Genomic DNA, 55,462 nt, shown 5'->3' on the forward strand with positions numbered 1-55,462 from the left:
CAGTGGCAACACCGACCTGTCGCAGCGCACCGAGGAGCAGGCGGCCTCGCTGGAGCAAACGGCGGCGAGCATGGAACAGCTGACGTCCACCGTGAAGCAGACCGCTGAAAACGCACGGCAGGCGAGCCAGCTGGCGGCGGGGGCTTCGGGCCTGGCGGCCCAGGGCGGCGAGCTGACGCAGCAGGTCGTCGACACCATGCAGCATATCGTGGCGGACTCGCACAAGATTGGCGACATCGTTGGCGTGATCGAGAGCATCGCGTTCCAGACCAACATCCTTGCACTCAATGCCGCGGTGGAAGCCGCTCGCGCGGGCGAGCAAGGACGCGGCTTTGCCGTGGTGGCGTCGGAGGTCCGGTCGCTGGCACAGCGCAGCGCCGGCGCGGCGAAGGAAATCAAGGGCCTGATCGAGCTGTCCGCGAACCGCGTGGAATCGGGCGCGGGGCTGGTCGAGCGGTCTGGCGCGACGATGGGCGAGATCGTGACCGCCATCGCGCGCGTCAGCGGCATCATGAACGAGATCGCCGCCGCAGCAGCGGAGCAAAGCAGCGGGATCGATCAGGTCAACGTGGCCGTGACGCAGATGGATGAGGTGACGCAGCAGAACGCGGCGCTGGTGGAACAGGCCGCCGCCGCTGCTGGCTCGCTGGAGGAGCAGGCGCAGCGGCTGGCCGCGGCGGTGGCGGTGTTCCGGCTGGAAGCGCAGTACGCTTGAGGGTGCGGGTGAGGGCGGGGGGCTAACCGTTCGACGTTATCCCCCCTCCGAGTGCGGGCGAAATTGCGAGGTGTCACGCAGATCGTTTAGGGTTACGGCTGTGGTGCTCACCCCGATAAAAACACTCCCAACCCCCGCACGAGGAGACAACGCCATGACTCCCTGGCTCACCCGGACCATTGCCGCGATCGGCTGCGTCCTCGCCCTGGTTGCCGTCCCCGCGCACGCGGGCGATGCGCCCGCCACGCTGACCATCAGCGCTGGCACCCAGCAGAAAACCTGGACGCGCGACAGCTTGCTCAAGGATCGGCGCCTGGTGAATGTCACCGTCGACGATGACAACTACAAGCGCCGCATGACGTTCAAGGCCATTCCGATGGCGGCACTGCTGGCCGGCCTGCCGGCCCGGTCCGATGGCAGCGCCACCACGGCCGCGACCGACGGCTATGTTTCGCACCTGCCGCTGGGCCTGTTGCTGGCCGACCGTGCCGATGGCCCGCGCGCATGGCTGGCCGTGGAAAACCCCGCCAGGCCGTGGCCCAAGCTGAAAGGGCAGGACATCGGCCCGTTCCGGTTGATCTGGACCGTGCCAAAGGGCGCGAAGCAGGCCGATGCGTCCGTCAGGATTACCGAAAGCCTGTGGACCTGGTCCATCGCGCGCATCGATCTGGGCGGTACCGCCGCCGAGCGCTTTGCCGCGATCCGTCCCGCCGACGGCGAGCCGGCCGACGGCCCGGTCATGCGCGGCTTTGCCACCTTCCAGCGGGTCTGTTTTTCCTGCCACTCGATGAACCGGGCGGGCGACGCGAATCTGGGGCCAGACCTGAACGTGCCCTACAACCCGGTGGAATATCTCGGCGACGACAAGCTGACCCGGCTGATCCGGAATCCCCAGTCGTTGCGGTGGTGGCCAGGATCGAAGATGTCTTCGATCGACGAGAAGACGTTATCCGATGCCGAACTCAAGGACTTGCTGGCCTACCTGCACCATATGGCGGGACGCAAGGTGGAGGCGCCGGTGGCGCCCGGCCCCTGAGTGGCGAGGCAGGATCAGACGTCGATCGCCGAGGCGGACTGCAATTGGCGCCGCAGTTCGAACTTCTGGATCTTGCCGGTGGACGTCTTCGGCAGCGGCCCGAAGTACACCGCCTTCGGCACCTTGAAGCCGGCCAGCAGCGTACGGCAGTGCGCGATTAATTCTTCCGCGGTGGCCGTTGCGCCGTCCTTTAGCTCGACGAACGCACACGGGGTTTCGCCCCACTTGCTGTCGGGCTGCGCCACCACGGCGGCGGCCATCACGGCCGGATGGCGATAGATCGCGTCTTCCACTTCGACGCTCGAAATGTTCTCGCCGCCCGAGATGATGATGTCCTTGCTGCGGTCCTTGATCTTGATATAGCCGTCGGGCATGCACACGCCCAGGTCGCCGGTGTGAAACCAGCCGCCGGCAAACGCATCGCGCGTGGCGCGGTCGTTCTTCAGGTAGCCCTTCATGCAGATATTGCCGCGGAACATGATCTCGCCGATGGTCTCGCCGTCGCGTGGCACCGGTTGCATCGTGTCGGGGTCGAGCACCGCGACACCCGACTGCAGGTGATAGCGCACGCCCTGGCGCGCCTTCAGCACGGCCCGTTCCTCCATCGACAAGGTCTGCCAGTCGTCCTGTTCCGCGCACGCGGCGGCGGGGCCATAGACCTCGGTCAGTCCATAGACGTGAGACAGGTCGAAGCCCATCTGCTCCATCTGGGCCAGCACGGCGGCCGGGGGCGGGGCACCGGCCACCATGCCGCGCACCGGCCCGCGCAGGCCCTCGCGCCACGCGGCGGGCGCGCTGACCAGCGCGGTGTGGACGATTGGCGCGGCGCAGTAGTGCGTCACGCCTTCCGCGCGCATCAGGTCGAAAACGAGTTTGGGGTCGAACTTGCGCAGGCAGACGTTCACGCCGGCACGGGCGGCCACGGTCCAGGCAAAGCACCAGCCGTTGCAGTGGAACAGCGGCAGCGTCCACAGGTAGACCGGATGCTTGGGCATGTCCCATTCGAGGATGTTGGACACCGCGTTCATCGCGGCGCCACGGTGGTGGTAGACCACGCCCTTGGGATCGCCCGTGGTGCCGGACGTGTAGTTCAGCGCGATGGCATCCCATTCGTCGGCGGGCATTTGCCAGTCGTATTCGGGATCGCCACCAGCCAGGAACGCTTCGTAGTCGGTGTCGCCGAACGGCGCGTCGGGCACGGGGCCGAGCACGTCGTGCACGGCGATGACCTTGAGCCCGCTGACCTCGCGCGCGAGCTGGCGTGCCACATCGGCAAACTCGGTGTCGGCCAGCAGCACACGGGCCTCGCCATGACGCAGCATGAAAACCAGGTTGGCCGCGTCCAGGCGGATATTGAGCGCGTTGAGCACGGCGCCAGCCATCGGCACGCCGAAATGAGCTTCGATCATCGCCGGCGTATTGGGCAGCAATGCGGCGACGGTGTCGCCCTTGCCAACGCCCGCGCGTGCCAGCGCACTGGCCAAACGGCGGCAGCGCGCATACGTATCGCGCCAGTTCTGGCGCACCGTGCCGTGCACGATGGCAGTGCGGTGGCCGTAGACTTCGGCGGCGCGGGCAATGAAATCGAGCGGCGTCAGCGGTACGAAGTTGGCGGCGTTGCGGGTCAGCCCGGTGTCGTAGTCGGTCGGCATGATGCGTGTCTCCTGTATGGGTCCGATCCTTGTGGATTCGAGGTGTGTTGTCATGGTCACGCTATCATTGGGCCGCGGACATACTCTGTCGTCTGGACGACAGAGCTGCCGCAATCGGGACATCGCGGTGTACTTGCCGTGCCCGGCGTAAGTTTCACGTCAGTTTCCGTACGCCATTCGCCACGTATTTCGTCTCGCCTTTACCCCTCTCGCCACCCCTCTCGTTACGCACCTCATGAACGCCCACGCAGTGCTCGTAGAACACGACTGGTATCGCGCGCTGGCGCCGCAGCACCAGGCGCTGGCGGCGTCCGGCACCGTCGTGCGCACGTTCGCACCCGACAGCTATATCGCGCGGCGGGGCGAGTATTCGCAGCACTGGATTGGCGTCGATGCGGGCCTGATCAAACTGGCCGTCTATACGCCGGATGGGCGAGGCTGCACGTTCTGCGGCGTGCCGGCCGGCGGGTGGTGCGGGGAGGGAAGTGTCATCAAGCGCGAAGTCCGGCGGTACGATGTGATCGCCATCCGTGAATCGCGCGTGCTGCTGGTGGCCGAGCCGGTCTTCAACACCCTGCTCGCGGACAGTCTGCCATTTGCCGGCTATGTGGTGCGGCAGCTCAACGAGCGCATGGGCCAGTTCATCGCGATGGTCCAGAACGATCGTCTGCTAGGTGCCGACGCGCGCGTGGCGCAGGCCATCGCGCAGCTGTTTCATCCAGCGTTGTATCCGAAGACCAGCGCGGTGCTGGAGCTATCGCAGGAAGAAATCGGGCTGCTGACCGGCCTGTCGCGGCAACGCGTGAATCAGGCCCTGCGGCGGCTCGAAGCCGAGGGCATGGTTGGCTTGTCCTACCAGACCATACGTGTCGCGGATCTGGAGGCGCTGCGCCGGTTCGGCATGTCGGAGCTTTAGTCCGGCGCCACGTATCCGCCCGCACATCCGCCCGCACATCCGCGCAATCGCCGCGCGATGGCCGCGCCGCGCGTGGCCGTGACGTTGCGCCGCGCGTGTGGATACTGGAAAATTGCACGGATTCCCCATCCCGTACGACTTCCTCATGCATCCGCTGGCCAGCATCGCAGCTATTTCCCTCGATCTCGACGACACCCTGTGGCCCTTTGGCCCCGCCGTAGTGCGGGCCGAGCAGACATTGCATGACTGGCTGCTTGCGCAGGCGCCGCGCACGTCGGGCCTGCTGACCTCACCGCAGGTGCTGGGCGAGCTGCGTACGCGATTCGAAGCCTCGCGGCCCGATCTGTCGCACAGCCTGAACCTGCGCGAACTGCGGCTTGGATCGATCCGCCTGGCGCTGGAGCTGTCGGGTGAAGACCCGCTGCTGGCGCAGACCGCCTACGACGTGTTCTTTGCGGCGCGCCAGCGCGTGGACTTCTTTGAGGATGCATTTCCCGCGCTGGAATGGCTCAGCGCCCGGTTTCCGCTGGTGGCGGTGTCCAATGGCAACGCCAGTCTGCAGGTGACGGGCGGTCATCATTTCTTTTGCGCGGCGTTGAATCCGGAGAGCGCCGGTTGCGCCAAGCCCGATGCGGCGATCTTCCACGCGGCGGCGCAGGCGGCAGGGTGTCATCCCGCGCGGATGCTGCACGTGGGCGACGATGCGGATCTCGATGTGGCGGGAGCAATCGCGGCGGGACTCCAGGCCGCGTGGCTGGTGCGCTCGGACGATGCGTCCGCCGCGCGGTGGGCGCGGAGCAGCCAGGCGCCGCATCTGGTGGTGCGCGATCTGTATGCGTTGTGCCGCGCAATTGATCCGTCCTGCCCAGTGGCGCGGGCGATGCCCGCGGCGGCGGCCTGATCCTGGCCTGACTTAGTCGCCCGCCTTCTCAGGCGGCACGGCCTTGCCGAGCAGCTTGCCGAGCAGGCCGGTCTTGCCTGCCGCCTGCTGGCGCTGCGACTTCGGCAGCGCACCCGCCCGATTGGCGCCGGCCTGCTTCAAGCTGTTGTTGATCTTGAGGCCCTTGTTTTTTTCGAGGTCGGTTTTCTTCACGGACAGCTTCCCAATTGGTTGAGCCGCGCATTGTACGCATGTGCGGCGATGCCGCGCGAAAACGCTTAGTCGTCGCCCTTGATGGCGTCTTTCGTCGCGTGGTAGCCGCGCTTGGTGGTGTCGGCCACCGCGTGGCCGGCATCTCGTGCCCCGTGACCAATCGTGCGGCCAGCTTCCTTGGCGCCGTGGCCGATCGTGCGTGCGACATCCGCCACTGCGTGGCCGGTTTTTTTGCCGGCTTCCTTGACGCCTTCCTTGAAGGCATGTGCGTCGGACGCTACGCTGGCGTGCGCCAGGGGGCTGATGATGGCCGTGGCGGCCACCGAAAACGCGAGGATCGTCGTGCGGAGCTTCATGGGGCAGTCGTATCCGGATTGGTGTTGGCTTGTGGGCATTCTACTGCGTTGTCCGGTTGCCCTCATCCGCGTGCGGAAGAGGGCGACCTTCACCGCGCCGCGCCGGTTTGCGTGATCGCGCTATAGACCAGCGTGCGTAACTGCCGCCGCACTGGATACGCGGACGACGGCAACAGCTGCGTCAGGAACAGACCAATCAGATCCTCCTGCGGATCGACCCAGAAGAACGTGCTGGCCGCGCCACCCCAGAACATATCGCCCGCGCTGCCGGGAATCAGCGTGCTGGCCGGTGAGATGGTGGTGGCAAAACCAAGTCCGAAGCCCACGCCGTCGTAGGTGGCCTCGCTGAACATCGAGCGCGACAGGCGCGGAATGTCCACGCCGCCCGGCAGGTGATTGGCGGTCATCAGCGCCAGGGTCTTCGGCCCCAGCAGCCTTACGCCATCGAGCTCGCCGCCGCCCAGCAGCATGCGCGCAAAGCGCATGTAGTCGGCGGCCGTGGATACCAGCCCGCCGCCGCCCGACAGAAATCCAGGCGGTTTCAGATAAGGACTGGTTTGCGGATCATCGTGCAGCATCGGGCCGCGCGGCGTGATGACCTTGGAGCCGAGCGCGCCGACGGCGTAGCACGCGCAGAACCGGCCGGCCTTGTGCTCGGGCACATGAAACCCGGTGTCGACCATGCCGAGCGGATCGAAGATCCGCTGCTGCAGGAAGGTGTCGAACGGCATGCCGCTGATCTTGCCCACCAGATAGCCCAGCACATCGGTAGCGAGCGAGTAGTTCCAGGCCTCGCCGGGCGAGAATTCCAGCGGCAGCTTGGCCAGCTTCTCGATCATTTCGTCGAGCGTGCCTTCGGTGGTCAGCTCGCCGATCTTGATCTTGCGGTAGGCCGCGTCGACATTGCTGTTCTGCTGGAAACCATAGGTCAGCCCCGACGTATGGCGCAGCAGGTCTACCACCAGCATCGGCCGCGCGGGCGGGCGAGTCAGAAAGCTCTCCATGAAGCCGCCGGTGAACACGCCGAGGTTTTCCCACGCGGGGATGTACTTGCTGACCGGGTCGTCAAGGGCGATCCGGCATTCCTCCACCAGCATCATGATGGCTACCGACGTGATCGGCTTGGTCATCGAATAGATGCGGAAGATGGAATCCTCGGCCAGCGGCACCTGCCGTTCGCGGTCGGCCTGGCCCAGCACCGCGTTCAGCGCCAGCTCGCCGCGCCGCCATACCTGGACCAGCGCGCCAGGCAGCTTGCCCGTGCTGACGTAGGTGTCGTCGATGAAACGTCCGATCCGGTCCAGCCGTTCACGGGACATCCCCTGCGTGTCCTGCATATCCGTGCCTCCTTGCCTGATGGAAGTGGAGGCCCCGGGCAGCGGTTCACGCAGAGGGCTTGCGCGCCCCCCACGGCAGCAGATTGCGCCAGGGCCATCCCAACGTCATGCCGGCGGCGGCCAGCAGGATCAGCGCCGCCCCGCCGACTTGCGACAGATGCAGCTGATGTCCGAATGCAAGCCGGTCCACCAGAATGGCCACGATAGGATAAATGAACGACAGTGCGCCTGTCAGGTGCGTGGGCAACTTCTGGATGGCGCCATACAACAGGATGTACATCAGTCCGGTGTGCACCACGCCCATCGTTGCCAGCGTGCCCCAGGGCAGGGCGCCGCTGGGCAGGTCGGCGCGCAGGGCCAGCGGCAGCAGCATGACGCTGCCGACCAGCACATGGATCATGGCGATCAGGTGCGGCGCCACGCCCTTGAGCTGCTTGGCGATCAGCGCCGCCAGCGCGTAGAAGAACGCCGCGCCCAGCGCCAGCCCGATGCCGGCCAGGTAGTTGCCGTGCGCCGCGCCGCCGCCGGGCTTGCCCTGCACGATCAGCAGCATGCCGGCGAATGCCAGCAGCAGCCACGCCACCTTGGCGGCCGTGATGCGCTCGCCCAGGAACAGCGCGCCCAGCGCGACGAGCATGAACGGCTGCGTGTTGTACACGGCCGTGGCGATCGAGATCGATGCCCCCTCGTAGGCCGAGAACAGCAGCAGCCAGTTGGCAACGATGGCCACCCCGCCGGCCACGGCCAGCAGCGCTTGGCGCACGGTAATGTGGCCCGGCCGCAGGTAGCCGCGCGCCAGGCAGACCGGAATCAGCACCAGCGCGCCAAACGCGCAACGCCAGAACACGACCTGCGTGACCGGTCGCCCGGATATCACCACCAGCCAGCCGATGGTGCCCGAGATCACCATCGCCGCCACCATCTCCAGCATGCCCCGCGTTCTGTCTTCCACGGCCTGTCTCCAGCAAACGAGGGTTGCAGTTTAACGGCTGCGCCCTACAATCCACAGTCGTAAATGCAGGTGAACGGTGCCTCTTTCCGTTATTTGTCAGGTAAAACCGTGGAAATACCTTATGTCGCTCGATGATATCGATCGCCGCATGCTGGCCCTGTTGCAGCAGGATGGCCGCATGCCCGTGAAAGCGCTGGCGGAGCAGGTGGGCCTTTCGTCGCCCGGCGCGTCCGAACGATTGCGCCGGCTGGAGGACCGCGGCGTGATCCGGGGCTTCACGGTCGACGTGGAGCCACGCACGCTGGGCTTTTCGATGCAGGCCATCGTCCGCATCAAGCCGTTGCCCGGCAAGCTCCAGGCGGTTCAGAAACTGATCGAGGGCATTCCGGAGTTCGCCGAATGCGACAAGGTCACCGGGGACGACTGCTTTATCGGGCGGCTCTACCTGCGGTCGATCGAGCATCTGGACCATATCCTCGAACAGATCACCGAGATGGCCGAGACCAGTTCGGCCATCGTCAAGTCCCAGCCGGTCAAGCGGCGCCTGCCGCCGCTGTAGCCTGGGGGCGGCAAGAAAAAGGGCGGGGCTGTGGGATAATGTCGCGTTTTGCCCGGCGCCCGGCTCAAAAGGCCGCCCGCACGGGTTTGTCCTGGCCCTGTCGATCCCCCAGTGGGCCGCTGCGTTTGCGTCATTTTCAAGCACCCACAATGCCCACATACCGTTCCAAGACCTCTACCGCCGGCCGCAACATGGCGGGTGCGCGCTCGCTGTGGCGCGCCACCGGCATGAAAGACGAGGATTTCCAGAAGCCGATCATCGCGGTGGTCAATTCGTTCACCCAGTTCGTGCCCGGCCACGTGCACCTGAAAGACCTGGGCCAGCTCGTTGCACGCGAGATCGAGGCTGCCGGTGGCGTGGCCAAGGAATTCAACACCATCGCCGTCGATGACGGCATCGCAATGGGCCACGACGGCATGCTGTATTCGCTGCCCAGCCGCGACATCATCGCTGACTCCGTCGAATACATGGTCAATGCGCACTGTGCCGACGCGATGGTGTGCATCTCGAACTGCGACAAGATCACGCCGGGCATGCTGATGGCTGCCATGCGCCTGAACATTCCGGTGATCTTCGTGTCCGGCGGCCCGATGGAAGCCGGCAAGACGCGCCTGGCCAACCCCGTGACCAAGACCATCGAGCTGAAGAAGCTCGACCTCGTGGATGCGATGGTGATGGCGGCCGACCAGTCGTATTCGGACGCCGAGGTGGACCAGGTGGAACGTTCGGCCTGCCCGACGTGCGGTTCGTGCTCGGGCATGTTCACGGCCAACTCGATGAACTGCCTGACCGAGGCGCTGGGCCTGTCGCTGCCGGGCAACGGCACCGTGGTGGCCACCCACGCCGACCGCGAGCAACTGTTCAAGCGCGCCGGCAGCCGCATCGTCGACCTGGCGCGCATGTACTACGAGCAGAACGACGAGCGTGTGCTGCCGCGATCGGTGGGCTTCAAGGCGTTCGAGAACGCCATGACGCTGGACATCGCGATGGGCGGATCGACCAACACGATCCTGCACCTGCTGGCGATCGCCCGTGAAGCGGAAATCGACTTCACGATGACCGACATCGACCGCATGTCGCGCGTGGTGCCGCAGTTGTGCAAGGTGGCGCCGAACACGAACAAGTACCACATCGAAGACGTGCACCGCGCCGGCGGCATCATGGCCATCCTGGGCGAGCTGGACCGCGCCGGAAAGCTGCACACCGACGTGCCGACCGTGCATACGCCGACGCTCAAGGACGCGCTGGACCAGTGGGACATCGTCCGCACCAAGGACGAAGCCGTGCGCACGTTCTACATGGCCGGTCCCGCAGGCATCCCGACGCAGGTGGCGTTCAGCCAGAACACGCGCTGGCCGAGCCTGGATCTCGATCGCGCCGAAGGTTGCATCCGCTCGTACGAGCATGCGTTCTCGAAGGAAGGCGGCCTGGCCGTGCTGACCGGCAATATCGCGCTGGACGGCTGCGTGGTGAAGACCGCCGGTGTGGACGAGAGCATCCTGGTGTTCGAGGGCACGGCCCATGTCACGGAATCGCAGGACGAGGCGGTTGAGAACATCCTCAATGACAAGGTCAAGGCCGGCGACGTGGTGATCGTGCGCTACGAAGGTCCGAAGGGCGGCCCCGGCATGCAGGAAATGCTGTACCCGACCAGCTACATCAAGTCGAAGGGCCTCGGCAAGGCTTGCGCGCTGCTGACCGACGGCCGTTTCTCGGGCGGCACGTCGGGTCTGTCGATCGGCCACTGCTCGCCCGAGGCGGCAGCCGGCGGCGCCATCGGCCTCGTGCGCGATGGCGACAAGATCCGCATCGACATCCCCAACCGCACGATCGATGTGCTGGTCTCCGACGAAGAACTGGCAACCCGCCGCGCGGAGCAGGACGCGCGCGGCTGGAAGCCGGTCAAGGCGCGTCCGCGCAAGGTGTCCGCCGCGCTGAAGGCGTACGCCAAGCTGGTCATGTCCGCGGACAAGGGCGCCGTGCGCGACCTGTCGCTGCTCGACGACTGACCTTCTGACCTTCGGGGCGGTTTTCCGGCCGCCCCAATCCCCGCAATACCACCCGATGCCGCCACCCCTCTCTAGTGGGGGGAGGGCGGCGTTCGCGCGCTTGCTACATTACCTGCCACCCGCAACATGGCGGGGCGAGCCAAATATAAATCCAACAACAAATTCCGGGGAAACATGCGGGCATCCGTATTACTGGTCATTGCCAGCGCCAGCCTGGCGGGCGGCTGTGCGTCCATCGTGGGCGGTACGACGCAAGTGGTATCGGTCGAAACCCAACAAAACCTGCAACGCGTGGAGGGTGCGCGCTGCGAACTGGTCAACGACAAGGGCACCTATCACGTGTCCACGCCCGGCACGACATCGGTCAGCCGGGCCTATGGCGATCTGACCGTCAAATGCGAGAAAGAGGGCATGCCGGCGGGCACCGCAACGGTGACGTCGACAACCAAGGGGCTGGTCTTCGGCAATGCGCTGTTCGGTGGCTTGATCGGCGTCGCCGTCGATACGTCGTCGGGCGCGGCCTACGATTACCCCGAGCTGATCCGCATCAGCATGGGCCAGGACATCGCCATCAACGGCCGTGACCGCATGGACGAACCCGCCCCGGCGCCCGCGACGACAATGGTGGCCGCGGCACCAGGGGCACCGGCAACACCGGCATCGCCGGGTGCGATGCCTGCCGCAACCTCGGCCCCAGGGACACCCGTTTCGCCCGCGGCGGCCACGACCGCGCAAAAGCCCGTGTCGATGGACGACCTGCGCTATCTGCTGCCGCCGCGTTGAAAGACGCGGCCCAGCTCAGACACCTTCGGTCTTCCTTTCTTCGCCTGCTTTCATGCTTGTTTCCATGACGACGCGCCCATCCTTTCGCCCGATCCTGACGGGCCTGCTCGTGACCTGCGCAACGTCCGCCGGTGCCATCGGGCTTGATCAGATCACCGGCAACGTCTACGCGATCCGTGCAAACGGCCAGCAGTCGACGCAGTCGGGCTCGGGTGTGGTGATAGGGCCGAGCCAGGTGGTCACGGCGTGCACGCTGCTGGCCGGTGCGCGATCGATCAGCGTGACGCGCGACAACGTGACATACGAAGCCACGCTGACAGCGCCCGACATCGAGCGCAACCTGTGCCTGCTCAGGGTGCCCAATCTGCCGGGCAGCGGCGTGACGATCTCAGCCGGATCGACCGCGCCGGGCCTCGGGCAGAAGATGGTGATGGCGTCGGTCTCCGGAGGCGCGGTGGCGGTACGCGAGGCGACCGTGACCGGCCTGCAGGCCAGCAACGACGGAAAGCTCACGACCATCGAACTGTCCGCCGCGCCTGACGCGGCGGCCAATGGCGGGGCGCTGTTCGACGATGGCGGCCGCCTGGTCGGCATCCTTGCCGAGGACCGCGTGGCGGGCAAGACGCGGCAGCGCGCCGTACCCGCCGCATGGGTGAGGGATATCGCCACGCGCGGCGCGGCAGCGCTGGCCACCTATCAGCCTTCGGCAATCGACACCAAGGCGGCAGCCGTCCAGGCGGGGAAAGCCGCCAGTGCCGGTGAGGGTTCGCCGCGCGTCGGCGAAGTCTGGCAGTACGTGCTGACGGACAACCTCACGGGCAGGCGATCGGACGTGGCGTACCGCGTCGACCGCATCGAGAACGGCCGCGTGATCTACAACCAGGGCGCCCGAGTCGAGCGCGCCGACGGCACGGTGGAGCGCGTCAATTCGCCCATCGCCGGCGAGTTCGAACTGGCGTCGCCGCCGTCGGGCTGGGTGCCGACCAACGTCAAGGTCGGTTCTCGCTGGAAATACTCATACAGGCAGCCTGGCAACAACGCCCAGACCGATTTGGATGGCACCGCGATGAGCGAGACGGAGATGGCCGTTGCCGGAGGCACCTATCGCGTCATCCGTATTGCCTATCGGGGCTACATGCAGCGGCCCGCGCGGCCGGTTGGCGGCGCCGCCACCTTTACCTACGAATATAAGGCGGTGGCCTGGTATGCGCCGGAGATCGGCCGCGTGGTCAAGTTCGAGGCCAGCACCGCGCAGACCGCCGAAAAGCTGGAGCTTGCCGCGCACCGCTTTGAATGACGCAGACCTGGCGCGCGATTTCAGCCGATGAAACTTTGATGCGCTGCAGAGTGACACGGCGCTAGCGCGGCGCCTATAAGCCTCCTGTTGGTGATGTCCGGCGAGTTTCATCCCGCAAAACCAGGGCAATCCAGGAGCGCGCATGTCCCCTGTCCGCAAAGTGTTGCTGTCTCTATCGGTGCTGTCGTGCGCGCTGCTGGCCGCGGCGCCAGCCGCCCAGGCACAGACGTGGCCCGCCAAGCCGATCCGCATGGTGGTGCCATATCCGCCCGGCGGACCCACGGACATCGTGGCGCGCGTGGTGGGGCAAAAGCTGTCGGAGCGGCTGGGCCAGCCGGTCGTGGTCGATAACCGGCCCGGCGCTGGCGGCAATATCGGCGCCGACGCCGTAGCCAAATCCTCGCCCGATGGTTACACGATGCTTGTGGCCACCACCGCGCACGCCATCAACATGACGCTGTTCGCCAAGCCGGGATACAACACGCGAACGGATTTCGCGCCGGTGTCGATGCTGACCAGCGGCCCGCTGGTGCTGGTGACCGCGCCGTCCACGCAGGCAACCAGCGTGGCGGAACTGATCGTCATGGCGAAGGCCAATCCGGGCAAGGTCACCTTTGCCAGCTCGGGCAACGGGCAATCCACGCACCTGGCCGCCGAGTTGTTCAACAGCATGGCGGGCACGCGGATGACCCACGTGCCTTACAAGGGCAGCGCGCCGGCCCTTACCGACGTCATGGCGGGGCAAGCCACGGTCATGTTCGATACGATGCTGTCCGCCATGCCTTTCGTGCGCGACGGCAAGCTGCGGGCGCTGGCCGTGACGGGCGCGACGCGATCGCCGGCCGCACCCGATATCCCGACCATCGCGCAGGCCGGCCTGCCCGGCTACGAAGCCACGGCCTGGAACGCGCTGCTGGTGCCGGCCAACACGCCGCCAGCGGTGGTCGACAAAATCAGCGATGCCATGAAAGCCGTGCTGACGCAGGAAGACGTGCGCTCGCGCTTTGCCACGCAGGGGTTTGCCGCCACGTGGACATCGCCCCCGGACACGGGCAAGTTCATCGCCCATGAAATCGACAAATGGGGCAAGGTGGTGAAGGCGTCGGGGGCGACGATCGATTGATGGATCGATGGATGGGTCTCGTGCCGGCGCTCAACTGAAACGCGCGCCGCCGTCGGCGTCGATGACCACGCCGCTCAGGTACGATGCGCGCGCCGATGCCAGGTACACCACCAGATCGGCAATCTCGTCGGCATGCGCGGCGCGGCCGAAGGGCAGGTGCTCCAGCATCTCCTGCCAGCGGGACTCATCGTCGAATTTTTGTCTGGCACGGGCCTTGTAGAGGTTGACCAGCCGGTCGGTCTCGGTCGGTCCGGGATTGACGCCCACTACGCGCACGCCGCGTGACGTGGCATGCGCGCCCACGGCGCGCGTGAACGTCGAGAGCGCGGCATTACCCGCGGCGCCACACAGGTAGTCGTAACGCGGCATCTCCGCCGCAATGCCGATCACATTGACGATCACGCCGGCACCGCGTTCCATCATGCGCGGCAACGCCAGCCGGGCCATGTCGATGTAGCCGAACACCTTCAGGTCCCACGCGTCGCGCCATTGCGCGTCGGTCATCGCGGTCAGGCCGCCTCCCGGGATCGCCCCCGCGTTATTGACGAGAATGTCGATGCCATCGAGTCTCGGCACCAGCGCCTGGCGCACATCGGCCTGTGAAAGATCGCCTACGAAGGTGTCGACGTCGATGCCGTGCTCGTCCTTCAGCGTGCGTTGCGCACGACTGGTGGATTCGGACGTCGTGCCGGTAATGGTGACGGAGGCGCCCTCGGCCGCGAACGTCCGTGCGCACGCCACGCCGATGCCGCGCGTGCCGCCGGTGATCAGTACTGTTTTGCCCTGCAGAAGCAGATCCATGCGTTGGCTCCCTTACGACGCTGACAGACGCGCCGCCAGCATGATCGAGAAGATGATGCGGACGGTGGCATCAAGGAGCCTGCATCGTACGCCTGTCGCGGATTTTTCGTCCGACGGGCTGCCGCGCGGGCCGGGATGGCTGAAGCGGGTTGCAAGCGTTGACGCGCGATTGCGCTGCCAGGCGGCGCGGCGGATATCGACGTCGGGATATCGACGCCGTGTTGTTTTTACGTTCTATTACATTGCCGCGTGCCGCTCTTGTGTACGATGGCGCGCTTTCGGAATCCATCCGCAGCGGCAATGTCTGGACATTCAAAGACACCACTGGTCTGGTGAATAGGACCACCTGGTTCCATTGAGTGGCCCGGCTGCGGGGCATAGAGTCCGCCTGAACCCCACATGAAGTGAACAGAGGCGGAGACATAGATGTTGATCAGTCGTAGAAAGCTCCTGGCCGGCACCACGCTGGCATTCCTTGCGGCGCTTGCCCCGGTGCAGCGGGCGGCGGCACAGGACAAGCCCATCACCATCGTGGTGGGCAGCCCGGCGGGCGGCACGACCGATGCACTGGCGCGTCTGATTGCGCGCTCGCTCGGTGAGACCCTGCATCGCACCGTCGTGGTGGACAACCGGCCCGGCGCAGGCGGCAATATCGCCGCGCAGTACGTGGCGCGCGCCACGCCGGACGGCAGCACGCTGCTGATGAGTTTCACCGGCCATACCATCAACGCCACGCTGTACAAGAACCTGCCGTTCGACCCGGTCAAGGACTTCACGCCGATCACGATGGTGGCGCGCGTGCCCAGTGTGCTGGTGGCACGCAAGAACGCGCCGTTCGATACCACGGCCGGCCTGATCGACTATGCGAAGAAGAACCCCGGCAAGCTGACGTTCGCGATCGGGGCGCAGGGTTCGTCGCTGCATCTGGCCAGCGAGCAGTTCAAGCTGCAGACCGGTACCGATATCGTGAACATTCCCTACAAGGGGACCAATCCGGCGCTGACCGATCTGCTTGGCGGCACCGTCGACCTGATGTTCGCAAGCACGGTCAACGTGTTGCCGCACGTGAAGTCCGGCACGCTGAAGTTCCTCGGCGTCAGCAGCAAGGAAGCCCTGACACAGTTCCCGGGCGTGCCGCCGATCGGCCAGACGGTCAAGGGATTCGAATCGTCGGCATGGTTCGGCCTGTTCGGCCCCGCCAAGCTGCCGGCGTCCGTGACGGAGCAGCTGTATCGCGCGGTGAAGATCGCCGTCGACGATCCGGCCTACAAGAAGCGCATGGAAACCGAGGCGGCCACGGCCATCAGCATGACGCCGCCCGCATTTGCCGCGTTCGTGCGCAGCGATATCCAGCATTGGGCCAAGGTGATCCAGGCCTCCGGTACCAAGGTGGAGTAAGGAATTCAAATGATGGGCCAGACATTGGCGCAGAAACTGCTGGCCAGGGCCGCGGGCCGGGCGACAGTCGCCCCAGGGGAGATTGTCACCTGCCGCGTGGATCTGGCGATGATGCATGACTCGGGCGGTCCTCGCCGTGTGAAGCCGATGCTGGAAAAGCTCGGCGCGAAGGTGTGGAACCCGGACAAGGTGGTAGTGGTCACCGATCACTACGTGCCCGCACACGACGCCGACAGCCGCAAGATCGTGCAGATCGCGCGCGACTGGGTGCGCGACGAAGGCGTCGCGCGCTTTCACGACATGGAGGGCATCTGCCACGTGGTGGTGCCGCAGAAGGGCTATCTGCGCCCTGGCATGTTCGCGGTGGGCGGTGACAGCCATTCGTCCACCGGCGGTGCGTTCGGCGCCTACATGTTCGGCATCGGCGCCACCGAAATGCTCGGCGTGCTGGTCACGGGCGAAATCTGGGTGCGCGTGCCGCAAACCATCCGCATGCAGTGGCATGGCAAGCTGCGCGCCGGGGTATCGGCCAAGGACATGATGCTGCGCATGTGCACGCAGTTCGGCATGGATGGCGGCCAGTACCAGGCGGTGGAGTACACCGGCGCGGCGGTGGCCGCGCTGCCGATGCAGGAACGCATGACGCTGTCGAACATGACCGCGGAACTCGGTGCCCAGGTGGGGCTGGTGGCCCCCGATGCCACCACGCGCGACTGGCTGCTGGCTGCCGGCGTGGCGGCGGAGGCGATCGACATCGACGGCTGGCAGTCCGATGCCGACGCGGCTTGTCTGGCTGTCCACGATTTCGATGCCACTACGCTGGCGCCGCAGGTATCGCGTCCGCATTCGCCGGCCAATGCCGACGACGTCGACACGTTCGGCAACGTAGGCATCGACATCGCCTATATCGGTGCCTGCACGGGCGCCAAGCTCGAAGACCTGCGCATGGCGGCGGAAGTGTTACGCGGCCAGCGCGTGGCACGCGGCACGCGCCTGCTGGTGGCGCCGGCCAGTGCCGCCGACCAGCAGCGTGCGGAGCAGGAAGGCACGCTGGCCGCGTTGACCGACGCTGGCGCGGAACTGCTGCCCAACGCCTGTGGCGCTTGCGCGGGCTACGGCGAACATCGCTTTGGCGAAGACAGCGTGGTGATCAGCGCCACGGCGCGCAACTTCAAGGGGCGCATGGGGGCGGCATCGTCGCAGGTCTACCTGGGCTCGCCTTATACGGTGGCGGCATCCGCAATCGCGGGCCGCATTGCCGATCCGAGGGAGATGCTGGCATGAGCGGGGATCTGAACCGATTGAGTGGCCGGGCATGGGTGTTCGGCGATGACATCAATACCGACCTGCTGGCGCCGGGCGCCTACATGAAGTTCGGCATCGAAGAAATCGCGCGCCACTGCATGGAAGCGGTGGCCCCGACGTTCGCCGCGCAGGTACGGCCCGGCGATATCGTGTTTGGCGGCCGCAACTTTGGCGCGGGGTCGTCGCGCGAGCAGGCGGTGGAGGTGCTTCGGCACCTGGGCGTGGTGGCGGTGGTGGCGCCGTCGTTCGCGGGGCTGTTCTATCGCAATGGTTTCAACCTTGGTCTGCCGCTGCTGACGTGCACGACGCTGCCACCGATAACCGCCGGCCAGCGCGCCGGGTGCGATATCGATACCGCGCAGGTTTTTCTTGAGGACGCGCCGGCGCTGCAATGCGATCCGGTGCCTCCGCATCTGGTGGCCATGATCCGCGATGGCGGGCTGGTGCCGCACCTGGCGCGCCGCCTAGCGTCGGGCCAACTCACCGTGAATGGGGAACTGCAATGACTCTCAAGCAACGCCTGCAAGGCACTGGCATCGTTACCGCACCGGGCGTCTACGATGCATTTTCCGCCCTGCTGGTCGAGCAGGCGGGGTTCCAGGCCGCATACCTGTCCGGCGCCAGCATTGCCTACACGCGCCTGGGCCGGCCCGATATCGGTTTCCTCTCGCTTGACGACGTGGCATCGGTTGCGCGCAATATCCGCGAGCGGTGCCCGACGCTGCCGCTGATCGTCGATGCGGACACGGGCTTTGGCAACGCGCTCAACGTGATGCAGACCGTGCGGGTGCTGGAGCGTGCCGGCGCGACCGCGATCCAGCTCGAAGACCAGGCCATGCCAAAGCGCTGCGGGCATCTCGACGGCAAGTCGGTGATCGGTGCCGCCGAGATGGCCGGCAAGATCCGCGCGGCCTGCGATGCGCGCCGCGACGACAACACGCTGATCATCGCCCGTACCGATGCCGTGGCCGTGGAGGGCATGGAAGCCGCGCTGGCGCGTGCCGAGCAATACGCCGATGCGGGAGCCGACGTGCTGTTCGTGGAAGCGCTGCGCAGCCGTGAGGACATGACCGCTGCCATCGCAAGACTCGGCAAGCGTGCGCCGCTGCTGGCCAATATGGTGGAAGGTGGCAAGACGCCCGTGCTGCCGGCGGGCGAGCTGGAGGAGATCGGTTTCCGCATCGTGATCTTCCCGGGCGGCACGGTGCGGGCGCTGAGCTTTGCGCTGCGCGATTACCTGGCCAGTCTGCACGCGAGTGGCACCACCACGCCGTATCTGGACAAGATGCTGTCGTTCCAGGCGCTCAACGGCGTGATCGGCACCCCGGAAATGCTCGCGCTGGGCAAGCAGTACGAATAACTCGCGGCCCCCGCGTGCCCGGCTTGCTTTTTGCCGCTGGGTGCGCGTACCGTGGCGGCATCGCTCCACCCCCCGTCGCCACGCCCGATGCTTGATGCCCACGCTCCCCTGACCACGCTACCGCGATTCCAGCAGGTTCGCCTGATCCTGCGCGATCGCATTCGCGGCGGCCACTACGAGGCAGGCATGCCGCTGCCCGGTGAGCGCCAGCTTGCCGAGGAATTCGGCGTGGCCCGGGTGACCGTGCGTTCCGCGCTGGCGCGGCTGCAGGAAGAAGGTCTGGTCGTGCGGCTGCGTGGCAAGGGCACGGTGCCGACCACGCGCAACGCCGCACCGGCTCAGGCGGCGGTGCAGACCGTGCGGGGTGGCCTGCTCGATAACATCGTCAGCGTCAGCATGCGCACGCGGGTGCAGGTTCTGGAGTGGAAGCGCATGGCGGCGCCGCCGGCAGTCAGTGCCGCGCTGTCGCTGCCGCCCGGTGCTCCCGTGCTCAAGGTGGTGCGCGTGCGCAAGTTCAAGGCGCAGCCGATCTCCTATACCGAGGTCTTCGTGCCGGCGGAGTTGGCTGCCGCGCTGGATCGTCATACGCTGCAGGACACACCGATGCTCGTTGCGCTGGAGCGGCATGGTATCGAAGTGGTGTCCGCCGAGCAGACGCTTGGCGCCGCGGTGGCCGATCTCGATGTGGCGCGTATTCTCCGTATCGCGCCAGGTGTGCCGTTGCTGCGTGTATCGCGCGTGGCTTCCGACGCCGACGGGCGTGCCGTGCAATTCCTGGTTGGCCTGTATCACCCCGAGCGCTACACGTACCAGATGCGGCTGACGCGCGCGGGTGCGTCGACGCGCGTATGGATCGACGCCGATCAGCCCTGATCAGCGCCGCACCAGCGCCACCACATAGCGGCAGGCGTCCGTACTGGCGTTGATGAACGTGCAAGGCGCGGGCGGCCCAAGCTGCAGGCAGTCCCCTGCATTGAGCGTGTGCACCAGCTCGCCTTCCTCGAAGACCAGTGTGCCGTCGAGCACCCAGATCTGCTGGTGCTGAAAGGTGAACGCCGACGATGGATATGCCACACGCGCGTTGCCCGGCAGCGTGACTTCCACCAGTTCGAGCATGCCGCCGTTGCGCGGCGATACCGCGCGACGCATATAGCCCGTTTCGGGGTCCTGCCAGACCGGCTGGTCGGTGGCGCGGCTCAAGCGTTCGCCGGCCTGTTCGGCCAGTGCCATCAGCATCGACAACTGCAGGCCGAACGCTCCCGACAGGCGGCCGAGCACCGTTGCCGTCGGGCTTGCCTCGCCACGTTCGATCTTGCTGATCATCGCCTTGGATACCCCTGACCGGTCGGCCAGCTCCGCCAGCGACCAGCCCCGCGATTCACGCTCGATGCGCACGCGGGCCGAAATGGCGTTGGTGGGGTCGTCGGGGAGTCGGCTCATAAGGTCGCGGGAATGAAGAGGTTGTTCTTGCCTCGCCCGCTTGTGGGTGTGGGCGCGGCAACCGTCGGATTATAGAAGTGCCATCGTCATGCGCGGGTTAACCCTCCCGCCAAAAACCTCACGATGATGCTCATTCGTCCACTATAGTGGATGAAGTTCAAATCAGCCGTCGTCAACGGAGCCGCCCCCATGCCCCGAGAAATTCGCCTGAACGCCTTCGACATGCATTGTGTCGGCCACATCCAGCAAGGCATGTGGACCCATCCGCGCGACCAGTCGCACCGCTATACCGAGCTGCAGTACTGGACCGACTATGCAAGAACCCTCGAACGCGGATTATTCGACGGCATTTTCTTTGCCGACGTGGTGGGCGTCTACGATGTCTACGGCGGCAACGCCGATGCCGCGCTGCGTGGCGCGGTGCAGGTGCCGGTCAACGATCCCACGCTCGTGATTCCGGCGATGGCGGCGGTGACCCGGCACCTGGGCTTTGGCGTCACCGCGAACCTGACCTACGAGCAGCCGTTCCTGTTCGCGCGCCGCATGTCCACGCTGGACCATCTGACGGGCGGGCGCATCGGCTGGAATATCGTGACCGGCTATCTGGACAGTGCCGCGCGTGCCATCGGCATCGACGGGCAGGTGGCGCACGACGATCGCTACGACCTGGCCGACGAATACATGGCGCTGGTCTACAAGCTCTGGGAGGGAAGCTGGGACGACGACGCCGTGGTGGAGGACCGTGCGGCCGGCGTCTATGCCAATCCCGACAAGGTGCGCGTGATCCATCATCGCGGGCCGCAGTACAAGGTCGATGCGATGCACCTGTGCGCGCCATCGCCGCAACGCACGCCAGTGCTTTACCAGGCAGGATCGTCAACGCGGGGCCGGCAGTTCGCCGCCACGCATGCCGAGTGCGTGTTCGTCAACGGACAGAAGAAAGAGGGCGTCAAGGAGATCGTCGACGATATTCGTGCGCGGGCCGTGCAGCTGGGCCGGCGGGCCGACGATGTAAAGGTCTTCCTGGGCGCAACGCTGGTGGTGGGACGCACCGAGGCCGAGGCGCGCGAGAAGTTCGAGGAATATCGCCGCTACGTCAGTTCCGAGGCCGCGCTGGTGCACGCGGCGGCATCGCTGGGCATCGACTTCGCACGCTACGACATCGACGAACCGATCGATACGGGCAAGAGCCAGGCCATCGTGTCGAATGTCGAAGCGATGACGCGCAGCGCGGGCCCCCAATGGACGCGCCGCAAGCTGCTGGAGCAGATGGTGCTGGGCAGCCGCCAGCCACCGTGGGTGGGGTCGGCGGAGCAGGTGGCGGACCAGTTGATGGCGTGGAGCGAGGAAACCGGCGTGGATGGCTTCAACCTGTCGCGCACCGTGGTGCCGGAATGCTTCGAAGACGTCATCGATCTCGTGGTGCCCCTGCTGCAGGAACGTGGCGCGTACAAGACCGCGTACCAGGCCGGCACCTATCGGGACAAGCTGTTTGGCACGGCACGCTTGCCAGCCACGCACACGGCGGCGCAATATCGGGGCACCGGCGTGAACCGGTAACGACACAGGCATCATGGTAGACAAAACAACATTTCGAGACGCGATGGCGGGGCTGGGCGCCGCCGTCAACGTCATTACCACCGATGGCGAGGCCGGGATGGCCGGCTGCACGGCATCGGCGGTTTGCCCCGTCACGGACGATCCACCCACGCTGCTGGTCTGCATCAACCGGGCCAGCCGCAATAACGCGGCGATCCGCCAGAACGGGCGCCTCTGCGTGAACGTGCTGGCCGCCGAACAGCGCGATATCGCCATGCGCTTTGCCGACAAGGACCTGTCGATCGACGAACGCTTTGCCTGCACGGACTGGGCACGGCTGGTCACGGGTGCGCCGGTGCTGCATGGCGTGGTCAGCGCGCTCGATTGCGAGATCACTTCGGTGACGGAAGTGGGCACGCATACCGTGTTCTTCTGCGCGGTCAAGGCGGCGCATAGCGCCAGCGGACGTGCTGGCCTAATCTATTTCGGACGCGACTTCCATCCCGTGGGCATGGCCCCGCATCCCGCGGCCGCCTGAGATGGCAACGCCGTCTTCCGCAGCCGCGCCCGCGCAGCAGCGCCAGCGCGGCAAGCTGTTTTCGATCGCCATTCTGCTGCTGGCGGAGGTGGCGGCGATGGGTGTGTGGTTTTCCGCCAGCACCGCCGTGGCTGTCATCAAACGAACCGATGCGATTTCCGCTTTCGATGAGGCACTGCTGACGAGCGCGGTGCAGTTTGGCTTTGTGGCGGGCACGCTGATGTCCGCGCTGCTGTCGTTGCCGGACCGCTACGACCTGCGCCGCCTGTTTGCCGGATCGGCGCTGGTGGCCGCGGTGGCGACGGGCACGCTTGCCTTCATCGCCCCTACCGGCGGAGCGGTGGTGGTGCTGCGGTTCATCACCGGCATGTGTATGGCTGGCGTATATCCGGTAGGCATGCGCCTGGCCGCAACGTGGGCACAGGCTGACCTGGGCTTGCTGATCGGCCTGCTGGTTGGAGCGCTGACCATCGGCTCGGCCAGCCCGCACCTGGTGGCCGCGTACCTGATGCCTGCTGCCGGCGGGCCGGACTGGCGCACGATCTACGCCGTGGCGGCGCTCTGCGCGGCCGGGGCGGCGTTGCTGATCGGCCTGGCCGGGATCGGCCCGAATCTCAGAAAAGCCGCGCGCATCGATCCGGCAAAAATCGCGCAGGCCTGGCGGCAGCCCGCTGTACGGCTGGCCAACCTGGGGTATCTGGGCCATATGTGGGAACTCTATGCGATGTGGGCATGGCTGGCGCTATTCCTGCAGCAGACATTCGCCACGCGCGGCATCGCCGACGCACGCAGCCGGGCCGAACTGCTGACGTTCGCGGCGATCGCCATCGGGGGCATCGGCGCATGGTTTGGCGGATGGCTGGCCGACCGCGTGGGCCGTACCGCCGTCACGATTGGCGCGATGGCCATCAGCGCATCGTGCGCGGCGCTGATGGGCTGGCTCGATCAGGCACCGATGGCCGTGCTCGTGACGGTCGCGTTGATCTGGGGGATCTCGGTCATCGCCGATTCCGCGCAGTTCTCCGCCAGCGTGACCGAGCTGGCCGAGCCGTCGTCGATCGGCACGCTGCTGACGGCGCAGACGTGCGCGGGTTTTCTGCTGACGCTGGTCAGCATTCACCTGGTGCCCGACATCGTCGAATGGCTGGGCTGGCGCGGCGGCTTCGGCATGCTGGCCATCGGCCCGGCGCTGGGTTGCGTGGCGATGTGGCGGCTGCGCGGGCATCCGGACGCAAAGCGGCTGGCCGGCGGCAGGCGATAGGCGAAAAAAAACCCGGCACGAGGCCGGGTAAATGGAAAGTGTCTTGCTACCGCGTTAGAACCGGTGACGGATACCGACCATCGCGCCAAACTGGCTGTTGCCGTTGAGGATGTTGTCAGCACTCAGGCTTGCCCGCGACTCGACACCGTTCTTTTTACGGTTCAAGGCATAGCCGAGGTCGAGGTATGCGCTGGTGCGCTTCGAGAACGCGTAGTCGGCCGTGGCGACGAAGACGACCGGGTCGGCACTCGTGCCGGCGAAGTCGTTGTAGTAGACCGCGCCCTTCAGCATCAGGGCAGGCGTGGCCTGGTAGCCGACGCCGATCCAGTAGATGTTGCTGCGATGGAATTCTTCGCCGGCGCCGGTCAGGTTCTCCCAGCGATAGCCGGCAAAGACCTTGGCCTGGTTGAACGCATAGCTGGCGCCCAGGGAAGCGCGCTGATCCTTGACGTTGTCGGTAGGCTGGCGCAGGTCATAGACGAGGCCGAGGTCCAGCGGACCCGTGGTGTAGCGCAGGCCGGCGGAGTATTCACGACCCTTCTTGTAGTTGCCAGGAATCTCGCCAGCGCCCCAGCCGTTGGTGAGCGAGTCGGTCATGTCATAGCCGAAGCTATACAGGGCCGATGCCGTCAGGTTGCCAAACTTGCCTTGGTACTTGATCGCGTTGTCGGCGCGGCTGGCCATCTGCCGATCGAGATTGATGATCGAATACTGAGACGTGGCCGCCATCGGATCGAAGGCCAGCGTGAAATCGTAAATCGGCGTTTGTTGACGGCCCAGCGTCAGCGTGCCGAAGCGGCTCTGCAGGCCCAGATAGGCTTGACGGCCGAAGAGACGGTTATCAGCCTTGGAACCGCTGTCCAGTTGGAAGCCGCTTTCCAGCGCGAAGATGGCCTTCATGCCGCCACCCAGGTCTTCCACACCGCGCAGGCCCCACCAGGATCCGGTGGTGCTGCCGTTGCCAGATTGCATGCGGACGTTGCTGTTGTTCGATGCGGTGCGGTTCAGGTATTCCACGCCGACATCGGCGACGCCATACAGGGTTACGCTCGACTGGGCTTGAGCGCCCATAGCAAACATCGCTGCTGCTGCCGTAGCTGCCAGCTTAATCTTCATACCTTGGTTCTCCATGTTGAAAAAGAGTCCCGCAATGATCGGAAGGCATGAAGTTTGTGGCTTTGATTTAGCTCGTTATTTCGTCACTCAGTATCAGAATTTTCGTGTGCCAATGTCTGCGCTGACATGCGTGGGGTCCTTCGCATCGTAGTTATGCGAAGCGATCCTTCCAAAGGTGTTTTTACTGTTGCAACTTGAAGGGGGCCGGGCGCGGCGGCAACGATCGATCGGGAGTTTTAAACGGTGAAGAATCCGAAAGGTTGTCGCGCGAACATCAGCGCCCTCTCGGGAAATTCCGATATGGCGTTGGCGAAGATTCAGCGAGGCTGAAGACGGTCGAGGCGCAGACGGTGGCGCTCATCGGTCAGGCGCCATACGGCGAGCCAGCCGGCCAGCACCACGGCAAGCAGGCTGCCGCCCGCAAGCAGGAACATCAGCAGGATCTGGTAGCGCGCGGCGTCGATGGCGTCCATGCCGGCCAGGATCTGCCCGGTCATGATGCCCGGCAGTGTGATGATGCCCGCCGCCGCCATCGTATTGATGGTGGGCAGCAGGCCGCTGCGCACCGCCTGCCGCAGGATCGGGCGCAACGCCGTGTGGCGGTCGTCGCCAAGCGCTAGCCTCGATTCGATGGCCTGCCGCTGGTGCCACGCAGTGGTGAGCGTCGCGTGCAGCGTCAGGCTGGCCGCATTCATGGCGTTCCCGAGAATGATGCCGGCCAGCGGAATGGCGTGGCGGGCGTCGTACCAGGGGGTGGGGCGCAGCGCGGTGATCAGGGCCAGCACGGTGATGATCAGCGTCGGCATGCTGACGGAAGCCAGGCCGATCAGCATCTGCCAGCGGGTATCGAAGCGCCGCTCCTGGCGGCTGCCCGCTTCGCGCGCGGCGGCCACGATCATCGCGGCCACTACCAGCAAGGTAAGCAAGGGCGACGACAGTGCGAACACGGTACGCAGGACCAGGCCGACGAGCAGCAATTGCACCACCATGCGCACGGCGGCCCAAAGCAGCGCGCGATGGATGCCCAGCGACATCGTCAGTGACAGCATGGCGCCCAGCACGATCAACAGACTGGCCAGCATCAGATCGCCGGCGGTGAGCAGGATCGGCGTCATGCGGCAACAGCCTCCAGCCCGGCGGGGCACAGGCGGAAGTGCGCGTCGCGCAGCCGTGCCGCCTGTTCGGTGTTGTGCGAAACGACCAGCAGGCCGACCCCTTCGGACATGACTTCGCGCAGCAAGGCTTCCACGGCCAGCGTGGTGTCGCGGTCGAGCGCGGCGGTCGGCTCATCGAGCAGCAGAAAGCGCGGCCGGCGAATCACGGCACGCAGCAACGCCAGGCGCTGGCGCTCGCCGGTCGACAGATGGCTGACGCTCGCCGCCAGGATGTCGTCGCGCAGTCCCACCTGCCGTACCAGTCGCGCCAGGCGCGGGTCGGCCAGATCGTGATCGTCGAAATGGCTGCGTACGTCGTCGGCCCACCAGCCGGATTCCGCCGCAACGTAGATGACTTCGCGGCGCCAGGCCGGACCACTCAGCGCTTCGCGCGATGTGCTGCCAATGCGTACGTCGCCGTCGTTCGGATCCAGGTCCGCAATCATGCGTAGCAGCAGGCTCTTGCCGCTGCCGGAGGTGCCGGACAGCACCGTGCATTTGCCGCCCGCCACGTCGAACGTATAGGGGCCACGGCCGTGGCCGGCGAGGTGTTGAATGTGCAGGTGGCCGTCCATTGGCAATGCGGATTGGCAGGCGGGGCAGGGGCGTAGGAGGGGCGCAAGCGTATCGCGGGCGTATTAATGGCGCATTAATGACGTCTTGAGCGCATGGCGGGCATACGGTCAAATTCTAGTGATCGGATTGCGAATCTGCTTTCCAGCAGGCGCGGATTTTGTCGATTTCGCCGGGCACGTCCGACAAGAGATTGCGAACAAGTCCTACACAGTGCGGCAAGCGTGCTCCCTACACTATGAATCAGCGCCGTTCCCTGCCGCCAGCGCCCACCCCGACGCGGCCTGCGGCAGAGACCGGATGTTCTGCAACCGACCACAGGAGCACGATCATGAACAAGGACCAGGTGAAGGGCCGCATGAACGAGGCCAAGGGCAAGGCCAAGGAGCTGGCTGGCAAGGTGACCGGCAAGACGTCCACCGAACTGAAGGGCAAGGCCGAACAGGTGGCCGGCCGCACCCAGGCCGCCTATGGCGATGCCAAGTCCGACATGAAGAAGAATCCGCGATAAGCGATTCACTGCGACACCGGCTTGCCGGTATGCACGATGAAGCGGGACCAACGTCCCGCTTTTTTGCGTCGATCAGCGCAACGCATCCACCAGAAAATCCACGAACGCGCGCACCTTGGCATCGAGATGCCGCCGCGACGGATACACGGCAAAGATGCCGGTCTCGGGCATGTGCCAGTCATCGAGCGCGGTTGTCAGCGTGCCGCGCGCCAGATCGTCCTGCACGTAGGTACATGGAATCAGCGTCAGGCCAAAGCCCGCGCGCAGCGCATCGCGCACGGCCAGGCTGGAGCTGACCTTGTAGCGGCCATCCACCGGAATGCGGCGCTCGTCGTCGCCTTTGCGGAACGTCCATTCATTGGCGTGGCCCGATAGCGAGAACTGGATGCAGGTGTGGGCGCGCAAGTCGTCGGGTGCCGCCGGGCGGCCGTGGCGAGCAAAATAGTCCGGCGATGCGCAGACCACGTGTTGCAACGTCATGAGCCGGCGCGCCACGAGCGTGGAGTCGAGCAGACGGTCGCTGCCACGAATGGCGACATCGAAGCCGTCCTGGATCAGGTCGACGCGGCGGTCGTCCAGATGCAGATCGAGCTTCAGGTTCGGATAGCGCGCCAGGAATGCCGGAATGGCCTGCGACAGCCGCACCAGCGTCAGCGATACCGGTGCACTGACGCGCAGGGTACCGGCGGGATTGTCGTCCGACGGATTCAGCGAGCGCTCGGTTTCGTCGAGATCGTCGAGAATCTGGCCGATCTGCGCGTAGTAGCGGGCGCCGGCCTCGGTCAGGCTCAGGCGCCGCGTGGTGCGGTTGAGAAGCCGCGCCGACAGGTGCGCTTCCAGCTCGCTGACATTCTTGCTGACGGCAGGGGAAGACAGGCCCAGCTTGCGGCCAGCCGCGGCAAAGCCGTTATGCCGCACCACTTCCCGGAAAACACGTAATGCGGTCAGATGGTCCACGGATTCATTACTGGCAGTAAATGGTGTGTTGAATATACGCCGGCTTCTGGTGCATGGCGAGGTTCGGTAGGCTGCGGTATCGATATCCCGATCCGAATTGCCATGACCATTGCTGTCACGCATCCCATCACCGACGCCGTCGAGCCGCGCCGTTCTACGGTGGACGACGCCTTGCTCGTTGTCGCCTGATACGCAGGACGCCATGCAGACGAACCGCACCACCGACCTGTTACTGACCGCGCTGGCGCCCGCCATCTGGGGCACCACATACCTCGTCACCACGAACTGGCTGCCGGCGGGCTATCCGCTGACCGTGGCCACGCTGCGCGCGCTGCCCGCCGGCATCCTGCTCTGGTTGCTGGGCCGGCAGTTTCCCGCCCGCGACTGGTGGCTCAGGCTGCTGGTGCTGGGCGCGCTCAATTTCTCGTTCTTCTGGGCCATGCTGTTCGTGTCGGCCTACCGGTTGCCGGGCGGCGTGGCGGCCACTCTCGGCGCCATCCAGCCGCTGATCGTGATCGTGCTGTCGCGCGTGCTGCTGGGGTCCGCGATTCGCGTGGCGGCGATCGCGGCGGCGCTGGCTGGCCTGCTGGGCGTGGCGTTGCTGGTATTGACGCCAAAGGCCACGCTCGATGTCGTGGGCGTGGCCGCGGGGCTGGCCGGGGCGGTATCGATGGCGCTCGGCACCGTGCTCACGCGCCGCTGGCAGCCGCCGGTGCCGGCGTTGACGTTTACGGCCTGGCAACTGACGGCGGGCGGCATCCTGCTGGTGCCCTTTGCGCTATGGCTGGAGCCGCCGCTGCCGTCGCCGACGCTGGCCAACGTGCTGGGCATGGCCTGGCTGACGGTGCTCGGCGCCGCGCTGACCTACGTGCTGTGGTTCCGTGGCATCGCGCGTCTGGGGCCCGGTCCCGTGGCGACGCTCGGGTTCCTGAGTCCGCTCACGGCGGTGCTGATCGGATGGATCGTGCTGGGCCAGACACTGAGCGCCGCGCAGATCGCGGGCATGGTACTGGTGCTGGGCGGCGTCTGGCTCAGTCAGTTGGCGAACAACCGTGGCCATGCGCCCGCCTCTCCCGTGAAAAGGGAGATGGGTGGCGGGGAAGGCAAGCAGCTCAATTCATGAGGGGGGGCGATCTGGACGACCATACGTTCGTCCACTTCGTACCGCTCGCCGTCAGCCGACGTTTTAGCTCCCCTCTCCCGCAGTGCGGGAGAGGGGTTGGGGGAGAGGGCGCAGAGGTTCAAATTGCGACTTGTCTCGACTTGAGCCGCCAGCCCTCTCCCCCGCAGTGCGAGAGAGGGGAGTCCAGCGCGACGTCAGCCCAGCTTCGGCAGCACCCGGCCAGGGTTCAGCAGGTTCTTCGGATCAAGTGCGCGCTTGACCTGCCACATCAGTTCCAACTCGACGGAGGACTTGTAGCGGCTCAGGTCGTCTCGCTTGGCCACGCCAATGCCGTGTTCGGCGGAGATCGAACCGTTTTCGGCATAGGCGAGTCCGTCCACCAGGTCGGACACCGGCTTGTACCACTGCGCCAGGAAATCCTTCGCATCGCGGTCTTTCGGGCGCAGCGGATTGAAGTGGACGTTGCCGTCGCCCATATGGCCGTAAATCACCATGCGCGTGGCCGGCTCCAGCGCCAGTACCTCGGCGGAAGCCTTCTCGATGAACTGCGCGATGCGTGACACCGGCACCGAGATATCGCACTTGATGCTGCCGCCGGTGCGCGTCTGCGCATCCGAGATTTCCTCGCGGATGCGCCAGAACTGCTGCACGTCGGCCAGGCTCGATGCCACGGCGGCGTCCACCACCCATTGGTTGCCCAGCCCGGTCTCCAGGATTTCCATCAGCGTGCCGCTGAGGGTTTCCTCGTCGGTGCCCGAGGTCAGCTCGATCAGCACCATCCAGTCGTGCCGGCCGGACAGCGGCGAGGGAGCATTGCCGAGGTATTCGAGCACGAGGTCGAGCGCGGGGGCGGAGATCAGCTCGAACGCCGTCACGGCACCGCCGGAAAGCGCGCGGGCTTCGCCCAGCAGCTTCACCGCGGCTTCGGGGCTTTCCACGGCCACGAACGCCACGGCGGTCGCGCGCGGTTGCGGCATCAGCTTCAGCACCGCACCGGTGATGATGCCGAGCGTGCCTTCGGCGCCAATGAACAGGTGCTTGAGGTCGTACCCGGTATTGTCCTTGCGCAGACCCTTGAGCGAAGAAAAGATCCGGCCGTCCGGCAGCACCACCTCGATACCGAGCACCAGGTCGCGCATATTGCCGTAGCGCAGTACCGCCGTGCCGCCGGCGTTGGTCGACAGGTTGCCGCCGATCTGGCACGAACCCTCCGAGCCGATGCGCAGCGGGAACAGCCGGCCGGCGTCGTCCGCCGCGGCGCGGGCGCCGGACAGCGTCACGCCGGCCTCGACCGTCATCGTGTCGTTGATTGTGTCGATCGCCAGCACGCGGTTCATCTTCTTCAGGCTGATCACCACGGCCGTGCCGCTGTCGTCGGGCACGGCGCCCCCCATCAGCGACGTATTGCCGCCCTGCGGCACCACGGGCACGTCATGTTCGTGGCACCACGTCATGACGCGGCTGACCTGCTCCGTGGTGGACGGCATGACCACCAGCGGCGACTTGCCGCGATAGATGCGGCGATAGTCGGTGACGAACGGCTCGGTATCGGCTTCGGCGCTCAGGCAGCCGTTGGGGCCGACGATGGCCAGCATGGCCGTCAGCAGCGCGTCTTGGTTGGGCTTGGTTTCAATGGGCAGCGAGGACATCTTCGGACTCGGTACTTCCAGACTCAGTAGGCGGCGCCGGGCGCGGACACTTGCTGTGCGCGTTCCGGCAGGAATTCGGCGGCCAGCTTGCGCGCCGCGTTGGCGTAGACGAGCACGTCGACGCCGGTGGCCACGAAGGTGCAGCCCAGCTCCAGATATCGACGCACGAGCGCATTGTCTGAAGTCAGCGTGCCGGCGGCCTTGCCGCTAGCGATGATCGTGCGCATGGCGCTTTCGATCTGCGCCTGTACATCCGGGTGGCCGGGATTGCCGCGATGGCCCATCGACGCGGCCAGATCGGCCGGGCCAATGAACACGCCATCCACGCCGTCGACGGCACAGATCGCTTCCAGGTTCTGCATGGCAGTCACGGTCTCGGCCTGCACCAGCAGGCAGACTTCGTCGTCGGCCACGGCCAGGTAGTCCTTGCGGGCGCTCCATTGGGACACGCGCGCCACGGCGCTACCCACACCACGCACGCCAAACGGCGGATAGCGCGTGGCGCGCACCAGCGCGGCGGCCTGCTCGGCGGTATCGACCATCGGAATCAGCAACGTGCGCGCGCCGATGTCCAGCAACTGCTTGATCAGCGCGGTCTCGCCCGATACGGCGCGCACCACGGGCTGGGAGCGGTACGGGGCCAGCGCCTGCAGCGTCTGGAGGATCGTCCGCACGTCGTTGGGTGCGTGTTCGCCATCGACCAGCAGCCAGTCGAAGCCGGCCGTGGCGCTGATCTCGGCCAGATACGGCGTGGCGCCGGACATCCATAGTCCGATCTGGGCCTGGCGGGCGGCAAGGGCGGTCTTGAAGGGGTTATGCGCGGGCATGCGGGGGGTCTCCTCGAAGTGCGTCGGATCAGCGTCGGATCGGTCTCAGATCAACTGGCCCTGGCACAGATACTTGGTATGCATGTAATCGTCAAGTCCGTGACGCGATCCTTCGCGGCCGTAGCCTGATTCCTTGACGCCGCCAAACGGCGCCGCCTCGGAGGCCAGCGCGCCCTCGTTGATGCCGACGATGCCGGTTTCCAGCGCCTGCGCCACGCGCCAGATGCGGCGCACGTCGTTCGAATAGAAGTACGCGGCCAGCCCGAACGGTGTGTCGTTGGCATCGCGGACCACCTCGTCCTCGTGCGTGAAGCGGAATACCGGCGCCACCGGGCCAAACGTTTCCTCCTGCGCCAGCATCATGGCAGGCGTGGCGCCCGCCAGCACGGTCGGCGCGTAGTAGTGCGGGCCGTCATCGGTGCGCACGCGCTCGCCGCCCACCACCACGCGCGCGCCGTTGTCCACGGCATCGCGTACGTGGCGGTCGATCTTGTCCACGGCGCGGGCATTGATCATCGGGCCGATCTGCGCGGCGGGTTCGGTGGCCGGCCCCACATGCAGCGCGCCGACGCGGGCGGCCAGTTTTTCGACGAAGGCGTCATGCACGCCGGCCTGCACGTAGACGCGGTTCGGGCATACGCAGGTCTGGCCGCCGTTGCGGAACTTGGCGGCCATCAGCCCTTCGACGGCGGCATCGAGATCGGCGTCGTCGAAGACGATGAACGGCGCGTTGCCGCCCAGTTCCAGCGACAGCTTCTTGAGCGTGCCGGCCGATTCGCGCGCCAGATGCTTGCCGACGGGCGTCGACCCGGTGAACGTGATCTTGCGCACGCGGGAGTCGGCCAGCCAGGCATCGACCACGGCCGGCGTATTGGCGCGCGATGCGGTGACGATATTGAGCACGCCCTGGGGCAGCCCGGCCTGTTCGGCCAGGTAGACCAGCGCCAGCGCGGTCAGCGGCGTGTCTTCCGCCGGCTTGGCCACCACGGTGCAACCGGCCGCCAGCGCGGGAGCGATCTTGCGCGCGATCATCGCCAGCGGGAAATTCCACGGCGTGATGGCGGCCACCACGCCCACCGGTTCCTTCAGCACGATCATCTTGCGGCCTGGCACCGCCTCGGCCACCACGTCGCCGCGGATGCGCGTGGCTTCTTCCGCGAACCATTCCACGTACGATGCGCCATAGCGTACTTCGCCCAGGCTCTCGTGCATCGGCTTGCCCTGCTCGGCGGAGATGATGCGCGCCAGGTCCTGCTCGTTGGCCAGGATCAGCGCGTGCCAGCGCTTGACGATCTGCGCGCGATCGCGCGCGGTGCGGCGGCTCCAGGCCGGGAAGGCGGCAGCGGCGGCATCGGCGGCGCGTTGCGCGTCGGTGGCGTCGCTGTCCGGCACATCGGCGATGACCTGGCCCGTGGCGGGATCGGTGACATCAAGGCGGGCACGGCTGTCGCACCACTGCTGGTCGATGAAGTTCTGCGTGCGCAGCAGGGTGCGGTCGGTGAGGGTGGTCAGCATGGGTCTACGTGAAACGGATATTGGATGGCAGGCGGGTGAAACGCGACGGCGCTAGCTGACGATCCCCACATGCCAGGGCACGAACTCGTGATCGCCCAGCCCCAGCAGTTCGCTCTTGGTTGGCTCGCCGGAAGCGGCGCGCAGGATGTGTTCGAAGATCCGTTCGCCCATCTGCGCGACGCTTAGCTCGCCGTCGAGCACCAGGCCGCAGTTGATGTCCATGTCTTCTTCGAGCCGCCGGTACATCGGCGAATTCGACGCGAGCTTGATCGTCGGCGCGGGCTTGGACCCGAACATCGAACCGCGCCCGGTGGTGAAGCAGATCAGGTTGGCGCCGCTGGCGATTTGGCCCGTGGCGGCCACGGGGTCATAGCCGGGGGAATCCATGAAGACGAAGCCAGCCTTGTCGATCGGCTCGGCATACTCGTACACGGCCTGCAGTGGCGTGGTGCCGCCTTTCATGGCGGAGCCGAGCGATTTCTCGAAGATATTCGCAAGGCCGCCCTGCTGGTTGCCGTGGCCGACCACGCCGTTGAACTGCGCGTTCTGCCCGGCGGTATAGCGCTCCCACCAGGCCAGCCGGTCCAGCAGCTTCTGGCCGACTTCGGGCGTGACCGCGCGGCGCGTGAGCATGTATTCCACGCCGTGGATTTCGGGTGTTTCCGACAGGATCGCCGTGCCGCCGTGGCGCACGAGGATGTCCATCGCGGCGCCGAGCGCCGGGTTGGCGGTAATCCCCGAGAAGCCGTCCGAGCCGCCGCATTCGAGGCCGATCTTGATATGGCTGGCGCTGGCGCGTTGCCGCTGGAAGGCATTGGCCGCTGGCAGCATTGCTTCGATGGCGCGAATGCCCGCTTCGATCGTGGCGCGCGTGCCGCCGGTGTCCTGCATCACCAGCGTATGGAGGTTCTCGCCGGGGACCAGGCCCTGGGATTCCACCAGCGACGCCACCTGATTGCGTTCGCAGCCCAGGCCGACGATCAGCACGCCGGCCAGGTTCGGATGCCGGGCATAGCCCGCGATGGTGCGGCGCAGGAGGTCGAAATGCTCGCTTGGCGACGACATGCCGCAGCCGCTGCTCTGCGCGAATGCGGCCACGCCATCGACGTTGGGATACGCGGCGAGCCGTTCCTTCGTGAAATGCGCGGCGATGTGCTTGATCACGGTGGCCGAGCAGTTCACGGACGACAGGATGCCGATGAAATTGCGCGTGCCGACGCGGCCGTCGGGACGCACATAGCCCATGAACGTGGCGCGCTCCGCCTCCGGCACATAGGCCACGGGCCGCACATCGCTGCAGAACGATGGGTCGCGGTAGAAGTCCACGAGCCGGAGGTTATGGCTGTGCACGTGATCGCCGGGCGCGATGTCGCGGTCGGCTATGCCGATCACGGTGTCGTACTTCCTGACCTGCTCGCCGCGCGCAATCGCGCGTGCGGCAATCTTGTGCCCGGCCGGCACCTGGGCGCGCACGCGCACGCCCAGGTCTTCCAGATGCTGGCCCAGTGTCAGGTCGCCACGGGCGATCAGGACGTTATCGTTGGCGTGCAGGCGAATGACGGGGTTCAGAGTCACGGTTGACAGATGCGTGGCGGGTTAGCTCTGGGCGAGCATTTCCTTGAGCTTCAGGCGCTGGATCAGCTGCGTTTCCTGGTCATAGACCGTGGAGATGTACTTCTTGTAGTCGGGGCCGTCCAGGTACATGATCGGCGCGTCGATGCGGGCGGCCACGGTCTTGAACTCGGCGCTGGCCACGGCGGCGCGGAAGGCGTCGCGCAGCTTCTTCTCGACATCGGGCGGCAGGCCCTTGGGCGCGCCGATGCCGTTGGGCGCTTCCACCACGACGTTGAATCCAAGCTCCTTGAGCGTGGGCGTGTCCTTGAAGCGCGGCGTGCGCTGCTCGCCCCAGGTGGCCAGCAGACGCAGCTTGCCGCCTTCCACATGCGGCGCCCACGAACTCGAATCGGCCAGCAGGTCCACCTGATTGGCCAGCACGTCCTGCAGTGCCTGCGAGCCGCCCTTGTAGGCAATGGCATTGAACTTCACGCCGGCGGCCAGCGCGAACTGTTCCATGCCGACGTGCGTGGCGCCGCCGATACCGGCGTGCGCGTAAGTGATGCGTCCCGGATGGGCCTTGGCTTCGGCGATCACGTCGGCCAGCGTCTTGAAACGTGAGCCGGCGGGTACCGCGATACCGAAGGTCTGACCCGACGTGCGTGCCAGATAGGTCAGTTCGGTACGCGGATCGAGCTGCAGCATGCCGAGCTGCGAAAAGCGCGTAACCGAAATCGGGATCTGGCCGATCGTGTAGCCGTCGGGGTTGGCGCGGGCCAGTGCCTTGGTGCCGATCATGCCCGAGGCACCCGCGCGGTTTTCGACGACGATGGACTGCTTGAGAATCCCCGAAGCCACCTGACACAGCGCGCGCATCGATTGGTCCGCCGTGCCGCCCACCGGCCACGGGCAGATGAACGTGATGGGACGGTCGGGATACTCGCCGGCGGCGCGCGCAATGCGCGGCACGAGCAGGCTGGCCGTGCCGGTCGCGGCAACGGCGGTGGCGGCCGCGCTGCCCAGCAGAAGCCGGCGGCGCGAAAGGCTGGCGGGAAGACCTTGCGTCATGGGGAATGTCTCCAATCTTGTTTTAGGTCGCGGACCGGCATTGGTGCCAATCCGCTCTGCCAGCGATTGTGGGCGCGCCGAACATAACCATCCAATAGAAAATTGGCATTGCTTCATAACCTTATGGTTAGGTAGACTCGCCGTCATGGCACATATCGACCGGGCCTTCCGTTCCAACATCAAGTTACGCCACCTGCAGCTGCTGGTGGCGCTCGATGAGTTTCGCCATCTGGGCCGCACGGCCGAATTCCTGTCGGTGAGCCAGCCGGCCGTATCGAAGGTGCTGGCCGAGGTGGAGAAGATGCTGGGCCTGACGCTGTTCACGCGCTCCACGCGCGGCACGGAGCCAACGCCCGCCGGAGAATCGCTGGTGCGGTTTGCCCGTGCGGTGCTGGCCCAGTACGACGTGACGCGCGACGAGATCGAGGCCGTGGCCAGTGGGGCGGCGGGCCGTGTGCGCGTGGGATCGATGAGCGCCACGCTGCCGGTGCTGCTGGCGCAGGCGGTGACGCGCCTCAAGGCGCGCTCGCCACGGGCGACGGTGCTGGTGGAAGAAGGCGATCTGACCCATCTGCTGCCGCGCTTGCGGCTATCCGAGCTCGATGTGATCGTCGGACGGCTGGAGCCGGCCTACGCGGCGCCGGACCTGGTTACCGAGGCGCTCTACGAGGAACCGATGGTGGCCATCGTCGCGGCCGATCATGCGCTCGCGCGCAAGGCGCGCCCTGGCTGGACCGACCTGGCGCGGAATCCGCTGGTGCTGCCGCCGCCCTGGGCGTCGCTGCGCGTCAAGATCGAGCAGGCTTTTCACCGGCACGGCGAGCATCCGCCGGCGGACATCATGGAGTCGTCCTCGTATCTGGCCGTCACCACATTCGTGGCGCAACGGCGGGCGGTGGGATTCGTCGCCCGCGCCGTGGGGCGCCAGTTGCAGGCCGAGGGGCGCTTTCATGTGCTGGCGATGCCCGTGGAGGTGGATTTGCCGCCCGTCGGGTTGATCACGCTGCGGGACCGCAGGCTGCCGCCGAGCGTGGCCGAGCTGGTTGGCTGCCTGCGCGACGCGGCGGGCGAGATTGACGGGGCCGGCAAGCCTCGCAAGACCGCCCGAACCGGCGGCACGGGCACCGTCCGGAATAACGGAAATACCCGGAAGACCCAAGGTACGCGCAAGACGCCGAATACATCGAACACATCGAACACAGCAGGCAAGACGTGATGACAGACGCTTCCCGAAATTCCTACCGAACCGATGTGATCGTGCTTGGCGCCGGCATCGTCGGCGTTTGCACCGCGCTGGCGCTGCAACGGCGCGGTCATGCGGTATGCCTGGTGGACCGCAATGCGCCGGGGCGCGAGACCTCGTACGGCAACGCGGGCATCATCCAGCGCGAGGCGGTGCAGCCCTATGCGTTTCCGCGTGCGTGGCAGGCCATCCTGCGGGTGGCGGCGCGGCGCGGCAACGACGTGCATTACCACCTGCGCGCGCTGCCGTCGCTGGTGCCTTCGCTGGCCCGTTACTGGCACGCATCGGCGCCGCAGCGCTATGCCGCGACGGTCAGTGCCTATGCGGCGCTGATCCGTCATTGCATCGACGAACACGCGCCGTTGATCGAACGAGCGGGCGCGCAGGACCTGATCCGCAAGACGGGCTGGCTGGAAGCGTACCGGACACCGGCCGCGTTCGAGGCCGCCGCGAAGGAAGCCGCCACGGTGGCGGCCGCCCACCAGTTGCGCCATGCGATTCTCGACAGCGCGGCGCTTGCCGCCGAGGAACCGGTGCTGCTGCGGCCGATGGCCGGCGCCGTGCATTGGCAGGACCCGTGGACCGTCAGCGACCCTGGCGAACTGGTGGCGCGCTATGCGGCGCTGTTCGAACGGGAAGGTGGCGTGCTGCTGCGTGGCGATGCCGATACCCTGCACGCATCGGGCAGCGGTTGGACGGTGCGGACCGGCAGCGGCGCGGTCGATGCCGAGCACGCCGTGATCGCACTTGGACCGTGGGCGGCCGGGCTGACGCACCGGCTCGGCTACCGGCTGCCGCTGTTCGTCAAGCGCGGCTATCACCGTCACTATCAGGTCGACGCCATGCCGGGCAAGCCGTTGCTCGACGCGGAAAACGGCATGCTGCTGGCGCCGATGCGTCAGGGATTGCGGCTGACCACGGGCGCCGAATTCGCGCATCACGAAGCGCCGCCGACGCCGGTACAGTCCATGCGCGCGGAAATGCTGGCCGCCGATCTGGTGCGGCTGGGCAAGCCGGTGGAAGCGGAACCGTGGATGGGCGCCCGGCCCTGCATCGCGGACATGCGGCCCGTGGTGGGGCGGGCACCGCGCCACGCCAACCTGTGGTTCCACTTTGGCCACGGCCACCAGGGGCTGACACTGGGCCCTGCCACGGCCCGTCTGCTGGCGGAGCTGTTCGACCGCGAGACGCCTTACGTGGACCCCGCGCCGTACGATCCCCGCCGGTTCGGCGCCTAGCTGGCCGCCGCGTGAGCGGCCTGGGTTTTCGACTGCGCGCGTGCCTGAAGATGGCCGACGAATGCCGTCGCCACATCGGATAGCGCTTCGTTCTTGCGCGTCAGGATGCCGAACGCCTTCATGTCCTGGCCGACATCCACGGGTAGCGTGGCCAGCAGCGACGCGCGCACGTGGTCGCGCACCACCGACTCGGGCAGCATCGCAATCGCATCGCCGGACTGCAGCAACTGCAGCGTGGCGAAGATCGACGAGCATTCGATCACGTCCTGCGGCGTGGATACCTGGGCATTGGCGAACTGGTCTTCGAGCATCAGCCGCGCCGGGCTGGTGAGTGTCTGCAGCACCCACGGCCAGCGCACGAGTTCATCCCAACCCAGGCTCGCCCCTTGCCGGGCTTGCAGCAGCGGATGCCCGCTGCGCACCACGATGCGTAGCGGCTCATCGGACAGCGCGCAGAAATCGAACCGGTTGTGATCCAGCGGGCCGGCAAACCGGCCCACCGCCAGCTCGATCTCGTGCCGCTCCAGCAGCACGCCGATCTGGTCGCTGGTTTCACCCAGGATGCGCACGCCTAGCCGGGGCCGCTCGCGCTTGATATCGGCCACCGCCGCGGCCACCAGGTCCGGCGCGGCGCCCATGATCGCGCCAAATACCAGTTGTCCGTGGCCGCCCCGGCGGCGGATCTCCAGATCTTCCAGAAAGCGGTCCAGGCTGGCCTGCGTGTGCCGCGCGTAGGTCACGACCTCCGTTCCAAGGGGCGTCGGCCGCATGCCGCGCGCATGGCGCTCGAAGATCGCAAAGCCAAACGCCTGTTCGATATCGGCCAGCATCTTGGTGGCCGAGGGCTGGGTGACGTTCATCAGCGCGGCGGCCTGATTCAGCGTCGGTGTCTCGGCCAGCGCGCTCAGCAGCGCCCAATGCTTGAGCTTGAGCCGGTTCACCAGGCGGCGTGTCAGCGACATTTCTTGTCTCCCGCGATATTCCAGAATGGAATTGCTCGCTCTTATAAATTGATTGGAACGATATAGCGGCGCGGCTTACAGTGCAACGGATGCTTCTCACACCACGCAAAACACAGGAGACAAGATGAAGCTGATCCGCTACGGCGCCGCCGGCCAGGAACGGCCCGGCCTGATCGATGCACAAGGGCGCATGCGCGACCTTTCGGCCCATGTGCCGGACATCACGGGCGCCACCATCGCACCCGAAACCCTGGCCAGGCTGGCCGCCATCGACCCGACATCGCTGCCGCTGGTGCAGGGGCAGCCGCGCATCGGTGCATGCGTGGGGGGCGTCGGCAAGATGATCTGCGTGGGCCTGAACTACTCGGACCACGCGGCGGAATCGGGCATGCCGATACCGGCCGAACCGGTGCTGTTCATGAAGGCGACGAGTGCGATCGTCGGCCCGAACGATGACGTCGAGATTCCGCCGCGCGCGGAAAAGGTGGACTGGGAAGTGGAGCTTGGCGTGGTGATCGGCAAGACGGCGCGCTATGTGTCCAAGGCCGATGCGCTCGACTACGTGGCCGGCTACTGCATCGTCAACGATGTCTCGGAGCGTGCATATCAGCTGGAGCGCGGCGGCCAGTGGGACAAGGGCAAGGGCTGCGACACCTTTGGCCCGATGGGACCGTGGCTGGTGACGCGCGACGAGGTGCCCGACGCGCAGGCGCTGCAAATGTGGCTGGAGGTCGACGGCAAGCGATACCAGGACGGCAACACGCGCACGATGATCTTCGACGTGCCGACCGTGGTCTCCTATATCAGCCAGTTCATGAGCCTGCAGCCCGGCGATGTGATTTCCACCGGTACGCCGCCTGGCGTCGGGCTGGGACAGAAGCCGAATCCGGTGTACCTGACCGTGGGCCAGACCATGCGCCTGGGCATCACGGGGCTGGGTGAACAGCAGCAGAAGACCGTGGCCGCCAACGTGGGAGGTGCCCAATGAACCAGCTCGATCTGAAGGGCCGTGTGGTTGTGATTACCGGCGGCGCGCAGGGCATTGGCTACGCCGTGGCCGAACGCATGCTGCGGTCGGGCGCGGTGGTATCGCTGTGGGACATCAATGAAGCGCAACTCGTGAAAGCGTGCGAGGCACTGTCTCGCGTCGGCAAGGTCACGGGCGAAGTGGTCGAGCTGACCGAAGAGGCCGCCGTCGATGCCGCCGCGCGGGCCACGGTCGAAAAGCTGGGCCGTATCGACGGGCTGGTGAACAGCGCCGGCATTACCGGCGGCAACGCCACCACGTGGGAGCTGGACCCATCGGTCTGGCGCCGCGTGATCGAGGTGAACCTGATCGGCACCTATCTGACCTGTCGTGCCGTGGTGCCGTACATGATCGCGCAGAAGTTCGGCCGCATCGTGAACATCGCTTCGGTGGCTGGCAAGGAGGGCAACCCGAATGCCTCGCACTACAGCGCGTCGAAGGCCGGCGTGATCGGGCTGACCAAGTCGCTGGGCAAGGAGCTGGCGCAGAGCGGTGTGCTCGTCAATGCCGTGACGCCCGCCGCGGCCAAAACCCCGATCTTCGATTCGATGAGCGAGCAGCACATCGCGTTCATGCTGTCGAAGATCCCGATGGGCCGATTCCTGGAGGTCGACGAAGCCGCGGCGATGATCGCGTGGCTGACGACGGAGGACTGCGCGTTCAGCACCGGATCGGTATTCGACCTGTCGGGCGGACGCGCCACCTACTAAGGCAGTTACCAGGCACAGACCCCAGGGCACGTACCTCGGGGCGGCCACCCAGAACCATGTGCACGGACGCAATGCGGCCGTGCGCAGAGGAGACACTCGTCATGACTTCCCATCGTTCAGGCCCGAGCCTGGATTCCGTCACGGCCAAGGCGATTGCGCGCCTGGTGCCATTTCTGCTGCTGATGTACGTGCTGGCCTTTCTGGATCGCGCCAATATCGGCTTTGCCAAGAAGGCATTCCAGCTGGATACCGGCATTTCGGACGCGATGTTCGCGCTCGGCGCCGGCGTGTTCTTCATTGGTTATGCGTTGCTGGAGGTTCCGAGCAACCTGATCATGCATCGCGTGGGCGCGCGGATCTGGATGTGCCGGATCATGGTCACGTGGGGCCTGGTCTCGGCCGCGCTGATGTTCGTGCACAGCGAGACCGCGTTCTATGCGCTGCGCTTTCTGCTGGGTGTGGCCGAGGCCGGCTTCTTCCCCGGCGTCATCTACTACCTGACCAAATGGTTCCCGGCCAGCTCCCGCACCCGCGTCATGGGTATGTTCTATTTCGGCGCGCCGCTGGCCTTTATCTTCGGCAGCCCGTTGTCCGGCCTGCTGCTGGAATTCGACGGCATGCTCGGCCTGAAGGGGTGGCAATGGCTGTTTCTGGTGGAAGGGCTGCTGGCCAGCGTGGTGGGCGTCTGGGCCTACTGGTACCTGGACAACGATCCGCGCGATGCCCGCTGGCTGGATGCCGACGAACGCGAGACGCTGGCGCGTGCAATCGAGAACGAAGAACAGTTCAAGGCATCGCATGGTCCCAGCACGGTGCTGCGCGCGCTGGCTAACGGCCGCGTACTGTTTCTGGCGCTGATCTACTTCCTGATTCAGGCCAGCGTCTATGGCGTCGTGTTCTACCTGCCGACCCAGGTGGCCGCGCTGCTTGGCAAGAAGGTTGGGTTCGAAGTCGGCCTGGTCACGGCGATTCCGTGGGTGTGCGCCCTGGTGGCTGCCTATGTGCTGCCGCGTCTGGCCGAGCGGCACGGCCATCATGCAAGGCTGGCGCTGGTGACGCTGATCGTGTCGGCCGCGGGCATCGCGCTATCGGTGCATACGACGTCGCCGCTACTGGCACTGGTGGCGCTGTGCTTCGCCGCCGCCGGCTTCATCGCGGTACAGCCGCTGTTCTGGACGTTTCCTACCAGCTACCTCGGTGGCGCGGCAGCGGCGAGTGGCATTGCGCTGATCAATTCGCTGGGCGCGCTCGGCGGCTTTGTCGCCCCCAATCTCAAGACGTGGGCCGAGCAGGCATTCGGCTCGCCCGCTGCCGGCATGAACCTGCTGGCGCTGATCACCGTGGCCGGCGGCCTGCTGTTCCTGGGGCTGCGCGGGGCGCGAACAGGTGCGCCGGAAGCGCCGGACGCGCCGAACGCGCCGGACGCGCCAGCCACGCCGACCCATCGCCAATTTTCCTGATCCTGGGACTTTCACACCATGAGCATGCCCACCATCCGGCACGTACGTGCCTTTACATTGCGCGGCGCCGGTGCCGATTATCACGATCAGGGCGCCGGTCACTGGATCGACGATCACATCGCCACGCCAATGGCGAAATATCCGGAGTACCGTCGCAGCCGCCAGAGCTTCGGCATCAACGTGCTGGGCACGCTGGTGGTGGAAGTGGAGGCCAGCGACGGCACGGTCGGGTTTGCCGTCACCACGGGCGGCGAGCTGGGCTGCTGGATCGTCGAGAAACATCTGGCGCGCTTTATCGAAGGCCAGAAGGTGACCGACATCGAGAAGATCTGGGACCAGATGTTCAACGCCACGCTGTACTACGGGCGCAAGGGCATCGTGCTGAATACGATCTCGGGCGTCGACCTCGCGCTGTGGGACTTGCTGGCCAAGGTGCGCAAGGAACCGGTGCACGCATTGCTGGGCGGGCCTGTGCGCGACGAACTGCAGTTCTACATGACCGGTGCGCGCCCGGACTTTGCCAAACGGCAGGGTTTCATCGGCGGCAAGCTGCCGTTGCACCACGGCCCGGCCGAGGGCGAGGAGGGCCTGCGCAAAAACCTGGAGCTGCTCGGGCAGATGCGCGAGGCATGTGGCCCGGACTTCTGGCTCATGTACGACTGCTGGATGAGCCTCGATGTGGAATACGCCACGCGCCTGGCGCAGGCCGCGCATCACGACTTCGGCCTGAAATGGATCGAGGAGGCGCTGCCGCCCGACGATTACTGGGGCTATGCGGAACTGCGCCGCAACGTGCCGCGCGGCATGCTGGTGACCACGGGCGAGCATGAAGCCACGCGCTGGGGCTTCCGGATGCTGCTGGAGATGGGTTGCTGCGACATCATCCAGCCCGATGTGGGCTGGTGCGGCGGCATCACCGAACTGATCCGCATCTCGGCGCTGGCGGATGCCCACGGCAAGCTCGTGGTGCCGCATGGCTCGTCGGTCTACAGCTATCACTTCGTCATTACGCGCCACAACAGCCCGTTTGCCGAATTCCTGAACATGTCGCCGGGCGCGGATCAGATCGTGCCGATGTTCGATCCGCAACTGCTAGACGAGCCGGTGCCCGTGAACGGCCGTATGAAGGCGTCCGCGCTCGACGCGCCAGGCTTTGGCGTGCGGCTCAACCCCGAACTGCCGCTGCACCGGCCGTTCCCGCGCTAACGCCGCCGCGTGTTGCGTGGACGCGTGCTGCGATGCGGCACGCTTCACGGCCACGGGCGTCCCGCAACCGGCGCCCCGTGGCGGTGGATCGCGCCGTGTTTCTGTCGATCCGCGCAATCCCGGTGTTTTCGTGCGGCGGCAGGTGGTAACCTCGCGGCAATTCCGTCTCCCGCGATCATTGCCACCGTGCGTCCCGTCGATCCCGACCTCTGGCGAACCGCCGCCGACCAGCGCGCCTACAACGAGGCACGCCGCCGCGTGCGTGCGCTGCGCTTCTTCTACATGCACGCGATGGTGTATGTGGGCGTCAACGCGCTGCTGATCGTCATCAACCTGCTGACTTCGCCGGAACGCCCCTGGGCGCGGGCACCGCTGATGGGCTGGGGCATCGGCCTGGCGGTGCACGGCATCATGACCTGGAGCCGCGTCGGGCTGCTCGGGCGCAGTTGGGAAGACCGCAAGATTGCCGAGTACATGGCGCGTGACCAGGTGCGCACGCTGTCCACGGAAAAGCAGCTGGTGGAAGCGCAGATGCGGCTGCTGCAAGCCCAGATCGAACCGCACTTCCTGTTCAACACGCTGGCCAACGTGGTCAGCCTGATCGAGCCGGCGCCGCGCAAGGCCACGCTGATGCTCGAACACTTCATTGCCTATCTGCGCGCCTCTTTGGCGGCCAGCCGTGCCACGCAGGGCACGGTGTCGCAGGAAGCCACGCTGTTGCGAGACTACCTGGCGCTCATCAAGATCCGCATGGGCGACCGGCTGCGGTACACGGTGGAGATCGATCCCGCGCTGGACGGCGCGCCGTTGGCACCGATGCTGCTGCAACCGGTGGTCGAGAACGCGATCAAGCACGGCCTGGAACCGAAGATCGAAGGCGGGCGCCTGCTCGTCAGGATCGAACGGCGGGGGCCGCGCATGCTGGCGACGATCGAGGATGACGGTATGGGATTCCGGCCCGGCAGCAACGCCGGTGTCGGCCTCTCGAACCTGCGCGAGCGCCTGGCGGTGCTCTATGACGGCGACGCCCACGTGCGGATCGAAGACCGCGCACCGGGTACGGCCGTGCTGATCGAAATCCCGCTGTCCCGCGAATTCCGCAACGGAGACGCCGCATGACGCCGACCGCCCTGATTGCCGACGACGAGGAACACCTGCGCGCGCATTTGCGCGGCAAGCTGGCGCGGCTGTGGCCCGAGCTGGAGATCGTGGCCGAGGCCGCCAACGGCGTGGAGGCGGCCGAAGCCATCGCGCGGCTGGCGCCAGCCGTGGCCTTCCTCGATATCAAGATGCCGGGGCTGTCCGGGCTCGAAGTGGCGCAGGGCATCGAAACCGACACGCGGCTCGTGTTCGTGACCGCCTACGATGAATTCGCACTCGATGCATTCGAGCGCGCGGCGGTCGACTACCTGGTCAAGCCGGTGACCGACGAACGGCTGGCCCGTACCGTCGAGCGGCTGCGCAAGGCGTTGCAGGATGCCGCACCGCCGCCGGAGCTGGCGCAATTGCTGAGCCAGCTCACGCGCGGCCAGGCGCGTGGCGAAAGCGCGGGGCCGTTGCGATGGGTGCGCGCGAGTCGTGGCAACACGACCAGTCACGTGCCGATCCAGGACGTGCTGTATTTCCAGAGCGACGACAAATACGTGGTGGTGCATACGCGCGACGGGGAGCACCTGATTCGCACGCCGCTACAGGAACTGATCGATGGACTGGACCCGGACGTCTTCTGGCAGGTGCACCGCTCGACCATCGTCAACATGGAGCACGTGGCCGGGACGCGGCGCGACGACTCGGGCCGCCTGTTCGTGCGGATGCGCGACAGCGACACCGAACTGCCGGTGTCGCGTGCCTACGTCCACAGATTCCGGCAGATGTAACGGCCGCCGCGGCGGCTTACTGCCGGTCCATGAACTCCTGGATCTTGCGGGTTTCCCAGTCACGCCCCCAGCGCGACAGGCGCATCCAGACCAGGATGCCGTGCAGGCCCAGCGCCAGCCCCCACCCCAGCGTCATGGGCAGCGGCCCCGGCCAGCCCATGTCGGCGCGCATCGCCCACGAAGGCGACGGAAAGTAGAAGAAGCGCAGCCACACCCAGCTATTCACGACCACGTAGACCAGCAGATGGATATACCAGCCGCGCAGCGCCCGCACCATGCGGCGGGCGCGCCAGTAGGCCCAGGCCTGGTCGTCGTCGGATTTGGGAAAGGGGGGATGCATATGTCGCATGGCTCGGTTCCTCATCGTGAATATCGTTGCGATGCGTAAGGTATAAGCCACGATAGGCGCACATGCGAGGCCGATATGCCGAATCGACGGGATTGCGCCGCCAGCGACAGAAGACTGGCGCGAACGACGGCGCTTCCGTCATGAGCCGCTAGGCTTCCCGCGACACCTCAACCAGGCAACTCATCGCGTTCGGCCCCTGCGTCAGGTCGGACGTGCCGATGTCGAGCGTCAAGGTATTGGCGGCGCCCGCGCGGTCGACGCCCTCGGCGTCGGGGTCGTACCAGGCGCCGGTGGCGATCATCGCCACCCCGCGTGCGATGCCGTCGCTGACTGCCAGCCCCGCCGCGATTGCGCCGCGCGCGTTGTGCACGCGCACGCGCATGCCGGGATGCAGGCCGCGTGCCGCAGCGTCCGCCGGATGCAGCGTAATGCGCTCGGCGCCGGCCACCTTGCCCGATTGCGCCAGCGGTGCGGCATCGAGCTGGCTGTGGAGCCGGTCGGCGGGCTGGACCGATACCAGATGCAGCGGATGGCGGCGCGCTTCCGCCGCGCCAAGCCATTCGATCGGCGGCTGCCAGTTCGGGTGCGTGCCGCAATCGTCGGACAGGCGACCCAGCACCGCGCTCGACATCTCGATGCGGCCGCTCGGCGTGCGTAAAGGATGCGCCAGCGGATCGCGCCGGAAGTCGTCGAACAGCACGTAATCGTCGGCGGGCGGGGGCAGGGTGACATGGCCGGCTTTCCAGAACTGTTCGAACGGCGGCAGTTCGATACCGGCGCGCGCCTGGGCTTCGGCACAGCGGGCATAGATGGAAGCAATCCAGCCGCGTTCGTTGCGGTCTTCGGTGAAGGCCTCCCGATAGCCGAGCCGCGCCGACAGCTCCGTGAAGATATCGAGATCACTACGCGCCTGGTGCAGCGGCGCGATGGCCTGATGCATGGCCAGCACATAGCGGTCGCGCGAGGAGCCGCCGATATCGTTGCGTTCGAGCGCCGTGGTCACCGGCAGCACGATATCGGCATGACGGGCGGTGGCGGTCCAGCAGATGTCCTGCACGATCACCGTCTGCGGCCGCGCCCATGCCTGACGCAGACGTGCCAGTTGCTGATGGTGGTGGAACGGATTACCGCCAGCCCAGTGCACGAGCTTGATGTCCGGGTAGTGGCGGGTTTCGCCCTTGAAGCGGTATGGCGTGCCGGGGTTCAGCAGCATGTCCGAAAGCCGCGCGCACGGAATATCGAGATTGGCCGGATTGCGGCCAACCGGCATTTCGGGGCCGGGCGTGGCCACGCGCGGATTGCCCACGCCGTTCATCGAACCATGCCCGAAGCCGAACCCGCCGCCGGGCAGGCCGATCTGGCCGAGCATCGCGGCCAGCGCGATCGCCATCCAGTATGGCTGTTCACCACGATGCTGGCGTTGCACGGCAAAACTGCACGTGATGTAACTGCGCTTGCCCGCCAGTTGCGCGGCCAGCCGTTCGATGCGTTCGGCCGGCACGCCGGTGATGGCCGCCGCCCAGCCTGGCGTCTTGGGTATGCCGTCGCCCTTGCCCAGCAGATAGGTTTCGAGTTCCTCCCAGCCGCTGCAATGCGACCGCAGGAACGCCGCGTCGTGCGCTTCGGTGCGGCGCAGCGTGTAGGCCAGCGCCAGCATCAGCGCGACATCGGTGTTCGGACGGATCGGAATCCATTCCGCGTCGAGAAAGCCCGGGCAGTCATCGCGCGTCGGGCTGATGTTGATGACCGTGGCACCACTGCCGGCGAGCTTGCGCAGCCAGTGCTCCTGCGTGTGCTCGGCCGCGCCGCCCGACGATACCTGGCCATTCTTGAGCGCCAGCCCGCCGAACGCGAGAAACACCTCGGTATGGGCAATCAGGCTGGGCCAGGCGGTTACGCGGCCCGTCAGCGGACGGTCGGTGCCGATCACGTGCGGCAGCAGAAACTGCGCGGTGCCCCAGCTGTAGTTGCCCACCTGATCGACGCAGCCGCCGCCGGCAAAGTGAAAGCGGCGGATCAGCGAACGTGCGTGGTGGAGCCGCCCGGCGGACGACCAGCCATACGATCCGCCGAACACACCAGACGGTCCGCTGATGTCGCGCACGCGCGCAATCTCGCTGGACACGAGGTCGAGCGCCACGTCCCAGGACACTTCGACGAATTCGTCGCGCCCGCGCGCATGGCCGTCGCTGGCTTCGCGCCGTGCAAGCCACCCGCGCCGCACCATCGGCGTGCGGATGCGCGTCGGCGAATACACCATTGGCACGATCGAATCGAGCAGCGGGGACGGATGGGGGTCTGCCGCGAACGGTTCGCAGCGAATCAGCCGTTTATCTTCGACGACTGCCGTGAAGGCGCCCCAGTGCGCCAGTTGCGGATAGCGGCGAACGGTCACGGTATCAGTCGCCCTGGATACCGGCCTTGCGGATCAGGTCGCCCCATTTGGCGCGCTCCGTGTTCAGCAGCTTTGCAAACTGCTGCGGCGTGTCGGACGTCGCGTCCATGCCGGACACGGCCAGGCGATGCCGGATTTCGGGGTCGGCCATGACCTTGACCAGCGCCTTGTTCAGCGTGGCGACGATCTCGGCGGGCGTGCCGGCAGGCGCGACCAGCCCATACCAGTTGGTGACTTCATAGCCAGGCACACCGGCTTCAGCCACCGTCGGTACGCCGGGAAACTGCGCCGACCGCGTGGCGGTGGTCACGGCCAGCGCGCGCAGCTTGCCGGAAGCAATCAACGGCTTGGCCGACGGATCGGAGAACGTGATCGGCACCACGCCGCCCATCACGTCGGTCAGCGCCGGCGTGGTGCCTTTGTACGGCACGTGCTGCATCTGCACACCCGCCAGCATCTTGAACTGCTCGGCCGCGATCTGGCCGATCGTGCCATTGCCACCCGAGGCATATGAGAACTTGCCATTGGCGCTGCGCACGGCCGCCAGCATCCCCTGCACGTCCTTGTACGGCGTATCGGCGCCGGTCACCAGCACGTTCGGCATCGTCACCAGCACGCTGACCGGTGCAAAGTCCTTCTGCGGGTCGTAGTTGAGCTTGCGCAGATTCGGCCAGATCGTGAACGATCCGGGCGTGGCGATGTAGAGCGTGTAGCCGTCGGGCGCGGACTTGGCCACCATTTCGGTGGCGATCAGGCCGCCGGCGCCTGGACGGTTGTCGATGATGACGTTGGCCTTGAGCTGGTCTGACAGCGCGGGTGCAATGGCGCGTGCCAGCGCATCGGCGCCGCCGCCGGGCGGAAAGCCGACGACCACGCGGATCGGCTTCGATGCATCGGGCCAGGCGGCATGGGCCAGTGGTGTCAGTAGGGCAAGGCTGAGAACGAGGGCGCGGCGGGCAAACATGGTGAGACTCCGAAGGGCTTAACGACAGAAACTAGATCGACGCGGTGTCCCATTCCCATGCCACGAATGCCAGGCGTTCGCCGGTGTGGACCACGGGATCGCTACGCAGGCCGATCAGCACGCCGTCGCGCGCGAGTGGCTTGACGGGCGTGAGCGATGCATCGAGCTTGAGCGTGTCGCCAATCGACGCACCCTCGCGGACAAGGTCGCCCGCTCGCGCGGCAGGGATGAACAGGCCGCCTTCGTCGGCGGTGATCCAGCCACGGCGCTTCACGCGGCGCAGCGAAGTGGCGGCCGGTTTCAGGGCGGGGCCTTCGAGAATGCCCATCTGTACGGCCAGCCCCTGGAAGCCGGTCTCGGCCACGGCGATGTTGTCCGCTTCGAAGCGGCTGCCGCTGCCCAGTTCGAGCATGAACGCGCAGACCCCGGCGGCCAGGCACTGGTAGTCGAGCGCGCCGGAGATATTGCCCGGCAGCTCGCCCTTGCCGCCCACATCCTGCTGGCACGCCACGTGCGGGTGGAACGGGGCCATTGCCGCTAGTACGTCGGCTTCGGTCACGGTGCTGTCGGGATGCACCTTGTAGACCGTGTACGGCCTGGCATCGAACAGCGGATTCATGGTGTGCAGGTTGATCAGCACATCGGCCACGCCGCGCACTTCGCTGATCAGCGCATGCGCCAGACGTTCGGACACCAGCCCGCCCGCGTTGCCCGGATAGGTCTGGTCAAGATCCAGCTCATCGTAAGGATTGCGCTTGCGGCGCGCGTCGAGCGCGTGCGGATTGCCGGTGGGCGTTACCACCACGTTGCCGCGCATGGTGGCGGGGTCGAGGCTTCTTGCAAAGCGCAACGCGGCCACCATGCCGTTGATTTCGTCGCCGTGAACCTGGCCGTGCAGCCAGAGCGTACGGCCCGGCCGCGCGCCACGTACCGCTACATAGGGCAGCGTGACGGACATGCCGGAGGCCATCGACCCCACGGGAAGCTGGCCGCTGGTGCGGGCGGGGCCGGATTGCTGGCGCAGCCAGTCACCGATGATAGGCATGAGAAGGGTCCCTTTCTGTCGATTCGAGATGAGCGATGGCGGCAAAAGCGTTGTCGAGATCCGCCAGCAGGTCGGATACCGCCTCCAGCCCGATATGCAGGCGAATCACGGTGCCGTGCGCCGACCAGTCCGTGACGCTGCGCGCGCGGCGCATGTCGGCCAGCACGGCCAGGCTTTCGAAGCCGCCCCACGACGCGCCGATGCCGAACAGTTCGAGGCTGTCGACAAAGCGCTCGGGTGCCACTGGCGCCTGCGAGCGCAGCGTGAACGAGAGCAGGCCATTGGTGCCGTGGCAGTCGCGCAGCCATAGCGCGTGATTGGGGTCGTGGGGCAGGGCGGGGCAGAAGACCTCGGCCACTTCGGGGCGATCGAGCAGCCAGCGCGCAACTTCCAGCGCACCGGCCTGATGCTGCGCCAGGCGCGCGCCGAGCGAGCGGATGCCCCGCTGTACCAGATAGGCGTCGTCAGGGCTGACGGTCATGCCGAATGCATCGGCCATCGTCGCCAGCGGCTGCCATGCGGCCTCGTTGGTGCAGACCGTGCCCATCATCACGTCGGAATGGCCGCCCAGGTATTTGGTGGCGGCCATCAGCGAAATATCGGCACCGAGTTCGAGCGGGCGATACAGCAGGCCCGATCCCCATGTGTTGTCCGCGGCGACGAGCGCGCCGTGCGCGTGCGCGCGGGCGGCGATCGCAGGCAGGTCGCACATCTCGTAGACGAGCGATCCGGGCGCTTCCACATAGACGAGCCGCGTCTCCGGCCGCAGTTTCGCGTCGAGGTCGGAGCCATCGGCGGCATAGAAATCCGCGGCGATGTCGTGCTGACGCAAAAAGCCATTGGCCAGGTTGCGCACCGGCTCATAGACGCAGTCGGGCAGCAGCACGTGCTGACCGGGGCGGACGTAGGCCAGGATCGTCATCGCGGCCGCGGCCAGGCCCGATGGAAACAGCCGCGTGCGATAGCCGCCTTCGAGCATCGTCACCATGTCTTCGAGGGCGAAGTTGGTGGGATTGCCGCGCGCGCCGTACGTGAACAGCCGTTCGGTGTCGCGCCGCGAGCGCATTTCGCGCTGCTGCGCGACGGACTCGAACAGTACGGTGCTGGCGCGCACCACGGGCGGGTTGACCGGCTGTCCGCCCGGCACGGCGGCGGTGCGTCCGGCATGTGCCAGGCGTGTGGGGAGCGCTTTCGTCATTGGCTGGCCTGTGGGTTGGCTCATGGTGTATGGGGAGCGTGCAAGGCGCGTGCCTGCCTCAGTCAACGTGGGCGCCGGACATCCTGACGATCTGCGACCAGCGCGTGATGTCCTGCTTCAACTGCGCGGCAAACGCTTCGGAGCTGTTGGCGACCACGTCGCTGCCACCCTCGTTGATGGTTTTCACGACGTCGGGCATCTGCAGCACCTGCACGATCGCGCGGTTCAGCAGCGCGACGCGTTCCGGCGACGTGCCGGCCGGCACGAAGAATCCGTACCAGTCCTCGAAGCGTGCATTGCGATAGCCCAGTTCTTCAAGCGTCGGCACCTTGGTGAATACCCCGAGCCGGCGCGGGCTGGTGACGGCCAGCGCACGCATGCGGCCAGTCTGGATGAATCCGGCTACCGACGAAGTAGACGTGATCAGCACGTCCACCTGCCCGCCCAGCAAGTCGTTGATGGCCGGGCCAGCGCCCTTGTACGGCACATGCTGCAGCGAAACATTGCTGTCCTTGTCCAGCACCACGCCCACCAGGTGCGACAGCGTGCCGTTGCCCGGCGTGGCAAAGGTGATCTTGCTGGGCTGCGCCTTGGCTTGCGTGGCCAGTTCCTCGAAGGTCTTCCACGGCGCGTTTGCCGACACCACGATGGCCAGCGGCGCCGCGTTGATCTGCGTGACCGGGATGAACTGCTTGACCGGATCGAAGCCCGGTGCGCGATACAGCGTCGGGTTGACGGCCATGATCGACACCTGCGAAGTCAGCACCGTATAGCCGTCGGCCTTTGCCTCGGCTACATAGCGCGTGCCGATATTGCCGCCCGCGCCGCCACGGTTGTCAGTGACCGCGCTCTGGCCCAGCACCTGTGACAGGCGCGTGGCCACGACGCGCGTCACGGCATCGTTGCCGCCGCCGGCGGGGAACGGCGACACGATCCGCAACGGCTGCGTGGGAAATCCATTGACGGGCGCCAGCGGCTGCTGCGCCAGCGTGGCGGCGGACAGCGTGACGGTGAATGCGGCAACCAGATACTGCGACAGACGGTGTGACATCGGGCGGGACATGGGGGCGACCTCGTTCTTCTATGGCAGGGTTGTTGTGGAATGGCTCGGGGAGAAATCAGCCGGCGGGCGGGAAGCGGAACGTGGCCAGCTCCTGTGCATCGAGCTGGGCGATCAGGCCCGTTTCCCAGGCCAGGTACTGGCGCGCGGCGGCCTTGTTGCCGTCGTGGCGGTCATGCACGAAAAACAGGTAGTCGATGCAGCGCGCATCGGGCAGCGTGTCGGCGCCCTGGCGCACCGCTTGGCCCGCATCGCGCCATGCCTTGAAGCCGCCTTGCAGCCGGCGCACGTCGCGGTACCCGAGTGCGAGCAGATCGGCCGTGGCCAGATCAGCGGGGTCGTCGCCGTCGGCGTCGCCAATCAGCACCAGCGTGGTGTCATGCGGCACGCCATGCAGGTCCTGCGCCAGGCGTGCGCGGTTGGCCCAGCGCGCGCCGGCGGCGTGGCCCGTGCGATAGGTCATGCTGCCGCGCAGGTCCAGCGCGAGCATCGACTGCCCGGCGATGCCGGCGGCCAGTTGCGCGGCCGTGACGGTCGGCAGCGCGGTGACTTCGTGCACGGGGCCGTGCGGCGCACGCAGGCCAGCGGCCAGGCCCGCCTGCAGGCCGCCTTCGAGCACCACGGCGTCGTGGCCCATCTGGCGCAGCCAGCTGGCCACCACGGGGGCGCGCACGCCCTCGGCATCGAACAGCACCAGCCTGGCGCGGCGCACGCCGACGTACTGGTCGGTGGCCTGCATCAGCTGGCCGCCAGGCGTGTGCTGCGCGCCGGGCAGGGTCTGCGCGGCATGTTCCTCGGCGGTGCGCACGTCGCACAGGAAGGTGGTGCGCGTTGCATCGGCCAGCAGGCCAAGCACCTGCGGCGCGGTGACGTGCGGCACGTCGAAGCGCTGCGTCAGCGCCTGTGCAGCGTTGCGCGCGGCGTCGACGCCTTGCGGTGCGTCGTTGTCCGGGTAGCGCGCGGTGCCGCCGTGCTCCAGCGTGAAATCATTCAGATACCAGCCCTGCGTGCCGTTTTCGAGCGCGTAGACCGGGTTGGAGACGCCAAAATTGATCAGCGACTGCGCGCCGATGATGCTGCGCGTGCGGCCCGCGCAGTTGATGACGATCGGCGTGGTGCTGTCCGGCACGAGGTCCCGCAGACGGTAGGCCAGCTCGCCATTGGGGCAGCAGATCGCGCCCGGGATGTTCATCTTGCGGAATTCGCTGGCCGGGCGTCCGTCGAGCACCACCGGCGCCTGCGAGCCGGCCTGCATGGCGGCCAGCTCCTGCGCGGTGACGCGTGGCGTGTGGTAGTGATGCTCGGCCAGCTCGCCGAAGGTCTTCGACGGTACGTTCACGCCGGCAAACAGCGAATAGCCGGCGGCCTGCCACGCCGGCATGCCGCCGTCGAGCACGAACAGATTCGTATAGCCAAGGCGCGCCAGGGCGGCGGCGGCGGACTGGGCGACGCCGTCGCCGTCATCGGCCAGCACGATGCGCGCATCGGTGCGCGGTGCCAGCCGGCCGACGTCCAGCTCCAGCCGGCTGTAGGGCAGCGGCACGGCGTAGAAAGGGTGGCCCTCGCCATACTGGCCGTGCTCGCGCACGTCGAACAGCGCGATTTCGTCGGTGTCGTGCAGCCAGCCTTTCAGCTTGACGGGGTCGACTGCGTGATAGATGGCCTGGGTCATGAAATTTGGGCAAAAAGGGGGCCGTCCTTGCTGCGGGAGCAAGGAATAGGCGTCGTTCTCAGGAGTTGGGGCGGCGGCGGGCCGCCCCGGTCAGGCTTGGCTTAGCGGCGGGTCTGTACGCCCACGTTCATCACCTGGCAGCGTCCGGTCTCAAGGTCGAACGTCAGCCGTTCCGTCAGCGTTTCCAGCGAGCGGCCGTACATGTGCAGATGGCGGATGATGGATTCGCCGCGAATCTCGACCGAATGGATGTCGTCGGGCAGCAGCGCGATGCCGTGGCGCGGGCCCACTTCGACGGTACGGTCATGTTCGAGCGTACCCACGCCCGGCTCGCTGCCGTCGTCGGTACGGGTGTACACGTCGTTGAACTCCACGCCGGTCACGCCGGCCACGCAGGCCCAAGTCGTATGGTTGTGCGGCGGGATGCGCTTGCCGGGCCGCATCACGTTCAGGTACAGCGCAAAGGTCTGGCCCGGATCTTCGGAAATCAGGTAGCGCGCCTGGCGCTCGTTGGCTTCCGGCGGCGGATAGTCCACTTCGCCCCAGAACTCGGTCTGGGCGGCCAGGTTTTCTACAAGCGGCAAGACCTCGGCCAGGCTGGTGCGCGTGACGCCGCCTTTGTCTACGATATTTCTAATGGATTCGATGGTGTCGCCGACGGCGGACTGGCGCTGTTGTGCGATGGACATGGTGCGATCAATCCTTGCAATCTCTGTTTTTAGGGGGTAGAACGGTGCTTCGTGTTTCACTGTAATGAACACCTGTCCTGAAAACCACTTAATGCGCGACGAAAATCCATTAGCGCGCCTAATGAATGCGTAACCTCGACCTCGACCTGCTGCGCACGCTGGTGGCGATTGCCGATCATGAGACATTCGGCGCGGCTGCCGAGGCGGTGCAGCGCACGCAGTCGGCCGTCACCCAGCAGATGCAGCGGCTGGAGGAGCAACTGGGGCTGGCGCTGTTCGAACGTCAGGGCAGGGGCAAGCAGTTCACCCGGCATGGCAAGAAGCTGCTGGAATATGCGCGGCAGTTGCTGACCACCAACGATGAAGCGTTGCGCGTGCTGCGCGAGGGCGACCTGACCGGCTCGCTGCGCATTGGTGCGCCGCACGATGTGGCCGACACGATCCTGCCGGTGTTGCTGTCGCATATCGCGCGGTCGTCGCCGGCGCTGCGGCTTGAAATCCATGTAGGCCGGAGCCCGTTCCTGATGGAGTCGCTGCGGCGCGGCGAGATCGATCTGACGGTATCGACGCGCGAGGACAGCACGCTCGAAGGCATCGCACTGCGTACCACGCCGACGATCTGGGTGTGTGCCGCGGACTTCGTCTACGAGCGCGGTACGCCGGTGCCGCTGATCCTGGCCGACGAGCCGAGCCTGTTCCGCAAGCTGTCGCTGGAAGCGCTGACCCAGGCCGGTGTGCCGTGGCGCATCGCCTATCTCGCGCCAAGCCTGATTGGCATCAAGGCGGCGCTGCGCGGCGGGCTGGGCATCACCGCGCGCAGTATCGACCTGTTGCAGGCCGACATGCGCAT

At 66.4% G+C, this 55,462-nt stretch carries 53 protein-coding genes (2 of these 53 cut by a window edge); 28 read left to right on the forward strand and 25 right to left on the reverse strand.

Going from position 1 to position 55,462, the window contains the following annotated elements:
- Together AC3FLX_RS06765 and AC3FLX_RS06770 are read left to right on the forward strand one after the other, a co-directional pair.
- Nucleotides 1-715: the 3' portion of a methyl-accepting chemotaxis protein gene (locus AC3FLX_RS06765; protein ID WP_488695015.1), read on the forward strand. The gene continues 857 nt to the left of window position 1, outside the view; 715 of the gene's 1,572 nt are visible here — the last part of the coding sequence; the start codon falls outside the window, past its left edge; it ends in the stop codon at nucleotides 713-715.
- Nucleotides 716-869: 154 nt separating this feature from the next.
- Nucleotides 870-1,751 carry a c-type cytochrome gene (locus AC3FLX_RS06770; RefSeq protein ID WP_488695017.1) on the forward strand — a complete coding sequence of 294 codons (882 nt, stop codon included), beginning with the start codon at nucleotides 870-872 and terminating at the stop codon, nucleotides 1,749-1,751.
- A 14-nt stretch (nucleotides 1,752-1,765) separates the two neighbouring features.
- Here the strand turns inward: AC3FLX_RS06770 and AC3FLX_RS06775 are convergent, their stop codons facing one another.
- The gene (locus AC3FLX_RS06775) at nucleotides 1,766-3,403 is read right to left on the reverse strand and encodes an acyl-CoA synthetase (protein ID WP_488695019.1); all 1,638 of its coding nucleotides are present in this window, start codon (nucleotides 3,401-3,403) and stop codon (nucleotides 1,766-1,768) included.
- A 235-nt stretch (nucleotides 3,404-3,638) separates the two neighbouring features.
- Between AC3FLX_RS06775 and AC3FLX_RS06780 the strand changes: the two genes are divergently transcribed.
- Both AC3FLX_RS06780 and AC3FLX_RS06785 read left to right on the forward strand, forming a co-directional pair.
- Nucleotides 3,639-4,319: a Crp/Fnr family transcriptional regulator gene (locus tag AC3FLX_RS06780; RefSeq protein WP_488695021.1), complete on the forward strand. Its 681-nt coding sequence runs from the start codon at nucleotides 3,639-3,641 to the stop codon at nucleotides 4,317-4,319.
- A gap of 145 nt (nucleotides 4,320-4,464) precedes the next feature.
- On the forward strand, nucleotides 4,465-5,220 hold the full coding sequence (locus tag AC3FLX_RS06785) for an HAD family hydrolase (RefSeq protein WP_488695593.1): 756 nt from the start codon (nucleotides 4,465-4,467) through the stop codon (nucleotides 5,218-5,220).
- Nucleotides 5,221-5,232: 12 nt separating this feature from the next.
- Here the strand turns inward: AC3FLX_RS06785 and AC3FLX_RS06790 are convergent, their stop codons facing one another.
- From AC3FLX_RS06790 to AC3FLX_RS06805, 4 genes are all read right to left on the reverse strand, one after another.
- Nucleotides 5,233-5,412: a hypothetical protein gene (locus tag AC3FLX_RS06790; RefSeq protein ID WP_488695023.1), complete on the reverse strand. Its 180-nt coding sequence runs from the start codon at nucleotides 5,410-5,412 to the stop codon at nucleotides 5,233-5,235.
- 65 nt (nucleotides 5,413-5,477) lie between these two features.
- A complete protein-coding gene (locus tag AC3FLX_RS06795) occupies nucleotides 5,478-5,768 on the reverse strand; it encodes a hypothetical protein (RefSeq protein WP_488695024.1) in 291 nt (96 codons plus the stop codon).
- Nucleotides 5,769-5,857: 89 nt separating this feature from the next.
- Nucleotides 5,858-7,105, reverse strand: coding sequence for a serine hydrolase domain-containing protein (locus AC3FLX_RS06800; protein WP_488695026.1), 1,248 nt, complete (start codon nucleotides 7,103-7,105; stop codon nucleotides 5,858-5,860).
- 46 nt (nucleotides 7,106-7,151) lie between these two features.
- Nucleotides 7,152-8,057 (reverse strand): DMT family transporter, encoded by a 906-nt coding sequence (locus tag AC3FLX_RS06805; protein ID WP_488695028.1) that lies wholly within the window; start codon nucleotides 8,055-8,057, stop codon nucleotides 7,152-7,154.
- 121 nt (nucleotides 8,058-8,178) lie between these two features.
- Here AC3FLX_RS06805 and AC3FLX_RS06810 point away from each other — a divergent pair, with 121 nt between their 5' ends.
- The 5 genes from AC3FLX_RS06810 (at nucleotide 8,179) to AC3FLX_RS06830 (ending at nucleotide 13,828) form a co-directional block, all read left to right on the forward strand.
- A complete protein-coding gene (locus tag AC3FLX_RS06810) occupies nucleotides 8,179-8,616 on the forward strand; it encodes an Lrp/AsnC family transcriptional regulator (protein WP_488695030.1) in 438 nt (145 codons plus the stop codon).
- 149 nt (nucleotides 8,617-8,765) lie between these two features.
- Entirely contained in the window at nucleotides 8,766-10,625 is a 1,860-nt protein-coding gene (gene ilvD, locus AC3FLX_RS06815) for a dihydroxy-acid dehydratase (RefSeq protein WP_488695031.1), read from the forward strand.
- A gap of 174 nt (nucleotides 10,626-10,799) precedes the next feature.
- Nucleotides 10,800-11,408: a hypothetical protein gene (locus AC3FLX_RS06820; RefSeq protein WP_488695033.1), complete on the forward strand. Its 609-nt coding sequence runs from the start codon at nucleotides 10,800-10,802 to the stop codon at nucleotides 11,406-11,408.
- Between the two features lie 64 nt (nucleotides 11,409-11,472).
- Nucleotides 11,473-12,705, forward strand: a complete 1,233-nt coding sequence (locus AC3FLX_RS06825) for a S1 family peptidase (RefSeq protein ID WP_488695035.1) — start codon at nucleotides 11,473-11,475, stop codon at nucleotides 12,703-12,705.
- Between the two features lie 142 nt (nucleotides 12,706-12,847).
- Nucleotides 12,848-13,828: a tripartite tricarboxylate transporter substrate binding protein gene (locus AC3FLX_RS06830; RefSeq protein WP_488695037.1), complete on the forward strand. Its 981-nt coding sequence runs from the start codon at nucleotides 12,848-12,850 to the stop codon at nucleotides 13,826-13,828.
- 30 nt (nucleotides 13,829-13,858) lie between these two features.
- Here the strand turns inward: AC3FLX_RS06830 and AC3FLX_RS06835 are convergent, their stop codons facing one another.
- Entirely contained in the window at nucleotides 13,859-14,629 is a 771-nt protein-coding gene (locus AC3FLX_RS06835) for a short-chain dehydrogenase/reductase (protein WP_488695039.1), read from the reverse strand.
- A 426-nt stretch (nucleotides 14,630-15,055) separates the two neighbouring features.
- Here AC3FLX_RS06835 and AC3FLX_RS06840 point away from each other — a divergent pair, with 426 nt between their 5' ends.
- From AC3FLX_RS06840 to AC3FLX_RS06860, 5 genes are all read left to right on the forward strand, one after another.
- Nucleotides 15,056-16,027 carry a Bug family tripartite tricarboxylate transporter substrate binding protein gene (locus AC3FLX_RS06840; RefSeq protein ID WP_488695041.1) on the forward strand — a complete coding sequence of 324 codons (972 nt, stop codon included), beginning with the start codon at nucleotides 15,056-15,058 and terminating at the stop codon, nucleotides 16,025-16,027.
- Nucleotides 16,028-16,036: 9 nt separating this feature from the next.
- Complete coding sequence (locus tag AC3FLX_RS06845) at nucleotides 16,037-17,311, forward strand: 3-isopropylmalate dehydratase large subunit (protein ID WP_488695043.1); 1,275 nt, start codon at nucleotides 16,037-16,039, stop codon at nucleotides 17,309-17,311.
- Nucleotides 17,308-17,838 carry a LeuD/DmdB family oxidoreductase small subunit gene (locus AC3FLX_RS06850; protein WP_488695045.1) on the forward strand — a complete coding sequence of 177 codons (531 nt, stop codon included), beginning with the start codon at nucleotides 17,308-17,310 and terminating at the stop codon, nucleotides 17,836-17,838. Before AC3FLX_RS06845 ends, AC3FLX_RS06850 begins: the two co-directional genes overlap by 4 nt.
- Complete coding sequence (locus AC3FLX_RS06855; protein ID WP_488695047.1) at nucleotides 17,835-18,692, forward strand: isocitrate lyase/PEP mutase family protein; 858 nt, start codon at nucleotides 17,835-17,837, stop codon at nucleotides 18,690-18,692. The genes AC3FLX_RS06850 and AC3FLX_RS06855 overlap by 4 nt, the downstream gene beginning before the upstream one ends.
- Nucleotides 18,693-18,779: 87 nt before the next feature.
- Complete coding sequence (locus AC3FLX_RS06860) at nucleotides 18,780-19,565, forward strand: GntR family transcriptional regulator (protein ID WP_488695049.1); 786 nt, start codon at nucleotides 18,780-18,782, stop codon at nucleotides 19,563-19,565.
- Here AC3FLX_RS06860 and AC3FLX_RS06865 read toward each other — a convergent pair whose 3' ends face one another.
- Nucleotides 19,566-20,132, reverse strand: a complete 567-nt coding sequence (locus tag AC3FLX_RS06865) for a helix-turn-helix domain-containing protein (RefSeq protein ID WP_488695050.1) — start codon at nucleotides 20,130-20,132, stop codon at nucleotides 19,566-19,568. It lies immediately after the preceding gene.
- Nucleotides 20,133-20,321: 189 nt separating this feature from the next.
- On the opposite strand from AC3FLX_RS06865, the gene AC3FLX_RS06870 reads away from it, so the two are divergent.
- The 3 genes from AC3FLX_RS06870 to AC3FLX_RS06880 are packed head-to-tail and all read left to right on the forward strand — an operon-like array spanning nucleotide 20,322 to nucleotide 23,470.
- Nucleotides 20,322-21,692 (forward strand): LLM class flavin-dependent oxidoreductase, encoded by a 1,371-nt coding sequence (locus AC3FLX_RS06870; protein WP_488695052.1) that lies wholly within the window; start codon nucleotides 20,322-20,324, stop codon nucleotides 21,690-21,692.
- Between the two features lie 13 nt (nucleotides 21,693-21,705).
- Nucleotides 21,706-22,209, forward strand: coding sequence for a flavin reductase (locus tag AC3FLX_RS06875; protein WP_488695054.1), 504 nt, complete (start codon nucleotides 21,706-21,708; stop codon nucleotides 22,207-22,209).
- A gap of 1 nt (nucleotide 22,210) precedes the next feature.
- The gene (locus AC3FLX_RS06880) at nucleotides 22,211-23,470 is read left to right on the forward strand and encodes an MFS transporter (RefSeq protein WP_488695056.1); all 1,260 of its coding nucleotides are present in this window, start codon (nucleotides 22,211-22,213) and stop codon (nucleotides 23,468-23,470) included.
- Nucleotides 23,471-23,524: 54 nt separating this feature from the next.
- On the opposite strand, the gene AC3FLX_RS06885 is transcribed toward AC3FLX_RS06880, so the two are convergent.
- From AC3FLX_RS06885 to AC3FLX_RS06895, 3 genes are all read right to left on the reverse strand, one after another.
- Nucleotides 23,525-24,586, reverse strand: a complete 1,062-nt coding sequence (locus AC3FLX_RS06885; protein ID WP_488695057.1) for a porin — start codon at nucleotides 24,584-24,586, stop codon at nucleotides 23,525-23,527.
- A 317-nt stretch (nucleotides 24,587-24,903) separates the two neighbouring features.
- Nucleotides 24,904-25,701: an ABC transporter permease gene (locus tag AC3FLX_RS06890; RefSeq protein WP_488695059.1), complete on the reverse strand. Its 798-nt coding sequence runs from the start codon at nucleotides 25,699-25,701 to the stop codon at nucleotides 24,904-24,906.
- Nucleotides 25,698-26,315, reverse strand: coding sequence for an ABC transporter ATP-binding protein (locus AC3FLX_RS06895; protein WP_488695060.1), 618 nt, complete (start codon nucleotides 26,313-26,315; stop codon nucleotides 25,698-25,700). The genes AC3FLX_RS06890 and AC3FLX_RS06895 overlap by 4 nt, the downstream gene beginning before the upstream one ends.
- A gap of 329 nt (nucleotides 26,316-26,644) precedes the next feature.
- Here AC3FLX_RS06895 and AC3FLX_RS06900 point away from each other — a divergent pair, with 329 nt between their 5' ends.
- A complete protein-coding gene (locus tag AC3FLX_RS06900) occupies nucleotides 26,645-26,824 on the forward strand; it encodes a CsbD family protein (protein ID WP_488695061.1) in 180 nt (59 codons plus the stop codon).
- Nucleotides 26,825-26,896: 72 nt separating this feature from the next.
- On the opposite strand, the gene AC3FLX_RS06905 is transcribed toward AC3FLX_RS06900, so the two are convergent.
- A complete protein-coding gene (locus tag AC3FLX_RS06905) occupies nucleotides 26,897-27,781 on the reverse strand; it encodes a LysR family transcriptional regulator (RefSeq protein ID WP_488695063.1) in 885 nt (294 codons plus the stop codon).
- 202 nt (nucleotides 27,782-27,983) lie between these two features.
- Here AC3FLX_RS06905 and AC3FLX_RS06910 point away from each other — a divergent pair, with 202 nt between their 5' ends.
- Nucleotides 27,984-28,904, forward strand: a complete 921-nt coding sequence (locus AC3FLX_RS06910) for an EamA family transporter (RefSeq protein WP_488695064.1) — start codon at nucleotides 27,984-27,986, stop codon at nucleotides 28,902-28,904.
- Nucleotides 28,905-29,098: 194 nt separating this feature from the next.
- On the opposite strand, the gene AC3FLX_RS06915 is transcribed toward AC3FLX_RS06910, so the two are convergent.
- The 5 genes from AC3FLX_RS06915 to AC3FLX_RS06935 all read right to left on the reverse strand — a co-directional run bounded on the left by AC3FLX_RS06915 (nucleotide 29,099) and on the right by AC3FLX_RS06935 (nucleotide 35,517).
- The gene (locus tag AC3FLX_RS06915; RefSeq protein WP_488695594.1) at nucleotides 29,099-30,499 is read right to left on the reverse strand and encodes an FAD-binding oxidoreductase; all 1,401 of its coding nucleotides are present in this window, start codon (nucleotides 30,497-30,499) and stop codon (nucleotides 29,099-29,101) included.
- Between the two features lie 77 nt (nucleotides 30,500-30,576).
- Nucleotides 30,577-31,380: a 4-hydroxy-2-oxoheptanedioate aldolase gene (hpaI, locus tag AC3FLX_RS06920; protein ID WP_488695066.1), complete on the reverse strand. Its 804-nt coding sequence runs from the start codon at nucleotides 31,378-31,380 to the stop codon at nucleotides 30,577-30,579.
- A gap of 45 nt (nucleotides 31,381-31,425) precedes the next feature.
- Complete coding sequence (locus AC3FLX_RS06925; protein WP_488695067.1) at nucleotides 31,426-32,895, reverse strand: NAD-dependent succinate-semialdehyde dehydrogenase; 1,470 nt, start codon at nucleotides 32,893-32,895, stop codon at nucleotides 31,426-31,428.
- Between the two features lie 51 nt (nucleotides 32,896-32,946).
- Nucleotides 32,947-34,470, reverse strand: a complete 1,524-nt coding sequence (locus tag AC3FLX_RS06930) for a UxaA family hydrolase (RefSeq protein WP_488695069.1) — start codon at nucleotides 34,468-34,470, stop codon at nucleotides 32,947-32,949.
- Between the two features lie 21 nt (nucleotides 34,471-34,491).
- Nucleotides 34,492-35,517, reverse strand: a complete 1,026-nt coding sequence (locus AC3FLX_RS06935) for a tripartite tricarboxylate transporter substrate binding protein (RefSeq protein ID WP_488695071.1) — start codon at nucleotides 35,515-35,517, stop codon at nucleotides 34,492-34,494.
- Between the two features lie 145 nt (nucleotides 35,518-35,662).
- Here AC3FLX_RS06935 and AC3FLX_RS06940 point away from each other — a divergent pair, with 145 nt between their 5' ends.
- The gene (locus AC3FLX_RS06940; protein ID WP_488695073.1) at nucleotides 35,663-36,733 is read left to right on the forward strand and encodes a LysR substrate-binding domain-containing protein; all 1,071 of its coding nucleotides are present in this window, start codon (nucleotides 35,663-35,665) and stop codon (nucleotides 36,731-36,733) included.
- On the forward strand, nucleotides 36,733-37,998 hold the full coding sequence (locus AC3FLX_RS06945; protein WP_488695075.1) for an NAD(P)/FAD-dependent oxidoreductase: 1,266 nt from the start codon (nucleotides 36,733-36,735) through the stop codon (nucleotides 37,996-37,998). The genes AC3FLX_RS06940 and AC3FLX_RS06945 overlap by 1 nt, the downstream gene beginning before the upstream one ends.
- Here AC3FLX_RS06945 and AC3FLX_RS06950 read toward each other — a convergent pair.
- Nucleotides 37,995-38,960, reverse strand: a complete 966-nt coding sequence (locus tag AC3FLX_RS06950) for a LysR family transcriptional regulator (RefSeq protein WP_488695077.1) — start codon at nucleotides 38,958-38,960, stop codon at nucleotides 37,995-37,997. The two genes, AC3FLX_RS06945 and AC3FLX_RS06950, sit on opposite strands and share 4 nt — an antisense overlap.
- A gap of 124 nt (nucleotides 38,961-39,084) precedes the next feature.
- Between AC3FLX_RS06950 and AC3FLX_RS06955 the strand changes: the two genes are divergently transcribed.
- From AC3FLX_RS06955 to AC3FLX_RS06980, 6 genes are all read left to right on the forward strand, one after another.
- Nucleotides 39,085-39,948 carry a fumarylacetoacetate hydrolase family protein gene (locus tag AC3FLX_RS06955; RefSeq protein WP_488695078.1) on the forward strand — a complete coding sequence of 288 codons (864 nt, stop codon included), beginning with the start codon at nucleotides 39,085-39,087 and terminating at the stop codon, nucleotides 39,946-39,948.
- Nucleotides 39,945-40,697 (forward strand): SDR family NAD(P)-dependent oxidoreductase, encoded by a 753-nt coding sequence (locus AC3FLX_RS06960; protein WP_488695080.1) that lies wholly within the window; start codon nucleotides 39,945-39,947, stop codon nucleotides 40,695-40,697. The genes AC3FLX_RS06955 and AC3FLX_RS06960 overlap by 4 nt, the downstream gene beginning before the upstream one ends.
- A gap of 101 nt (nucleotides 40,698-40,798) precedes the next feature.
- Nucleotides 40,799-42,157 (forward strand): MFS transporter, encoded by a 1,359-nt coding sequence (locus tag AC3FLX_RS06965; RefSeq protein WP_488695082.1) that lies wholly within the window; start codon nucleotides 40,799-40,801, stop codon nucleotides 42,155-42,157.
- Nucleotides 42,158-42,175: 18 nt separating this feature from the next.
- Nucleotides 42,176-43,363 carry an L-rhamnonate dehydratase gene (gene rhmD / locus AC3FLX_RS06970; protein ID WP_488695084.1) on the forward strand — a complete coding sequence of 396 codons (1,188 nt, stop codon included), beginning with the start codon at nucleotides 42,176-42,178 and terminating at the stop codon, nucleotides 43,361-43,363.
- Nucleotides 43,364-43,621: 258 nt separating this feature from the next.
- The gene (locus tag AC3FLX_RS06975) at nucleotides 43,622-44,482 is read left to right on the forward strand and encodes a sensor histidine kinase (protein ID WP_488695596.1); all 861 of its coding nucleotides are present in this window, start codon (nucleotides 43,622-43,624) and stop codon (nucleotides 44,480-44,482) included.
- Nucleotides 44,479-45,240 (forward strand): LytR/AlgR family response regulator transcription factor, encoded by a 762-nt coding sequence (locus tag AC3FLX_RS06980; protein WP_488695085.1) that lies wholly within the window; start codon nucleotides 44,479-44,481, stop codon nucleotides 45,238-45,240. Before AC3FLX_RS06975 ends, AC3FLX_RS06980 begins: the two co-directional genes overlap by 4 nt.
- 16 nt (nucleotides 45,241-45,256) lie before the next feature.
- Here AC3FLX_RS06980 and AC3FLX_RS06985 read toward each other — a convergent pair whose 3' ends face one another.
- The 8 genes from AC3FLX_RS06985 to AC3FLX_RS07020 all read right to left on the reverse strand — a co-directional run bounded on the left by AC3FLX_RS06985 (nucleotide 45,257) and on the right by AC3FLX_RS07020 (nucleotide 54,612).
- The gene (locus tag AC3FLX_RS06985) at nucleotides 45,257-45,580 is read right to left on the reverse strand and encodes a 2TM domain-containing protein (RefSeq protein WP_488695598.1); all 324 of its coding nucleotides are present in this window, start codon (nucleotides 45,578-45,580) and stop codon (nucleotides 45,257-45,259) included.
- A 157-nt stretch (nucleotides 45,581-45,737) separates the two neighbouring features.
- Nucleotides 45,738-47,984: a molybdopterin-dependent oxidoreductase gene (locus AC3FLX_RS06990; RefSeq protein ID WP_488695087.1), complete on the reverse strand. Its 2,247-nt coding sequence runs from the start codon at nucleotides 47,982-47,984 to the stop codon at nucleotides 45,738-45,740.
- Between the two features lie 4 nt (nucleotides 47,985-47,988).
- Nucleotides 47,989-48,948 (reverse strand): Bug family tripartite tricarboxylate transporter substrate binding protein, encoded by a 960-nt coding sequence (locus tag AC3FLX_RS06995; RefSeq protein WP_488695089.1) that lies wholly within the window; start codon nucleotides 48,946-48,948, stop codon nucleotides 47,989-47,991.
- A gap of 31 nt (nucleotides 48,949-48,979) precedes the next feature.
- Nucleotides 48,980-49,993, reverse strand: coding sequence for a M14 family metallopeptidase (locus AC3FLX_RS07000; protein WP_488695092.1), 1,014 nt, complete (start codon nucleotides 49,991-49,993; stop codon nucleotides 48,980-48,982).
- On the reverse strand, nucleotides 49,977-51,191 hold the full coding sequence (gene metC, locus AC3FLX_RS07005; RefSeq protein WP_488695094.1) for a cystathionine beta-lyase: 1,215 nt from the start codon (nucleotides 51,189-51,191) through the stop codon (nucleotides 49,977-49,979). The genes AC3FLX_RS07000 and metC overlap by 17 nt, the downstream gene beginning before the upstream one ends.
- A 58-nt stretch (nucleotides 51,192-51,249) precedes the next feature.
- Entirely contained in the window at nucleotides 51,250-52,254 is a 1,005-nt protein-coding gene (locus AC3FLX_RS07010; RefSeq protein WP_488695095.1) for a Bug family tripartite tricarboxylate transporter substrate binding protein, read from the reverse strand.
- A gap of 55 nt (nucleotides 52,255-52,309) precedes the next feature.
- Nucleotides 52,310-53,923: a rhodanese-like domain-containing protein gene (locus AC3FLX_RS07015; RefSeq protein WP_488695097.1), complete on the reverse strand. Its 1,614-nt coding sequence runs from the start codon at nucleotides 53,921-53,923 to the stop codon at nucleotides 52,310-52,312.
- A gap of 101 nt (nucleotides 53,924-54,024) precedes the next feature.
- Nucleotides 54,025-54,612: a cysteine dioxygenase family protein gene (locus tag AC3FLX_RS07020; RefSeq protein WP_488695099.1), complete on the reverse strand. Its 588-nt coding sequence runs from the start codon at nucleotides 54,610-54,612 to the stop codon at nucleotides 54,025-54,027.
- A gap of 125 nt (nucleotides 54,613-54,737) precedes the next feature.
- Here AC3FLX_RS07020 and AC3FLX_RS07025 point away from each other — a divergent pair, with 125 nt between their 5' ends.
- Nucleotides 54,738-55,462, forward strand: the 5' portion of a protein-coding gene (locus AC3FLX_RS07025; RefSeq protein WP_488695100.1) for a LysR substrate-binding domain-containing protein. It continues 142 nt past the right edge of the window; only the first 725 of its 867 coding nucleotides appear in the window; it begins with the start codon at nucleotides 54,738-54,740; its stop codon lies off the right edge, out of view.

The organism is Cupriavidus sp. 291-E7, from assembly GCF_057798835.1.

Excerpts from the sequence above, each read along its gene's own strand:
- AC3FLX_RS06850 (WP_488695045.1), top strand. The coding sequence starts at position 17,308 with ATGAGCGGGGATCTGAACCGATTGAGTGGCCGGGCATGGGTGTTCGGC.
- AC3FLX_RS06870 (WP_488695052.1), top strand. The coding sequence starts at position 20,322 with ATGCCCCGAGAAATTCGCCTGAACGCCTTCGACATGCATTGTGTCGGC.
- AC3FLX_RS06900 (WP_488695061.1), top strand. The coding sequence starts at position 26,645 with ATGAACAAGGACCAGGTGAAGGGCCGCATGAACGAGGCCAAGGGCAAG.
- AC3FLX_RS06945 (WP_488695075.1), top strand. The coding sequence starts at position 36,733 with ATGACAGACGCTTCCCGAAATTCCTACCGAACCGATGTGATCGTGCTT.
- AC3FLX_RS07010 (WP_488695095.1), bottom strand. The coding sequence starts at position 52,254 with ATGTCCCGCCCGATGTCACACCGTCTGTCGCAGTATCTGGTTGCCGCA.
- rhmD (WP_488695084.1), top strand. The coding sequence starts at position 42,176 with ATGAGCATGCCCACCATCCGGCACGTACGTGCCTTTACATTGCGCGGC.
- AC3FLX_RS06775 (WP_488695019.1), bottom strand. The coding sequence starts at position 3,403 with ATGCCGACCGACTACGACACCGGGCTGACCCGCAACGCCGCCAACTTC.
- AC3FLX_RS06940 (WP_488695073.1), top strand. The coding sequence starts at position 35,663 with ATGGCACATATCGACCGGGCCTTCCGTTCCAACATCAAGTTACGCCAC.
- AC3FLX_RS07000 (WP_488695092.1), bottom strand. The coding sequence starts at position 49,993 with ATGCCTATCATCGGTGACTGGCTGCGCCAGCAATCCGGCCCCGCCCGC.
- AC3FLX_RS06885 (WP_488695057.1), bottom strand. The coding sequence starts at position 24,586 with ATGAAGATTAAGCTGGCAGCTACGGCAGCAGCAGCGATGTTTGCTATG.
- AC3FLX_RS06825 (WP_488695035.1), top strand. The coding sequence starts at position 11,473 with ATGACGACGCGCCCATCCTTTCGCCCGATCCTGACGGGCCTGCTCGTG.
- AC3FLX_RS06980 (WP_488695085.1), top strand. The coding sequence starts at position 44,479 with ATGACGCCGACCGCCCTGATTGCCGACGACGAGGAACACCTGCGCGCG.
- AC3FLX_RS06915 (WP_488695594.1), bottom strand. The coding sequence starts at position 30,499 with ATGCTGGCCATCGTCGGCCCCAACGGCTGCCTGAGCGCCGAAGCCGAT.
- hpaI (WP_488695066.1), bottom strand. The coding sequence starts at position 31,380 with ATGCCCGCGCATAACCCCTTCAAGACCGCCCTTGCCGCCCGCCAGGCC.
- AC3FLX_RS06880 (WP_488695056.1), top strand. The coding sequence starts at position 22,211 with ATGGCAACGCCGTCTTCCGCAGCCGCGCCCGCGCAGCAGCGCCAGCGC.
- AC3FLX_RS06960 (WP_488695080.1), top strand. The coding sequence starts at position 39,945 with ATGAACCAGCTCGATCTGAAGGGCCGTGTGGTTGTGATTACCGGCGGC.
- AC3FLX_RS06795 (WP_488695024.1), bottom strand. The coding sequence starts at position 5,768 with ATGAAGCTCCGCACGACGATCCTCGCGTTTTCGGTGGCCGCCACGGCC.
- AC3FLX_RS06820 (WP_488695033.1), top strand. The coding sequence starts at position 10,800 with ATGCGGGCATCCGTATTACTGGTCATTGCCAGCGCCAGCCTGGCGGGC.
- AC3FLX_RS06785 (WP_488695593.1), top strand. The coding sequence starts at position 4,465 with ATGCATCCGCTGGCCAGCATCGCAGCTATTTCCCTCGATCTCGACGAC.
- AC3FLX_RS06780 (WP_488695021.1), top strand. The coding sequence starts at position 3,639 with ATGAACGCCCACGCAGTGCTCGTAGAACACGACTGGTATCGCGCGCTG.
- AC3FLX_RS06855 (WP_488695047.1), top strand. The coding sequence starts at position 17,835 with ATGACTCTCAAGCAACGCCTGCAAGGCACTGGCATCGTTACCGCACCG.
- AC3FLX_RS06910 (WP_488695064.1), top strand. The coding sequence starts at position 27,984 with ATGCAGACGAACCGCACCACCGACCTGTTACTGACCGCGCTGGCGCCC.
- AC3FLX_RS06950 (WP_488695077.1), bottom strand. The coding sequence starts at position 38,960 with ATGTCGCTGACACGCCGCCTGGTGAACCGGCTCAAGCTCAAGCATTGG.
- AC3FLX_RS06895 (WP_488695060.1), bottom strand. The coding sequence starts at position 26,315 with ATGGACGGCCACCTGCACATTCAACACCTCGCCGGCCACGGCCGTGGC.
- ilvD (WP_488695031.1), top strand. The coding sequence starts at position 8,766 with ATGCCCACATACCGTTCCAAGACCTCTACCGCCGGCCGCAACATGGCG.
- AC3FLX_RS06955 (WP_488695078.1), top strand. The coding sequence starts at position 39,085 with ATGAAGCTGATCCGCTACGGCGCCGCCGGCCAGGAACGGCCCGGCCTG.
- AC3FLX_RS06810 (WP_488695030.1), top strand. The coding sequence starts at position 8,179 with ATGTCGCTCGATGATATCGATCGCCGCATGCTGGCCCTGTTGCAGCAG.
- AC3FLX_RS06965 (WP_488695082.1), top strand. The coding sequence starts at position 40,799 with ATGACTTCCCATCGTTCAGGCCCGAGCCTGGATTCCGTCACGGCCAAG.
- AC3FLX_RS07015 (WP_488695097.1), bottom strand. The coding sequence starts at position 53,923 with ATGACCCAGGCCATCTATCACGCAGTCGACCCCGTCAAGCTGAAAGGC.
- AC3FLX_RS06840 (WP_488695041.1), top strand. The coding sequence starts at position 15,056 with ATGTTGATCAGTCGTAGAAAGCTCCTGGCCGGCACCACGCTGGCATTC.
- AC3FLX_RS06830 (WP_488695037.1), top strand. The coding sequence starts at position 12,848 with ATGTCCCCTGTCCGCAAAGTGTTGCTGTCTCTATCGGTGCTGTCGTGC.
- AC3FLX_RS06845 (WP_488695043.1), top strand. The coding sequence starts at position 16,037 with ATGATGGGCCAGACATTGGCGCAGAAACTGCTGGCCAGGGCCGCGGGC.
- AC3FLX_RS06935 (WP_488695071.1), bottom strand. The coding sequence starts at position 35,517 with ATGACGCAAGGTCTTCCCGCCAGCCTTTCGCGCCGCCGGCTTCTGCTG.
- AC3FLX_RS06875 (WP_488695054.1), top strand. The coding sequence starts at position 21,706 with ATGGTAGACAAAACAACATTTCGAGACGCGATGGCGGGGCTGGGCGCC.
- AC3FLX_RS06925 (WP_488695067.1), bottom strand. The coding sequence starts at position 32,895 with ATGCTGACCACCCTCACCGACCGCACCCTGCTGCGCACGCAGAACTTC.
- AC3FLX_RS06890 (WP_488695059.1), bottom strand. The coding sequence starts at position 25,701 with ATGACGCCGATCCTGCTCACCGCCGGCGATCTGATGCTGGCCAGTCTG.
- AC3FLX_RS06770 (WP_488695017.1), top strand. The coding sequence starts at position 870 with ATGACTCCCTGGCTCACCCGGACCATTGCCGCGATCGGCTGCGTCCTC.
- AC3FLX_RS06860 (WP_488695049.1), top strand. The coding sequence starts at position 18,780 with ATGCTTGATGCCCACGCTCCCCTGACCACGCTACCGCGATTCCAGCAG.
- AC3FLX_RS06995 (WP_488695089.1), bottom strand. The coding sequence starts at position 48,948 with ATGTTTGCCCGCCGCGCCCTCGTTCTCAGCCTTGCCCTACTGACACCA.
- AC3FLX_RS06835 (WP_488695039.1), bottom strand. The coding sequence starts at position 14,629 with ATGGATCTGCTTCTGCAGGGCAAAACAGTACTGATCACCGGCGGCACG.
- AC3FLX_RS06865 (WP_488695050.1), bottom strand. The coding sequence starts at position 20,132 with ATGAGCCGACTCCCCGACGACCCCACCAACGCCATTTCGGCCCGCGTG.
- AC3FLX_RS06800 (WP_488695026.1), bottom strand. The coding sequence starts at position 7,105 with ATGCAGGACACGCAGGGGATGTCCCGTGAACGGCTGGACCGGATCGGA.
- metC (WP_488695094.1), bottom strand. The coding sequence starts at position 51,191 with ATGACGAAAGCGCTCCCCACACGCCTGGCACATGCCGGACGCACCGCC.
- AC3FLX_RS07020 (WP_488695099.1), bottom strand. The coding sequence starts at position 54,612 with ATGTCCATCGCACAACAGCGCCAGTCCGCCGTCGGCGACACCATCGAA.
- AC3FLX_RS06985 (WP_488695598.1), bottom strand. The coding sequence starts at position 45,580 with ATGCATCCCCCCTTTCCCAAATCCGACGACGACCAGGCCTGGGCCTAC.